Origin of the sequence: Pseudomonas sp. GM17, from assembly GCF_000282175.2 — a bacterium.
GTDB lineage: Bacteria > Pseudomonadota > Gammaproteobacteria > Pseudomonadales > Pseudomonadaceae > Aquipseudomonas > Aquipseudomonas chlororaphis.
This window is the reverse complement of the sequence record NZ_CP124732.1, coordinates 4,913,119-4,970,180: the sequence shown is the minus strand read 5'-3', so window position 1 is coordinate 4,970,180 and position 57,062 is coordinate 4,913,119. Positions and strand designations below refer to the sequence as shown.

The following is a 57,062-nucleotide window of genomic DNA, read 5'->3' as shown; positions in this document are numbered from 1 at the left end:
CTTTGCCCGGGCCGTCGCTGTGGGCAGTCAGGTGGCCATTCATCTCGATGGCCGCCAGGGCGCAACTGTGCAGGCCGAACCCATGGCCTTCCTTGCGGGTGGTGAAGCCGTGGGCAAAGATGCGGGTCATGTTTTCCGGAGCAATGCCTTCGCCTTCGTCGCGCACGCTGATCTGCAAGGTCTCGCCGTCGACCACCGCTGCCGCCAGGGTCATGTTGCGCGTCTGGTTGGACAGGTCGGACATGGCGTACTTGGCGTTGCTGATCAGGTTGATCAGGATCAGCAGCAGGCGGTGCTTGTCGCCCATGATCAGTGGTACGTCGGCGTATTCCTTGCGCACGGTCACATGATGGCGGGTGAGGGCGCCGGAGTTCATGCGCAGCGCGTCTTCGAGCAGTTCGCTGACCGACAGCGGTTCCAGCAGGCTGCTGGCGCCCGCATAGGATTGCTGGGTAGCGACGATGTCCTTGATGTGATCGACGCTTTTGCTCAGTTGGCTCAGCTCCTCGGTCATGCCTTGCTGTTCCAGGTCGATGGCCTCGACCAGCTGGTTCAGGTAGCCGGGCAGCAATTTGCCCTTTTCGTCCTCGGTGAGATAGCTGCCCAGGTCCTGCTTGTGTTGGTTGATCAACTGCATCGCCTTGCCCAGCCCCTGGGCCTTGCTGTTGCGCAGCTTGCGGCTGACCAGGTCGGCGGAGATGTTCACACTGTTGAGCACGTTACCGACGTTGTGCAGGACATTGGTGGCGATTTCCGCCATGCCGGCCTGGCGGGCGGTGTCGAGCAGTTCGCTCTGGGTGTCCTTGAGCTGGCGCGTGCGCTCTTCGACCCGTTGTTCGAGTTCGTCGTTGGCGGCCACCAGGGCGCGGTTCATCTGGTTGATCTCGGCAAAACTGCGGATCAGGCGAATGCCCAGCCAGATCAACAGCAGTACCAGCAGCGCGGAAAACAGCAGCAGGTAGAAATGGTATCGCTGGTCGACGGCCTCGGCCTGTTGCTGGTCGCGGTTGAGCAGGACGGTGATGTCGTCCAGGCGCTCGTCGACCGGCACCACTTCGATCTCCTCCAGCAGGCGGTTGACCTTGGGTTGCTCGCGCAGGATCAGCTCGACGTGGTTGCTGAGGGTATCGATCAGGCCATGGAAGTCCGTGGGCAAGCGCTCCTTGTTGACCGTCAGCTTGTTCAGGCCCACCAGGATGTCCGCGGCCCTGTCGTCGGAGGTGACCTGGGCGAACTCCAGGCTGCTGAGCAACAGGTCGTAGGTATCGGTGGCGATGTTCTGCAGTTGCAGTTTGTCCGCGTCGTGCAGTTGGGCGAGCTCCTGCTGGATATCGTCCTCGGCGGTCGGCAGAAAGGCCAGGGAGTTGCGCAGCACAGAGTTGTGCGACTTGAACTGTTCCACCAGCCGGGTCTTTTCCTTTATCGCGTTCAGGTAGCCGTCATGGGCATTGCGCCACAGCGGCGAATCGTTGCGCTGGTTCTGCGCCTCCATCGAGTCGAATTTCTGCCACAGGCGCATCATCTCGCCCAGGGGTGAAACCAGCGGATCGTAGTTATGGGTGATGGCCACCCTGGCCTTGAGTATTTCGTTTTCCCACAGCGAGTCCTGCTGCTTGATCTGGCGGATCAGGTCGCGCGATTCGGTGTAGGTCACGGTCTGGTCGGACCTGGACTTGAGGTAGAGAAAGAGCAGGATCGAAGCCATCAATACCGCCAGGGCGGCCAGCAACAGGATGCTTACGCGACGGGATACTTTCATAAGGGGTTGCCTTCCCATTCGCCGGTCAGGGTCTTGAGGAATTTGACGATCAGGCGTTTGTCTTCCTCGGACGGCGTACGTCCCAGCTGGTACTTGAACATCACCGCCACCGCGCCTTCGAGGGTGGCTTGCGAACCGTCGTGGAAGTACGGCGCCGTGACCGCGACGTTACGCAGGCTCGGCACCTTGAACACATTGCGGTCGTCTTCTTCGCCCGTGACGTTGAAGCGCCCCAGGTCGGCCTCGGTAGGGTTGCCCCGGGCCGCGAAGTAGTCGCCGAGCACGCCGAACTTCTGGAACATGTTGCCGCCGATATTCACCCCCTGGTGACAGGCGATGCAGCCGTATTCCTGGAAGCGCTGGTAGCCGTACTTTTCCTCGATGTCGAGGATCTCGGTGTTGCCCGCCAGGTATCGGTCGAAGCGCGAGTTGGCGCTGAGCAGGGTGCGTTCGTAATCGGCCAGGGCGCCCTGGATGTTGGCCTGGGACACACCACCGGGGTAGGCATCGGCGAAGGCGGTGCGATAGGCCGGGTCGTCGGCGATGCGCTGTACCACGACTTTCCAGTCGCTGCCCATTTCGCTGGGGCTCTGCACCACGATGTGCACCTGGTCTTCCAGGGTTTCGGCCCGACCATCCCAGAACTGGTGGAAGTTCAGGCTGGCGTTGAACACGCTCGGGGTGTTGACCCCCACGGGCTTGCCATCGAAACCCAGGGAGTGCGGAACGGTATCGGCACCGCCTCGATCAAGGCGATGACAACTGGCGCACGACAGGCTGTTGTTCACCGACAGGCGCGGGTCGTTGAACAAGCGTCGTCCCAGTTCGACCCGCTTGCTGTCCAGCGCCGGTGCTGCGGGGAGGGGTTTGAGCGGTCCTTCCAATGGCGCGGCCTCGGCGCCTGGAGCGAGCAGCAGGTTGGCCGAAAGGAGTAATGCAAGTGACGACATGGTCGGTATCCTTACCAGGCACAACTTCATGGATGGGGCAGGTGAGGTCGCTGGGATTCGGTCAGGAAGCGGGCGAACTCCTCGGGTTCCACGGCCTTGCTGAAGTAGAAACCCTGGCCTTCCTCGCAGTGGTGACGCTTGAGAAAGTCCAGTTGTTCGGCGGTCTCCACGCCTTCGGCGATGATGCTCAGGTTGAGGCTTTTACCCAGGTCGATGATGCTGCTGACCAGTTTCGCGTCGTTGCTGTCGGTGCCCAGGTCACGCACGAACGACTGGTCGATCTTCAACACGTCGACCGGGAATTTCTGCAGGTAGCTCAAGCTCGAGTAGCCGGTGCCAAAGTCGTCGATGGCCAGGCGAACCCCCAGCTGCTTGATGGCATGGAGCGTGGCGATGGTGGCGTCGACGTTCTGCATCAGCACGCTTTCGGTGATTTCCAGTTCCAGCAATGTCGGGTCGAGCCCGGTCTCGGCCAGCGTGCGGGTGAGGCGTTCGACATAGTCGTGCTGACGGAAGTCGATGGCCGACACATTCACCGACATGCAGATGGGCGGCAGGCCTTGCGCTTGCCAGGCCTGCGATTGCAGGCAGGCACGGCGCAATACCCATTGGCTGAGGGCGGCGATCAGCCCGCTGTCTTCGGCCACCGGGATGAAGTCCGAGGGGAACACCCAGCCATGGCCGGGCCGGTTCCAGCGCACCAGAGCCTCGGCACCGACCACCGTGCCCCGCGCCAGGTCCAGCTTGGGCTGGTAGTGCAGGACGAACTCCTCACGCTGCAACGCCAGGCGCAGGCCGGTTTCCAAGGTCTGCTGCTGGCGCGCGCGCAGGTTCATGTCTTCGATGAAAAAGCTGAAGTTGTTGGGGCCGCAGTCCTTGACGTTGCGCATGGCCGTCTCGGCGTTCTTGATCAGCGTTACGGCATCGGCGCCGTCGTAGGGATAGATGCTGATGCCCAGACTGGCGGTGACCGTCAGGTCGTGGCCCGCCACGGAATGAGGGGTATTGATGGCGGCCAGGATTTTTTCGGCCACCCCTCGGGTCTGCTGTGGGTGCAGGATGTCGCCGATAATCACCACGAACTCGTCCGAACCGTAGCGAAATACCGAGTCGGTTTCGCGCACCGTGGTCGCCAGGCTGCGGGCGACGAGCTTGAGCATCTCGTCTCCCGCCGGGTGCCCGAGTGCGTTGTTGATGCGCTTGAAACGGTCCAGGCCGATGAACATCACCGCCAACTGGCGGTCATGGCGGCGGGACTGGGACAGATGCTGGGTCAGGCGATCACCGAGCAAGGTACTGTTGGGCAGCCCGGTGAGCACATCGTAGTGCAGCAGGTGCGACACGCTCAGCAGTTCCTGGACCCGTTCCTCGATGGTCTGTTCCAGGTTGCGCATCTTGCTCGCCGCGTCCTGCGCCAGTTGCCATTTCCAGGTCAGGGCGCTGGCCATCTGGCGAATTTCGAGGCTGTCGAACGGCTTTTTCAGGATCAGCAGCTGGTCGCCGAACTCGATACGTTCGGCCATGGCTTCCCATGAATAATCGGAGAACGCGGTACATAGGGCGATCTGCAACTGCGGATCGGTTTTCCACAGATGCTCGATGGTCTGCAGGCCATCCCAGCCGGGTGGCATGCGCATGTCGATAAAGGCCAGGGCATACGGCCGGCCTTCGGCCTGGGCGCGCTTGACCAGTTCCACGGCTTCCTCGCCCTGGTAGGCCGAGTCAAGCTCGAAGTGCTGATGGGGTCTGCGGCTGGCGCCCAGCAGCAAGGCTTCGGTGTTGCCCAGAGGCCCTTCGTCTTCGGGGCTGAGAATCTTGCGAAAGTCCTGATGGATCGCCGGTGTGTCGTCGATGATCAGAATTCGCCGATTGGGCACCACGGATAACGGGCTCACCTGAAATTCTCCGACGTCGGATCCGCCGACCTGGTGCTGCCATCCACAGCAGCAGACCTGGCCTTGAGCAGTTCGCCAGCCTGGTCGCTGTCGACCGCCGCACCGAGCGAGTGCCCCAGTGACGTGCCGCTGGATATCAAGGTCGTGCGCTGCTCCTGGGTTTCCACCCCATCAGCGGTGACCCCGATGCCCACCTCGCGGGCGAAGTTGAGGATGGCTCGGAGCGTCATGGCGTTGTCCGGGTCGCTGCTGGCGCTGTCGAGAAAGCGCTGGGCCAGCTTGAGGTGGTTGACCCTGTAGGTCTTGAGGTAGTCGAACGAGGAATACTCGGTGCCGAAATCGTCGATGGCGATCTTCACGCCCAGCTCGCACAGCCTGGGCAGGATGTCGTTGTGGGTCCACTTGGTCTGGGCCAGGGTGCCCTCGGTCACGTCGAATCTCAGGTCCCACGGGCACAGGTCCCAGCGCGCGGTGGTGCGTAATACGTCGTAGATCAGTTCTGGCCCGGTCTTGAGCTGGACCAGGGACAAATGGATCGCAATCAATGGCGGTGCCACGTTCTGGTCGCGCCAGGCGCGCATCTGCCGGCAGGCCTGGTCCAGCAGCCAATGACCGAGGGCGATGACGATGCCGGTCTTCTCGGCCGCGGGCATGAAATCCTCGGCCTCGAGCCAGCCGCGCAGGGGGTGGAGCCAACGAACCTGGGTCGCCATGCCGAGGATCCTGCCGGTGCCCAGATCGACTTCCGGCAGGTAATGCAGGTGCAGTTCGTCGCGTTCCAGGGCCAGCTTCAGGTCGTTGGCCAGGGTCACCCGCTCCGTGACCTCCTGGTTGATTTCCTCGCTGTGGAAATGGAACTGGTTGCGGCCCTTGTCCTTGGAGCGATACAGCGCCATGTCCGACTGCGCCATCAGGCTGTCGGCACTCAGGGTCTGCGGGCTGTAGAGGCTGATGCCGATGCTCACCGAGATGCGCACCTCGTTGCCTTCCAGGGAGTAGGGGAGCAGCAGGGTGTCGCGGATTTTCGTCGCCAGCGCGGCGCAATGCGTGGCCTCGTCGACGTCCAGTTGCAGGATCGCGAACTCGTCGCCGCCCAGGCGCGCCACCACATCGTTTTCCCGGGTGCAGGCCTTGATGCGCCGGGCCACTTCCTGCAGCAGCAAGTCACCAATGGGGTGGCCGAGGGTGTCGTTGATGCGCTTGAAGTGGTCCAGGTCCAGGTAAAACATCGCGAAGGGCGCGGCTCCCCGTCGGGCCGCGGCGAATGCCTGATGCAGGCGCTCGATCAGGGTGGCGCGGTTGGCCAACCCGGTCAGGCTGTCGGTGCGGGCCATCAGGGCCATTTTTTCTTCGGCCAGCCTGCGTTCGGTAATGTCGAGGATGATCCCTTCCACCTCGACCAATTGGCCCTGGTCGTTGCGTACCGGAATATAGCGGTTTTCCACCCAGCGAAAGGCGCCATCACCGGTGCGCATGCGGAACTCGATGGAGGCTCCCGCCACATCCCGATCGAGGATCCGCAGCATGGCGTTCTTGACCTTGGCCTGGTCGTCGGGGTGGATCAGGGTCTGGGCCCAGTCGGCCGAGGCCACCAGTTGCGCCGCCACATGGCCGAACTTGGTGATGTTGTGGGAGATGTACATCAGCGTGAACGATGGCTCGCCCCGCAGACGATAGAGGATGGTGGGGCTGTTCTGCACGATGATGTTGGCGTCGGCCAACTCGCGGGTGCGTTCCTCGACCGCTTGCTCCAGCTGATCCATTTTCAGCTCGGCGTCTTCGGTCATCTGCCATTTTACGGTCAGGGCGCTGGCCATCTGGCGGATCTCGATGGCGTCGAAGGGCTTTTTCAGGATCAGCAGGCGGTCGCCCAGTTGCAGGCGCTCGGCGATGTCTTCCCAGGAATAGTCGGAGTAGGCGGTGCACAGGGCGATTTGCAGCTTGGGGTCGACCTGCCACAGCCGCTCGATGGTTTCCAGGCCGTCCCAGCCGGGCGGCATGCGCATGTCGATGAACGCCATGGCATAAGGCGCATCGTGATCCAGCGCTGCCTGCACCTTGTCCAGCGCCTCCCGGCCCTGAAACGCCGAGTCGAGGAAAAAATGCTCCAGCGAGGCACTGACGGGCGTACCGAACAGGGCGGCTTCGGCGTCGCTGAGGCTGTCCCCGGGGGCATCCGTGCAGGCGAGGATCTTGTGAAAGTCCTCATGGATCGACGCCGTGTCGTCGACGATCAGAATTCGCCGGTTGGTCCGGTCTGCCGACACCATCATCGGCGTGCTCCAACTCGGTGCGGGCACCTTGTATATAAGCTCATCGGGCTTCCCTTCCTGCTTCCTGAACATGCAATCCATTTTGGCCTTGAGCATAGTCAGGCTCCCCCGTATGCGCTAATCGGGCGGCGTCGAATTCATGCCGAAACACTACAAGTCATCTAGCCTGTCCCAGAAGGCGGGTCTGATCGAAGTCAAAGGGGAGGGGGAACCATGGAAGAACATACAGCGGGCGCAGCCCAGGACAGACCGACGGTACTGCTGGTCGACGATGAGGAATCGATTCTCAATAGCCTTCGTCGGCTGTTACGCAGCCAGCCTTACGACATCCTGTTGGCCGACAGCGGTGCCAAGGCCCTGGAGATCCTCGAACAGCGGCCGGTCGACGTGGTCATGAGTGACGCCCGCATGCCGAGCATGGACGGCGCGACCTTGCTGGCCCATATCCATCAGCGTTATCCATCGACGCTGCGCATCCTGCTCACTGGTTATGCCGACATGGCCTTGATCGCCAAGGCCATTAATGAAGGGCAGATCCATCGGTATATCAGCAAGCCCTGGAACGACGAGGACATGCTGGTGACGCTGCGCCAGGCCCTGGCCCATCACAATTCCGAAAGCGAGCGCCAGCGTCTGGAAGCCCTGACCCGGCAACAGAACGAGCAATTGAAAACCCTCAACTCGACCCTGGAAAAGCATGTGGCGGCGCGCACCGCCGAACTGCAACAGACCGCCGACATGCTCGATCTGGCGTATGAAGAGCTCAAGCGCAGCTACGTGACCGGTACCGAGGTGTTTTCGCTGCTGGCCAACCTGCGCTTGCCCAAGGCCAAGCAGACCAACCGGCAGATCATTGAGCTGATTCGTGTCTATTGCATCACCCATGGCCTGGACGAAGCCGACAGCCGCAACATGACCATGGCCGCCGCGCTGTACAACATCGGCAAGCTGAGCTGGACCGACAGCATGATGACCGCGCCCGCGGACCTGCTGCACCACAACGAGCGCGACCTGTACCGGGCTTACCCGAAGCAGAGCGAGTCGCTGCTGATGACCCTGGAGCCGATGAAGGACGCGGCGCGCATCATCCTGCATCACCAGGAACGCTGGGATGGCAGCGGTTTTCCCGATCATCTCAAGGGCGAGGCCATTCCGCTGGGCTCGCGCTGGCTCAAGCTGGCCGTGGACTTCATCGAGCTGCAACGCGGGCTGATACTCGAACGGCAGATGAACAGCGATGAGGCGCTGCTGTTCATTCGCAAATACGCCGGCAAACTCTACGACCCCGACCTGGTGGAGGATTTCGTCGGCGTCTGTGCGGCTTATCAGAGCGATGTCACCCTGGCCGATCCGACGGTCAGGGTCCTGACGACGCGCGACCTGGCCCCGGGCATGACCCTGGCGCGCAACCTGAATGCCGACAATGGCATGCTGTTGCTCAATGCCGGCAAAGTGCTGAGCGGCCCGCTGGTGGACAAGCTCATCGCCTTTGAAGCGATGGAGGGAGCGAAATACAGCATCTTCGTCAAAATACCCGAAGAGCCGGAAACGGCGGCCTCGGCCGCCGGTTAAGGAGCGAACGGGTTAACCACCGCTGGCGGCGACAATGCTGGCCACCTGGCGTGGCTGGCAGTTGAGGTAGGGCGAGGATTTCAGCCAACGCTGGTCGGGGTACCAGGAAAACATGAACTGACCGTCCTTGAGGCGGTCGATCACCTGGCGCGCCACCTGCGGACGCACGGCCGGGCAACCCAGGCTGCGGCCGATGCGCCCTTGGCGTCGGCTCCACAGGGGGCTCACATAGTCGGCCGCGTGAATCACGATATCCCGATCGCGGGCGAGGTCATTGAAACCTGGCTCCAGGCCGTCCATGCGCAGCGAATAACCGTGGCTGCCTTCATAACTTTCCTGGGTGCGGAACAGGCCGAGGCTGGACTGGAAACTGCCCATGCGATTGGAAAACTGGGTGGCGAAGTTCTCCCCGGATTTCTGCCCATGGGCGACCAGGTCGCGCAGCACCAGGGTTCTTTTATTCAAGTCGAAGATCCACAGGCGGCGGGCGGTGGAAGGTTGCGAATAGTCGATGACCGCCAGGTGCCGGGCCTGCCTGGCGCCACTGTTGACTGCGCATTGCATGGCGCTCAAGGCACTTTTCAGCACTTGGGGATTGAGTTCTGGAGCGGCGTGGGCGAGGCTGTTGTAAAGCAGCGGAATCGTGTTGTTGGCGGCGAGCGCGGGGCTGCAGATCGCGCCTAGGGTGGTCATTGCCAGACAGAGCCGGCGCAAGAAGGTCAGCATTCTAGAGTGTCCCCACAGTCACTTTGGCTCCTGACGTCCTGTCGCTCTCCTGGCAGTTCTGGTTACAGGTGGTTGGATGATTTTTCGCAGCCACTGCCGAGGTTGACCATCACAATGATGGCCATGATTGGAGTAAAGCAGTTGTTCAAAAAACACGCATGTTACTTGAGCCTTTTCCTGCTCGCTGCGCCGTTGGTCGCGACTGCTCAGGATGTACTGGTCGATCATGAGAATCCTGTGCAACAGGTATTCACTCGATTGTCCGATGCCTGTCCGGTGTTGGCGGTGCACCTGGACATTCCCGCCCAGAGCCTGTTACAGGCTTTTTACCAACAGCAGGGTGACCAGCCGGTCTGGTCGTCCAGCGCACGTTTGGAGGCGTTGCAGGCCCAGTTGCAGCAACTGGCCGACGATGGCCTGGACCCGGCCGACTACCGTTCGCCGGCCAGTGCGCTCGCGGGCGACGCGCTGTGCGCCGACCTGAGCTTCAGCCAGCATTACCTGCAGGCCTTGCATGACCTGCATTACGGCCGTCTGTCGCAGGCCCGTTTCGAGCCGATGTGGCACGCCCATCCCTCACAGCTGGATCGCCAGGCGCAGGTGCTTGCCATCGCCGGGCCCGGCCTGCAGGACATCCCGGCGGCCTTCGCGCTGGCGCGGCCGAGCCTCGAGCAATATCAGAACCTGCGCCAGCTGTATGCCCAGCAGCGCCAGCTGGCGTTGCCCCATTGGCAGCCGCTTCCCAGCGGGCCGCTGTTGCGTCCGCAGATGCAGGACGCGCGAGTGCCGGAACTGGCGCAACGGCTGTTCAAGGAGGGGTACCTGAGCACCCTCGCCAACGAAGGCGACACCCTTTACAGCAGCGACCTGGTGAGTGCGGTGAAAAGCTTCCAGCTCAGCCATTCGCTGCAAGCCGATGGGGTGATCGGCGCGGGGACCTTGAATGAACTGAACATCAGCCCGCAGATGCGCCGCGAACAGCTGCGCATCAACCTCGAACGCTTTCGCTGGCTGGCGCAGGACATGGAGCCCGACAGCCTGCTGGTCAACCTGGCCGCGGCGCAGTTGATCGTCTATCAGGGCGGCGTGCCGGTCTGGCAGACCCGGACCCAGGTGGGGCGTGCCGAGCGCCAGACGCCCCTGTTGAAATCCCAGGTCACGCGCCTGACCCTGAACCCGACCTGGACGGTGCCGCCGACCATTTTCCGCGAAGACAAACTGCCGGAAATTCGCCGCGACCAGTCCTTCCTCAATCGGCAGAACCTGCAGGTGCTCAACAGCGAAGGGCATCCCCTGGCGGTGGAGGATATCGACTGGGACAACCCTGGCAATATTCTCCTGCGCCAGGAAGCCGGACCGAGAAACCCGCTGGGGCAGATGGCGATCCGCTTCCCCAACCCGTTCTCGGTGTACCTGCACGACACGCCCAGCCAGGCGCTGTTCAACAAGGGGCCAAGGGCCTTCAGTTCGGGCTGCGTGCGGGTCGAGCATGCGTTGCAGCTGCGCGATCTGCTGGTGAGCCCGGCGGAACGGGTGCGCACCGACGAATTGCTGAGCACCGGGCTCACTCATGAGTTCAGGCTATCGACGCCGGTACCGATCCTGCTCACGTACTGGACGGCGCAAGCCGACAGTCATGGCCAGCTGTCCTATGCCCCGGACATCTACGGACGGGACGCGGCCTTGCTGGTGGCGCTGGACAGCAAGCTTTGAGGGCTTGGCCACTGGCATGGCACGCTGTGCCTTTGGTCAGGAACCGCTGAACATCTGTCGGCGCGCGACGATCTGAATAAGTAAGAGGGCCATGAAGGAGAATCGGAAATGGTTCAGCGTCGCCGTCATCACATCTCGCAGTTGTCCCTTCGTATCGAAGGCCTGCGGGCCAATGTCCTGCAATTCAGGCAGGATGAGTTCCAGATCCAGCAAGCCCTGTGCGGCGCTTCGGCGACAGCGAAGGTGCGCGATCTGGAGGATGCCTTCGATGAGATCCGGGAATCGATCAATCACACCGAGGCCTTGCTGGAAGCCCTGGTCCAGGTCGCAGTTGGAGCCGGGGAAGAGGGTGCAGGAGCTTGCCAGGCCGCTGGACGTTAAGGAAGGCCGGCGCTGGGGCCGCCTACGGGCACCGTTAAACGATTGATGAAAACCCGGCCGCTGCGCCGGGTTTTTTATGGCGACACGAATGGCTATCATCGTTCGGTGATTTTTCAGCGTAGGGCGCCATGGCCTTTTTCGAGTTATTCGACCAATTCATGAGAAGCATGCTGGCGGCCTGGCTCTTTGTCGGTATCTGCCAGCTGGCCCGGTTCGTCTTCTCGCAGTCTCCGTCCAGGTTGTCCGGATGGGTCACCCTCGCCGGGCTGGCCTTCTTGATGGTCTACCCCTGCGGCTGGGACTGGGCTTCCGGCTTCATGGAAAACGCCTGGGTGGCGATGTGCAGGGTCTACCAGCATTCGGCCTCTCAACTGGCGCTGTTTCTGGCCGATGCAGCGGGCGCGGCATTGGGCGGCCTGGTCGCCTACCTGATGTCCCGCTATGTCATGGCCGCCCCGGCGCCACTGAAACCTGCCGGCTGAAGTGCTGATAGATACAAAAACAGCCTCGCCACTGTGCGGGGCTTTTTATTGCCTTCGCAAAATCGGACCTGTCGTCTCTAACTCTTGATGGGGGCCTATCGACTGGCATGAATCAATGGGCTGTGCCTTACTCGAACTTCATCTACTGAGGGATGCGGCCATGACTGAGCGTCATTTGAACCACAGTGAAACCCTTTCCAATGGGTGCAAGATCAAGGTGCGATCAGAGATCCTCAGAGATGGCTCGCTCAAGATGTTCATCGGCATCTACAAGCCGGATGGCAGCGTTATTGTCGAAGACAACGACCTGGCCCCGGATGGCCTGGACATGGAAGATGCGTTTGAGTGGGGGATCGACAGGGCCAAGAAGATTGGCAGCGGGCAGAAGGTTCAATGACAGGTCATGCCGAGTGCCAAATAAGCCGGCAATGACTGAGAACCAGGGTAAATTGGCCGGCCAAGGAACTGAATGGATACAAGAACATGTTCAAGTTGAACGCCCTGGTGCCGGAATTGATCGTTTCGGATCTGAAACAGAGTCTGTATTTCTACTGTGATGTGTTGGGTTTCAGGGTCGAGTACGACCGGCCCGAGGACCAGTTTGCCTTTCTCTCCTTTGGCAACAGCCAGATCATGCTGGAGCAGGACTGGCATGACGATTCGCCCTGGCGTGTCGGCCCCCTGGAGCCTCCCTATGGCCGAGGCATGAACCTTTCCATCGAGTGTCCGGATGTGTCGGCCCTGGTTTCCGCGCTTGAGGCCGCCGGTTGCCCGATCAGGAGACCTGTCGAAGAACATTGGTACCGCAGCCATGATCGACAGTTCGGGCAGAGGAATTTCCTGGTCCTGGATCCCGATGGCTATCTGCTTCGTTTTGCGCAGAATATTGGCGTGAAATAGCTGCCAGGCGGCGCCGGAAACCTGTGTAGTCCAATTGGCTCCACACCGTTTGCCGGCTATCCGCTAGCGCGGGGGCTGTTGGCGATTGAGGCGTAAAATGACGGTGCTACCTCGTCAAAAGGAGCCCCCATATGATCGCCGACCAAGTAAGCAAACAGGCGTCTGAGCAAAGAGTCTGGGATCAATACTTCTGCGCTGCGTTGATTGCCGAAAGTAATCTGACGGCACCGGTCGTAGGAGAGGCCACTCATGAAGACAGGCAGAACCTGTTGATCGAAAGAGCCAAAACTCTCGCCGACAAGATGATGGCATGTAGAAAATAATCGAAGCCCAGCCAGAGTGCTGGGCTTTTTGTATCCTCCTCCTTCTTCTTGCACAGGGACGCGATCATGAATTGGCAAATCAGACAGGCCGTCTTGAGCGATATCGAATGGTTGGTGCGTGTGGATCCTATCGCGGCAAAAGATCACGGCCGTCGAGCACAAATAGAAAGGGTAGTAGGCACGGGCGAATGCTGGGTTGCTTGTGAGACGAACGATCCCAGTGTCCCGATCGGTTACGGCTGTTTGGACACAAGTTTTTCGGGGAGTGGTTCATCCCGCTTGTAGTCGTCTCAAACGCTCATAGACGTTCTGGTGTAGGTCGGCAAATCGTTGCTCACTTAGAGCATTGTTCCTCTGCCAGAAAGATCTTCACTTCGACCAACACGTCCAATACACCCATGCGGCAATTGTTGGTACAGCTTGGATATCAATACAGCGGGACTGTGGAGAATCTTGACCCTGGTGATCCAGAGCTGATTTTTGTGAAGTTTTTGAATTAACTCCGCACAACAACGGCGGCAAGGTCTTCACCATCCATGTTGCGCTGTCGACGCTGGTTACCTTTGTGGTGGGACTCCCAAAAGCAGCGTCGATCCTCAAGCCCCAGAAACGAAAAAGCCCCGAAAGATCGGGGCTTTAGCGTGACGAATATGGCGGAGGCGATGGGATTCGAACTCATGGACCTGTTACAGTCGACGGTTTTCAAGACCGTTGCCTTAAACCACTCGGCCACACCTCCGTTTTTGTTGCGGGCGCCATAATACCTGAATGAAACACACTGTCAAACTCTGTACATAGCTTGTTGCAGAGCGTCTGTTATGATCTTTGCCACTGAACGTTTCAAACCAACAGGAGTGTCGCCATGCGCGAACAGGATTACGCAGTTAATAACAGCGTGCAGGCCGAGCAGCTAGAAGTTAGCCGCGTCCTGCGCAACACCTACGGCTTACTCGCTCTCACTCTCGCCTTCAGTGGCGTGATGGCTTACGTGGCCCAGCAGATGCGGGTCGGTTATCCGAACATTTTCGTGGTGCTGATTGGTTTCTACGGTCTGTTCTTCCTCACCAACAAACTCCGTGATTCGGCCTGGGGCCTGGTGTCGGCGTTTGCCTTGACCGGTTTCATGGGCTTCCTGCTCGGCCCGATCCTCAACCGTTACCTGGGCATGCAGGGCGGCGCGGAAGTGGTCAGCTCGGCCTTTGCGATGACCGCGCTGGTGTTCGGTGGTCTGTCGGCCTACGTGCTGATCTCCCGCAAGGACATGAGCTTCCTCGGTGGTTTCATCACCGCCGGTTTCTTCGTCCTGCTGGGGGCGACGCTGGCCAGCCTGTTCTTCCAGATCAGCGGTCTGCAACTGGCGATCAGCGCGGGCTTCGTGCTGTTCTCCTCGGTGTGCATCCTGTACCAGACCAGCGCCATCATCCATGGCGGCGAGCGTAACTACATCATGGCGACCATTAGCCTGTATGTATCGATCTACAACCTGTTCGTCAGCCTGTTGCAGCTGTTCGGCATCATGGGGCGCGACGACTGATCGTCAAGCCTGAAACAAAAAGCCCGCTTCGGCGGGCTTTTTGTTGTCTGCGATCTGAACGTCCGGGACGCTATTCGGCAATGATCAGGCTGCCATCGGTTTGTTGCTGATAGATGGTGTAGGGCAACAGCAAGGTGTCGAGCACGCCTGAGACGGCCATGTCGAGCAGCATGGCTTGGTTCGAGGCCGGGCCGGTATGAGTTGTGCCGTTCTCTGGCTCAGGGGCGTGCAGGCTGCAGAAATCGTAAGTCACGCCACTGTAGATACGCGGGACGCCACCGCAGTACGATTTTCGCTCCTTGAGTTTCTCGCTGGCCACCGCATCCTCCCTGAAGACGGTATCGATGGTTCCACAACCTGAGAGCATCAATGCCGCCAGCAACAGAAAAGAGGTTTTCACGGTGCGAATCCTTCGTCGATGAGGCCCTGAGTCTAGCCAGTTTTTGGGTGCCAGGGGGCAAACGCCGTGTGTGAGCCCAGGCATTACGCCATCGGCGGCAACCGCCGTTTCACCGGGCTTTTCTTGACGATCGCGGTGTTGGTTTCCGCGCAGTTGTTGAGGTGGTCGAGCAGGCTGTCCAGTTGCTCCATGTCGCGTACATGCAGGCGGGCGATAAAGCAGTCCTCGCCCGTGACCTTGTCGCATTCGGTGAACTCGGGGATGGCCAGGATCTGTCGTTCGACTTCCTGGAGTTTCCCCGGCAGCGGCCGGATGCGCACGATGGCCTGCAATTGATAGCCGAAGAACTTCGGGTCGACTTCGATGGTATAGGCCTTGAGCACGCCGCGCTCTTCCAGACGTCGCAGGCGTTCGGCGACGCTGGGCGAGGACAGCCCGCTGATCTGCGCCAGGGCCTTGAGCGAACGGCGTGAATCTTCCATCAGGGCGCTGATCAGTGCCTGGTCAATTTCGTCGATCATGTCAGCCTCATTAGGTAAAACCTAAGAAATACCTTGATAAAAAAGGTGTAAGCCGATTTTAGCCTACCGTTGAGTCTTGAGCGGGGCAGGAGCCGATTGTCATACTTTTGGCTCTTGTTGAGGAGAGTGATCATGGACAAATTGTTACGCCGCGGCTCACTGGAAATGACCGCCGCCATGTTGATTTCCGGCACCATCGGCTGGTTCGTGCTGGTATCCGGGCAGCCGGTGCTGGACGTGGTGTTCTGGCGCTGCGTGTTCGGCGCGGCGACCCTGCTGCTGATCTGTGCCGGCTTCGGCTTTCTGCGCCCCGGCATCCTGACGCGCACCACCTTTCTCCTTGCCGTGCTCAGCGGTGTCGCCATCGTCGGCAACTGGGTGCTGCTGTTCGCCTCCTATTCCCGGGCCTCGATCGCCATCGGCACCGCGGTCTACAACGTCCAGCCGTTCATGCTGGTGGGGCTGGCGGCGCTGTTCCTCGGCGAGAAAATCACCGCGCAGAAACTGTTCTGGCTGAGCATTTCCTTCGCCGGGATGCTGGCGATCGTCAGCGCCCATGGCGAGCAGGGCGCGGCGGGCAATGACTATCTGCTGGGAATCGCCCTGGCGCTGGGGGCGGCCCTGCTGTATGCCTTCGCCGCGCTCTGGATCAAGCGCCTGACCGGCACGCCGCCGCACCTGATCGCGTTGATCCAGGTCTGCACCGGGGTGTTGTTGCTGGCGCCCTGGGCCAACTTCTCCGCGCTGCCCACGGCACCGGAGGCCTGGGCCAGCCTGCTGACCCTGGGCATCGTCCACACCGGAGTGATGTACGTGCTGCTGTACGGCGCGATCCAGAAACTACCGACCGCGCTGACCGGCGCGCTGTCGTTCATCTATCCGATCGCGGCGATCTTCGTCGACTGGTTCGCCTTCGGCCATCGCCTGGAGCTGCTGCAATGGATCGGCGTGATCGCCATCCTGCTGGCGGCGGCTGGCATGCAGCAGGGCTGGAGCCTGGGCTTGCGCCGTCGGGTGGCGGCGCAGTGAGCGCTGCGGTCCACTCAGGCGCTGTGACTGGGCGATTGTTTGCTACTCTGCGGTCCTTCCATCCCGTTCCGCCGAGTACAGAACATGCCAATATCCGACGCCAGTCCTGAACCGCAATCCGTCTGCAACCCGATTACCAGCAGCGCGATCTTTATCGTCGCCACCCTGGCCCCCGGCGGTGACGCCGCCGCCAAGGTGCGGGGCTGGTGCGAGGATGTGGCGGGCCTCACCCGTTCGGTCGGCAAGCGGGTGCCCGCGGGTAACCTGTCGTGCGTCTGCGGTTTTGCTTCGGCGGCCTGGGACCGGCTCTTCGGCGGGCCGCGCCCAGCCTCGCTGCACGCCTTTCGCGAGTTCGGCCCGCAAGAGCGCCGGGCCGTGGCGACCCCCGGCGACCTCCTGCTGCACATTCGCGCGGACCAGATGGACCTGTGCTTCGAACTGGCGACGCAACTGATCGGGGCATTGGGCGATGCGATCTCGGTGGTCGATGAGGTACAGGGTTTCCGCTATTTCGACATGCGTAGCATCATCGGTTTTGTCGATGGCACGGAAAACCCGGTGGGGCGCAAGGCCATCGAGTTCACCCTGGTCGGCGATGAAGACCCGGCGTTCAGCGGTGGCAGTTATGTGCTGGTGCAGAAGTACCTGCACAACATGAACGCCTGGAACGAGCTGTCGGTCGAGGCGCAGGAACGTATCATCGGGCGCAAGAAGCTGTCCGATATCGAACTCGACGATGCGGTCAAGCCGACCTCTTCCCACAGTGCCTTGACCACCATCACCAAGGACGGCGAGGAGGTGAAGATCCTGCGCGACAATATGCCGTTCGGCCGGCCCGGGGCGGGGGAGTTCGGCACCTACTTCATTGGCTACGCGCGTTCGCCGGAGCCCATCGAGCAAATGCTGGAAAACATGTTCGTCGGTCGGCCGGCGGGCAACTATGACCGTCTGCTGGATTTCAGCACGGCGGTGACCGGCGGCCTGTTTTTCGTGCCTTCGGCCGATCTGCTGGAAGCGTTGGCCGAACGCCAGCCCTGATCCGGATGCAACGAGCCCGCGAGGTGAGGGCCTCGCGGGCTCGTTGCATCTGGCGGATGCTATTCAATGGTTGCCGGGACCGCGCACCGGGAAAGGCACCGGGCCTTTACCGGTGCGATCAGCAATCAGTGAGTGGTCATGCCGGCCATGTGCATCATCAGCCGCAACAGACTGGCCACCGCACCCAGGGCCAGCACACTGCCCAGCCAGATGCCCACCAGCCATGCCAGCCGCCGATACCAGGGGGCGCTCGGGTGGCCGGTGGTCGATACCTCAGAGCGTTCCATAAGCCAACTCCATCATCAGTGCGGTGGCGGCGGCCAGCATCACCAGCCCGCCGAGGAACAGCAGGCTCAGCTGCGCCACCTGCTGGTAGAAAGGCCTCAGCCTGGCAGGGGGGCGAAGGGTTTCGCTGTCAATGGTAACCATCGCCGATCCTCACTTTGCCGCGGAACACGTAGTAGCTCCAGCAGGTGTACATCAGGATGATCGGCAGGATGAACAGGGTGCCGATCAGGATGAACAGCTGGCTGGACGGGGGCGATGCAGCCTGCCACAGGCTGATGGAAGGCGGCACGATGTTCGGCCAGATGCTGAAGGCCAGGCCGATGTAGCCCAGGAACACCAGCGCCAGGGTGAACACGAACGGCCAGTGCGAGTGATGCTGGCGCAAGGTGCGCAGCAGCCCGAACAGCGCCAGCAGCGCGAGAACCACAAGAGCGCCGAAGACCACGATATGCGCGTGGGTGAACCAGCGGCTGGCGATCTCCGGGTGCAGCATGGGCGTCCACACACAGAGCACCGCGACCACCGCCATCAGCACGAACGCCAGCGGCCGGGTGTAGTGGCGCATACGCGATTCGAGCATGCCTTCGGTCTTGACCAGCAGCCAGGTGCTGCCCAGCAGTGCGTAGGCGACGATCAGGCCCAGGCCGCAGAACAGCGGGAACGGCGCCAGCCAGTCCAGGTTGTCGCCGGCGAACTGGCGATCGACCACCGGGATCCCGGCGATATAGCTGCCAATCACGATGCCCTGGCAGAAGGTCGCCAGCAGCGAGCCGCCGATGAACGCCATGTCCCAGATATGGCGTTTTTCCGGGCTGGCCTTGAAGCGGAACTCAAAGGCCACGCCGCGGAAGATCAAGCCGGCCAGCATGAAAATCAGCGGCAGGTACAGGGCCTCCAGAATCACCGAATAGGCCAGCGGGAAGGCCCCGTACAGCGCCGCGCCACCGAGGATCAGCCAGGTTTCGTTACCGTCCCAGACCGGCGCCACAGTGTTCATCATCACATCGCGCTCCTGCGCGTCCGGGATGAGCGGGAAGAGGATCCCCAGTCCCAGGTCGAAGCCATCCATGATGACGTACATCATCACCCCGAAAGCGATGATCACGCCCCAGATCAACGACAGATCTATACCTTGAATGCCCATGGGCAAGCTCCTTGTTCAGTTGGCGGGGTTGCCGGACGCGAAGGTCTCGGTGACCGCGGACAGCGGCCGGCGCGGCGTGCGGTCCTGGCCGGGGCCGCCTTGTGGCGGATGATCGTGATGCGGCTGCGGGCCTTTGCGGACCAGCTTCATCATGTAGGCGATGCCCACGGTGAACACCGAGAAGTAGATCAGCACGAACAGCGCGAGCGAGATGCTCAACTGGCTGACCGAGTGGTTCGACGCCGCATCGGCGGTGCGCTGCAAGCCGTACACCACCCACGGCTGGCGGCCGACCTCGGTGGTGATCCAGCCGGCCAGCATGGCGATCAGGCCGGTCGGGCCCATGAACAGCACCAGGCGCAGGAACAGCCGGTTGCGGTACAGCGCGCCGTTGCGACGCAAGGCCAGGCCGAGCAGGCCGGTGAGGATCATCAACATGCCCAGCCCGGCCATGATCCGGAAGCTGAAGAAGATGATGGTCGCGTTCGGCCGGTCCTCTTTCGGGAAGCTCTTGAGCGCCGGGATCTGCTGGTCCAGGCTGTGGGTCAGGATCAGGCTGCCCAGGTAAGGCACTTCGAGCGCATAACCGGTCTTCTCGGCGTCCATGTCGGGGATGCCGAACAGCACCAGCGGCGTCGGTTCATTGCCGATGTTTTCCCAGTGGCCTTCGATGGCGGCGATTTTCGCCGGCTGATGTTCCAGGGTGTTCAGGCCGTGGGCATCGCCGACCACCGCCTGGATCGGCGCGACGATCAGGGCCATCCACATCGCCATCGACAGCATCTTGCGCACTTGTGGCGTGTCGTTCTTGCGCAGCAGGTGCCAGGCCGCGGACGAGCCGACAAAAAACGCCGTGGCGACGAACGCGGCGATCGCCATGTGCGCCAGGCGGAACGGGAACGACGGGTTGAACACGATGGCCAGCCAGTCCATCGGCACGATCCGCCCATCGACGATGGAGAAGCCCTGTGGCGTTTGCATCCAGCTGTTGGAGGCGAGGATCCAGAAGGTCGAGATCAGCGTGCCGATCGCCACCATGACCGTGGAGAAGAAGTGCAGCCCACGGCCGACCCGGTTCCAGCCGAACAGCATCACCCCGAGGAAACCGGCCTCGAGGAAAAACGCGGTCAGCACTTCATAGGTCAGCAGGGGCCCGGTAATGCTCCCGGCGAAGTCCGAGAAGCGACTCCAGTTGGTGCCGAACTCGTAGGCCATGACCAGCCCGGAGACCACCCCCATGCCGAAGTTGACGGCAAAGATTTTCGACCAGAAGTGATACAGGTCCTTGTAGACCGAGTTATTGCTTTTCAGCCAGAGGCCTTCGAGCACTGCCAGGAAGCTGGCCAGCCCGATGGTGATGGCGGGAAAGATGATGTGGAACGAGACCGTGAACGCGAATTGAATTCGCGCCAGGTCGAGCGCTTCCAGGTTTGACATGACGATACCCTCAGAGTGGTTCGATACCTGTGCACAGCCCGGCCGACCGCGTGAGCCTCGCGGCTCGCGGTCAACGGCAGTGCAGGTTTCGAAAGGGCCGGGGCGACGCGCGCCGCCCCGGGCAGGTTCAATCGACGGAGGACTGGATCAGGTTGCTGACCGGCGCCGGTTCAAGGCGAATCGCAATGAACTTCGAGGTCGGGGTGAAGGTGCGGTCGCCGTAGCTTTCCAGTGGCACCAGAGGGTTGGTTTCCGGGTAATAGGCAGCGGCCTGGCCGGCTGGAATGTCGTAGGCGATCAGGGTGAAGCCGCTCACCCGGCGCTCGCGACCGTCGCCCCACAGCGAGATCATGTCGACCTTCTGCCCCGGCTCGTAGCCCAGCTTGCGAATGTCCTGCTCGTTGACGAAGACCACGTCGCGCATGCCGTAGACCCCGCGATAACGATCGTCCAGGCCATACAGGGTGGTGTTGTACTGATCGTGGGAACGCATGGTCTGCAGGATCAGCTCCGGCTTCACGCCCAGGTCGCGCACGCCCTGGCTCACCAGGTGTTCCGGCAATACGCCGGGAGTGAATTGGGCTTTGCCGGTGGCGGTTTTCCAGATGCGCTGGGCGGCGTCGTTACCCAGGTGGAAACCACCGGGGTGCAGCAGCTTCTGGTTGAAGTCCTTGAAGCCGGGAATGGTGTCGGCGATCAGGTTGCGGATGCGGCTGTAGTCCTCGATCACCCAGAGCCAGTCGATGGGGTGGCTGCCGAGGGTGGCGTTGGCGATCCCGGCGATGATCGCCGGTTCCGAACGCATCAGCGGCGACTTGGGTTTCAGCTGGCCGTGGGAGATGTGCACCATGCTGAAGGTGTCTTCCACGGTGACGCCTTGCGGGCCCTGGGCTTGCAGGTCGATATCGGTGCGCCCCAGGCATGGCAGGATCAGCGCCTCGCGGCCGGTGACCAGGTGGCTGCGGTTGAGCTTGGTGGCGATGTGCACGGTCAGCTCGCAGTTGCGCAGCGCGGCATGGGTGCGCGGGCTGTCGGGGGTGGCCTGGGCGAAGTTGCCCCCCAGGCCGATGAACACCTTGGCCCGACCTTCTTCCATGGCGGCGATCGCCATCACCGTGTTGTGCCCGTGCTTGCGCGGCGCCTTGAAGGCAAAACGCGCTTCCAGGGCATCGAGCAACTCGGTGGGGGCCAGTTCGTTGATGCCCATGGTGCGGTCGCCCTGCACGTTACTGTGGCCGCGCACCGGCGACAGCCCGGCGCCCGGACGGCCGATATTGCCGCGCAGCAGTTGCACGTTGACCACTTCCTGCACGGTCAGCACCGAGTGGGTGTGCTGGGTCACGCCCATGGCCCAGCACATGATCACCCGCTTGGCCTTGCGGTACATGCGCGCGGCCAGCTCGATGTCCTCCAGGGACAGCCCGGACTGTTCGAGGATGTGCTCCCAACTGGTGGCGTCGACTTCGGCCAGGTAGGCGTCCAGGCCCGAGGTGTGCTCGGCGATGAAGGCGCGGTCGAATACCGCCTCGCCGTTGTTGGCCAGGGCTTCGCGTTCCCACTGCCAGAGGAACTTGGCGATGCCGCGCATGGCTGCCATGTCGCCGCCCAGGGCCGGGCGGAAGTAGGCGGAGGAGGTGGGCTCGGAGCCGTTGGTGAGCATCTCCAGCGGATGCTGCGGGTGCTGGAAGCGTTCCAGGCCACGCTCTTTCAGCGGGTTGAAACAGATCACCTGGGCACCGCGCTTCACCGCTTCACGCAGCGGTTCGAGCATCCGTGGGTGGTTGGTGCCGGGGTTCTGGCCGATGACAAAAATCGCGTCGGCTTCCCCCAGGTCCTCGAAGGTCACCGTACCCTTGCCCACGCCGACGCTGTCGTCCATGCCCAGGCCGCTGGCCTCGTGGCACATGTTCGAGCAGTCGGGGAAGTTGTTGGTGCCGTAGGCGCGCACGAACAGTTGATAGAGGTAGGCGGCTTCGTTGCTGGCCCGGCCCGAGGTGTAGAACTCGGCCTGGTCGGGCGACTCCAGCCCGTTCAGGTGCCTGGCGATCAGGGCGAAGGCGTCGTCCCAGCTGGTTTCGACGTAACGATCCAGGCTGGCGTCGTAACGCATCGGGTGGGTCAGGCGACCCTGGTATTCGAGCCAGTAGTCGCTTTGCGCCGCCAGTGCCGACACCGTGTATTTGTTGAAGAAGGCCGGGTTGACCAGGCGCCCGGTGGCTTCCCAGTTGACCGCCTTGGCGCCGTTCTCGCAGAACTTGACCATGCCGTTTTCCGGCGACTCGCCCCAGGCACAGCCCGGGCAGTCGAAGCCGCCGTTCTGGTTGGTCTTGAGCATGGTGCGAATATTCTTGAAAGCGTTTTCGCTGCCCAGCCAGTTCCTGGTCACGGCAATCAATGCGCCCCAACCGGCCGCCGCCCCCTTGTACGGTTTATAGCGTTCAACTTCGCTCATGATACTTCTCCAGGACATTGCACGTAGGCTGCGCCTAATGCCGAGTCATTGTTAATGACTGTTTTCTTGTGTGCATGAATAACCAACTTTAAGTGGCCGTTAATTACAGGCTGCACAGGTTTATGCACTTCGCGGATATTGCTTCAGGACTGCGGGGTCAAGCCTAAGCCGCTTATAAAGTGCCTGTCTAATCGCAAATAATGACCGGATGATCGAAATGCTCTATCAAGGAAAAAATCGATACTAATCAATAAAATAACTACTTAATCCGGTCCGGAATTGGATGATTTTTCTTCTGATAAATCCCATCGATCAACCGGTTGTTAATAGCAATTAGACGGTGATTTGAAATGTCCTTAGTCTTGCCTCAAACAAGGCCCTCTATAACGGTGGCCTTCCAATAACGGCACTCGGGTCGATACATCTGAAGTGCTGACGGAGGCGGTAATGTCAGATCGAATCCTGCAGGATGGTTTTTCCAGGCGAGTCGACTATCTGCGAATGTCGGTGACCGATCGCTGCGATTTTCGCTGTGTGTATTGCATGGCCGAAGACATGCAGTTCCTGCCGCGGCAACGGATCCTGACCCTGGAGGAGCTCTATCAGCTGGCGCAAAGTTTCGTCGCCCTGGGCACCCGGAAAATCCGCCTGACCGGGGGCGAACCCTTGATCCGCCCGGGCGTCGTCGAGCTGTGCCGGCGCATCGCCGCGCTGCCGGGGCTGCGCGAGCTGTGCATGACCACCAATGGCTCGCAGTTGGGCAAGCTGGCGGCGCCCTTGTTCGAGGCCGGGCTCAAGCGCCTGAACATCAGCATCGACAGCCTCGATGCCAGGCGCTTTCGCGAGCTGACCCGCACCGGCGACCTGGCCCAGGTGATCGCTGGCATCGATGCGGCGAACGCCGCCGGTTTCCAGCACACCAAGCTCAACTGCGTGGTGATGAAAGGGCGCAACGATCACGAGATCAACGACCTGGTGGGCTTTGCCATCGACCGTGGGCTGGACATCTCCTTTATCGAAGAGATGCCCCTGGGGGTGATCAGCGAACACAGCCGCGCCGATGCGTTCTTTTCCAGCGCCCAGGTGCGCGAGCGCATCGCCGAGCGCTACACCCTGATCGACTCCACCGAATCGACCCAGGGGCCGTCGCGTTACTGGCGCCTGGCCGAGGCACCGGAGATTCGCCTGGGGTTCATCTCGCCCCACAGCCACAACTTCTGCGCCACCTGCAACCGGGTGCGGCTGACCGTCGAGGGCCGGCTCCTGCTGTGCCTGGGCAACGAGCATTCGGTCGATTTGAAGCAGGTGCTGCGCAGCCATCCGGGCGAGCCGCAGCGCCTGGAGCGGGCAATCATCGAGGCGATGAAAATCAAGCCGTACCGCCACAACTTCGCACTCAATGACGAGGTGCAAGTGGTGCGGTTCATGAACATGACCGGCGGCTAGCCCGCGCGGTTTTCCCCTCTGCAAAAAGGCTGTCTTGCGATGATCGTCAGATCCAAACCCAACCTGATCAATGTGCTGATCTCCCTCAAGGGCTCGATTGCCAAGCGCATCGCCCTGCGCAGCCTGCTGGTGACCCTGCTGGCCTCGGCGATCGTGTTTATCGAGACCCTGTACCCGACCTATTTCTCCAGGGTTAATGCCACGCCGTTCACCCTGTTGGGCCTGTCGCTGTCGATCTTCATGAGCTTTCGCAACAACGCCTGCTACGACCGCTGGTATGAAGCGCGCAAGGCCCTGGGCACGCTGGTGACGGAGGTGCGTTCGATGATCCGCGAAACCCAGGCGATCAAGGATTCGCGGCAGCGCGGCAGGATCCTGCGCGACCTCTGCGGCTTCGCCCATGCGCTCAACGCCAGGCTGCGCCAGGAAGACCAACTGAGCGCGGCGGGCACCTGGCTGAGCCAGCTGCCGTCGGCCCAGGCGCCCAACGTGCCGGACAGCATCCTGCGCCATGTCGGCCAACAGTGTTCGACCCTGGCCGAATCCGGGGCGATCAGCGAATGGCGCTACACGCTGCTGGCCAATCACCTGAGCAGCCTGACCAACGCCCAGACCGTCTGCGAGCGGATCAAGGGCACGCCATTGCCTTTTCCCTACACGCTGTTGCTGCACCGCACCAGCTACATGTTCTGCATCCTGCTGCCCTTTGCCATGGCCGAGCCCCTGGGCTGGCTGACGCCGATCTTCACGGCCATCGTCAGTTACACGTTTTTCGGCCTGGACGCCATTGGCGACGAGCTGGAAGACCCTTTCGGCCGGGACGAGAACGACCTGCCGACCAATGCCCTGGTGCGCACCATCGAGCGGGAGGTGCTCGATGCCCTGGGGGCCACCCAGCTGCCGCCGGTGCTGCAACCGGTGGACTTCGTGCTGAGCTGACCGACGCCCATGCATTCGCCCCGGTTCCCCCGGGCCACATCACTCAACCCAGCCAACAGGCTGCGAGGATAACCATGAACCACGATTCCACGATCCTGACTCACCTGGACGCCGAAGGGCGGGCCAACATGGTCGATGTCAGCGACAAGCCGCCCACCGACCGAGAAGCCCAGGCCCAGGCCTGGGTGCGCATGCAGCCCGCCACCTTGCAACTGATCCAGCGCAACGGCCACCCCAAGGGTGACGTGTTCGCGGTCGCGCGCATCGCGGGCATCATGGCGGCGAAGAAAACCCATGAGCTCATCCCGCTGTGCCACCCGTTGCTGCTCAGCTCGATTCACCTCGAACTGAAGGCGGTCGAGCCCGACAGCGTCAGGATTGTCGCCACCTGCCGGCTCAACGGCCGCACCGGTGTCGAGCTCGAAGCCCTCACCGCGGCCAGCGTCGCCGCGCTGACCCTCTACGACATGTGCAAGGCGGTCGACCGCGGGATGGTCATCGACAGCATCCAGCTGCTGAAGAAACAGGGCGGGCGATCGGGCAGCTTTGACGCGGGAGTCACAGCATGATCCTGGTCAACTACTTTGCCCGTTATCGCGAGCAGCTCGGTATCGGCGGCGAGAAGATCGCGCTGGATGATTCGTTGCGCAGCGTCGGCGACGTGAGGACGTTGCTGATGGCCAGGGGCGAGACCTGGCAGGCGGTGCTCGGCGAAACCAGCCTGATGTGCGCGCTGAACCAGGACCTGTGCAACCTCGACGCGCCCATCGAGGACTTCGACGAGATCGCGTTTTTTCCGCAAGTCACCGGGGGCTGAGCCATGACCGTGTACGTCCAGGCCGAGGCCTTCGACCTCGATCGACTGCACCGCGAGGTGCACGGCGGGGACCCCGGCGTTGGCGCGCTGGTGACCTTCGTCGGCTATGTGCGTGACCTGAACCTGGGGGAGCAGGTCGGCAGCCTGTTCCTCGAACATTACCCGGGCATGACCGAGCGTTCGTTGCAGCGCATCGTCGATGAGGCCCATGAGCGCTGGCCATTGCAACGGGTAAGGGTGGTGCATCGGGTGGGGGCGTTGCAGGTGGCTGAGCCGATCGTGTTTGTCGGCGTCGCCAGCGCCCATCGGCAGGCGGCCTTCGAGGCCTGCGCCTTCCTGATGGATTACCTGAAAACCCGCGCGCCGTTCTGGAAGCGCGAACAGACCTCGTCCGGCGAGCGTTGGGTGCAGGGCCGGGAGAGCGACCAACTGGCCGCCAGTCGCTGGTAGGGCGGGGATGCGCCCTGCGGCGCAGCACTTTCAGTCGGCCGTTGGCGCTTGCCCGGCAAACAGTTTCCTGGCTTCGGCAAAGCACTTTTCGGCAATGGCTGAGCGCGGTTCGGTCTTGCGCATCACCAGGCCCAGGGGCGCCAGCACACTGGCATCCGGCAGGTTGATGAAGGCCAGGTTCTCGATCGGGTTTTCCAGGGTGCTGGACAGCGGCATGATCGAGCAGCAGAAGCCTTCGTGAATCGCCTGGAACAGCTGATAGGTCGAATCGCTTTCGAGGATCGGCTGCGGGTCGAGGCCGCGGCTGCGGAAACTCAGGTCGATGGATTTGCGGTAGTGCATGCCATTGCTGATCATCCCCAGGGGCAGCTCGGCGGCCTCTTCCCAGCTCATTTCGCTGCCTTCGAAATGGAAGTGGCGGGTGTCGTACAGCAGGCCGACGCGGGTTTCACCGATCTCGAAAAATTCGAAATAGTTCGGGTTCACGTGGTCCAGGTAACACACACCCAGGTCCAGCTGGTTGTTGCCCAGGCCTTCGATGATCTGGTCCGAACTCATGGACGACAGGGCGAACTTGAGCTCCGGGAAACTCCTGGAAAGACCCTGGACGTAGCCGATCGGGTTGAAGCTGCTCAGCGGCACCAGGCCCAGGCGCAGGCTACCGACCAATTGGCCACGGCACGCGGCGGCCTCGGCGAACAGCCCGTCATGGGCGGCGAGCAGGGTCCGCGCCCAGGCCAGCACCCGTTCGCCGGCCTCGGTGAAACCTTCGAAGCGCTGGCCGCGCTTGACCAGCACCAGGTCCAGCTCGTCCTCCAGGTTGCGCAAGCGCATGGACAGGGTCGGCTGGGTGATGTGGCAGCGCGCCGCGGCCTGGCCGAAGTGTCGGGTCTGGTCCAGGGCGATAAGGAACTTGAGTTGTTTGATGTCCACGATGGCACCTGTTGAAGAAGGGGGTTGATGTCAGGGGTAAGTCCAGGATGCACGAAGCGCCGGGAAATCCCGATCCGACCTTTGGAGGAAAAGACTGTGCATCCGTTCGGTGACACGCGGAGCTGCTAAAAAAGCCGTTAAAAAAATGCCGTTAAAAAAGTAGCTCAGGGGTATTGAAGTTGCTCAGGCGCGGGTCGTCCTCGGCGCAGACCAGGGCCTGCGGCCGGTGCTTCGACAAGGCACGTTGCAGGCTGCGTTCGCCGGCGTCCCAGTCGTGTTGCAGGCTCGCCAGCAAGGCCTTGGGGATCAGGCTGAACATGGGTTGCCAGTGGCCGGCCTGTTGCACCATCAGCACCGAGTCCGCGGCGGGGCGCGCCGCCAGCATGGCGCCGATCAGCGCGCCGTCGATTTTCGGCGCGTCGCAGGCGAACACCAGCAGCCACGGATGACGCGCCACGGCCAGGCCGGCGAGCACGCCCGCCAGGGGCCCCGGGAAATCCTTCTGCGAGTCTTCGACCAGTTGGTCGGCATAGGCCCGATACTGCTCGGCGTTGCGGTTGCAAGAGATGATCAGGTCGTCGGTGAAAGGTCGGACCGCCGCCTGCACATGGGCGATCAGCGGCTTGCCCTGCCAGGGCAGCAGGCCCTTGTCCCGGCCGCCCATGCGCGCGCCACGGCCGCCGGCCAGCAGCAGCACCGAGCAGGGGTTGGACGAAGGGGCGGCGGGGCAGGTCGGGGTCATTGTTCGAGGCACGCTGGTTGGGGGCTCAGACGATCTCATTGTCGCCCCTTCGAGTCCAATCGGAAGTATCGAATGAGCGATCAAAAGGCTCTATCGGCCGCGGATTTCACCGGCGCGGGCCGGCACGTCAGGGGGAAAAATTCCTTGATAGATGGGCTCGATAAAGTGGTCGGCCAGAGTGATTAGACACCGACGGTTTCAGCGCTTTAGCCTCTGGCCATGGTTTTTATGACTGCCCGCCGGAGAAAGACATGAGTGTGAAATCGGATGCATTGTTTGTCCCCCTGAATATTGCCGTGCTGACCGTCAGCGATACCCGCGAATACGCCACCGACACCTCCGGGCAATTGCTCGTCAGCCGCCTGCTGGAAGCTGGCCATACCCTGAGCGAGCGCAACCTGCTCAAGGATGACCTGTACAAGATCCGCGCCCAGGTCGCCCTGTGGATCGCCGATGAAGCTATCCAGGTGGTGCTGATTACCGGCGGCACCGGTTTCACCGGGCGCGACAGCACGCCCGAGGCGGTGAGCTGCCTGCTGGACAAGCGGATCGACGGTTTCGGCGAGCTGTTCCGGGCGATTTCCATTCTCGATATCGGCACCTCCACCGTGCAGAGCCGGGCCCTGGCCGGGCTGTCCAACGGCACCCTGGTGTGCTGCCTGCCAGGCTCCACGGGCGCTTGCCGGACGGCCTGGGAAGGCATCCTCGCCGAGCAACTGGACGCCCGCCACCGGCCGTGCAATTTCGTGCCGCACCTCAAGCAGGTGCAAGCCTGCGGGACTCGCGGATGAGCGCCTCAGCGCTGATGCCGGTGGAGGAGGCCATCGCCCGCTTGCTGGCCATGGCCGAGGCGCAACGTTTGCAGGACAGCGAGCCGGTGGCGCTGGGCGAGGCGCGGCAACGGGTGCTGGCCAGCGACCTGGTGGCGACCCTGGATCTGCCGCCCTGGCCGAACAGCGCCATGGACGGTTATGCCTTGAACCTCGATGCCTGGGACGGCCAGCCGCTGGCGGTGTCGCAACGCATTTTCGCCGGCCAGGCCCCCGAGCCGTTGCGGCCGGGCACCTGCGCGCGAATCTTCACCGGCGCGCCGCTGCCCGAGGGCGCCAACAGCATCGAGATGCAAGAGAACGTCGAGCTGCTTGACGACGGTCGCGTGCGCTTCAAGCAGCCGCTCAAGGCCGGTCAGAATATTCGCCCGCAAGGCCAGGAGAACCGCGCCGGGCAAGTGCTGCTGCGCGCCGGCAAACGCCTGGGGCCTTTCGAACTGGCCATCGCCGCGGCCCAGGGCTGTACCCATCTGCCGCTGGTGCGGCGGCCGCGGGTGGCGTTGCTGTCGACGGGCGATGAACTGGCCGAGCCGGGCACCGCCTTGCGCCCCGGCTGCATCTACAACAGCAATCGCACCCTGCTCAGCCACTGGTTGAATGCCCTGGGCTGCGAGGTGATCGATGCCGGAATTCTCCCCGACCAGCCGCAGCAGACCCGGCTGCGCCTGGAACAGCTGCAATGCGCCGCGGACCTGATCCTGACCACCGGCGGCGTGTCCGCCGGCGACGCCGATTGCCTCGGCCAGGTACTGCGCGAGTGCGCCACCCCGGTGTTCTGGAAGCTCGCGATAAAACCCGGCAAGCCGCTGACCGTGGGGCGCTTCGGCACCGTGCCGGTGATCGGCCTGCCCGGTAACCCGACCTCGGCCCTGGTGACCTTTGGCCTGCTGGCCCGGCCGTATCTGTTGCGCATCCAGGGCGTCGAAGAGGTCATGCCCTTGAGCTTCCCGGTCAGCGTCGGTTTCGACTGGCCGAAAGCGGGAGGCCGCCGCGAATACCTGCGGGCCAGGCTGGAGGAGGGCCGCGCCGTGCTTTATCCGAACCAGAGTTCCGGTGTGTTGCTGGGCGCTTCATGGGCCGATGGGCTGGTGGAAATCCTTGAGGGCAGCACCTTGCGGGCCGGCGAGCCGGCGCGCTTCATTCCGTTCAGCGAGTTGTTCTAGCCGGCGCGGTCTGGCGGCAGGCGTGGCGCACTCAGATCTTCCAGTGCTCCGCGCTTTTCGCCAGGCGCTGGCGCATCTCGTCGAGGGTGGCCACCAGTTGCCGGGTCAGCAGGCGGTAGCCGTCCAGCGCGCTGTAGACCGAGGTGTCGAGGGGCGAGGAGGCCGGGCCATCCAGGGGCCGCCCCAGGCGTCTGGTGGCGCCGGATTGCAGGGCGCGGGCCATGCCCACCAGCTGTATGCGCACCTGCCGGTGCTCATGCTTCATGAGCTGTTGCAACTGTTCGCGGGCCTGTGGGGCACTGAGGTCCGGCCGGGTATTGCCGAGGATTTCCAGGGTGCTGAAGCACATGCGCAGGTTGCGCTGGATGGCGTCCAGTTCGGTCATGGAGATCCGCACTTCCTTGGACACCGAGGGCATCAGCGAGCGCAGTTGCAGCAAGGTGCTGTTGAGGCGCCCGAGCAACTTCAGGTGTTCGTCGTCGGTCACCGACTGGCCGCCGATGATGCGTCCGTAAAGGGTGGCGCAGTCGCGCAAGGCGCTGGCCAGGTTGTAGCGCCAGGAGTAGACCGCATACAGCGGAATGGCGAAGGAGAACGCCAGGGCCAGGGCGATACCGATGAGGATATCCACGGTGCGCCACAGGCCATCGCTGACGTGGTTGTCGCCGTGGCCGGCGACGATGAACACGGTGATCGCCGCCAGCAGCGCGGTGTAGCCGCCCTTGCCGATAGCGTGATAGGAGAAATACCCGCACACCACCGACATCCCCAGGTAGGTCAGCCAGGACAGGCCCAGGTAAGCCTGCTGCACCACCAGCACCAGGCCGACGCCCGCGCCGATCAAGGTGCCGATGGCCCGTTCCGCAGCCTTCTTGCCAATGTTGCCGTGGTGCTGCAAGCCGCCGATCACCACCAGCATGGTCACCGACGCCCATTCGCCGTGGGGCAGATTGAGGCCGGTGGTCAGCGCGATGGTGGCCAGCAACCCCAGGGCCACGCGTACCGCATGGATCAGCTTGGCGTAGCGGTAGCGCCGATACGGGTCCAGTACCGGGAGCAGGAAGCGGCGCAACAGCGGTGGCAGGCGGAAGGTCTGGCCCAGGGGAAGTTCTCCGTTTCTAGAAAATGTAATCGGTGGTCAGGAAGCTCGACTCGCGGTTACGGATGATGTCGCTGATCAGCTCCTTGTTGCTCTCCTGGAACTTGGTGGCCACCAGGGTGCGGATCGAGAAGGTGCGCAACGCGTCATGCACCGACAACGTACCTTCGGCGGAGTTCTTGCGCCCGTTGAACGGGTAGGTGTCCGGGCCGCGCTGGCACTGGGCGTTGAGGTTGATCCGCCCGACCTGGTTGGCGAAGGTGTCCACCAGATGCCCGACTTGTGCCGGCTCGGTGCCGAAGATACTCAGCTGCTGGCCGAAGTCCGATTCCAGGACATAGTCGATCACCGTTTCCAGGTCGCGATACGGCACGATCGGCACCACCGGCCCGAACTGCTCTTCCTGGTACACGCGCATCTGGCTGTTCACCGGGTACAGCACCGCCGGGTAGAAGAACGACGCCCGCGTTTCGCCGCCGCCGGGGTTGACCACTTTGGCGCCCTTGTCGATGGCGTCGGCCACTAGGGCATGCAGGTAATCGACCTTGCCCGACTCCGGCAGCGGCGTCAGCGCCACCCCCGGTTCCCACGGCATGCCGGGTTTGAGGCTGAGCAGCTTGGCGTTGAATTTCTCGATAAAGGCATCGACCACGGTTTCGTGGACGAAGAGGATCTTCAGCGCGGTGCAGCGCTGGCCGTTGAACGACAGCGAGCCGGTGACCGCCTCGTTGACCGCGTTATCCAGGTCCACTTGCGGCAGCACGATGCCGGGGTTTTTCGCGTCCAGGCCCAGGGCGGCGCGCAGGCGGTGCGGCTTGGGGTGCAGTTTCTTCAGGTCGCTGGCGGCCTTGTTGGTGCCGATGAAGGCGAAGATATCGATCTTGCCGCTGGCCATCAGCGCGCTGACGGTTTCCCGGCCGCTGCCGTAGATCACGTTGATCACCCCGGCCGGGAAGCTGTCGCGGAAGGCTTCCAGCAGCGGGCGGATCAGCAGCACGCCGAACTTGGCCGGCTTGAACACCACGGTGTTGCCCATGATCAGCGCCGGGATCAGGGTGGTGAAGGTTTCGTTCAGCGGGTAGTTGTACGGGCCCATGCACAGGGCCACGCCCAGGGGCACGCGGCGGATCTGGCCGAGGGTGTCCTGTTCCAGCTCGAAGCGGCTGGAACGGCGGTCGAGTTCCTTGAGGGCGTTGATGGTGTCGACGATGTAGTCGCAGGTGCGGTCGAACTCTTTTTCCGAGTCCTTGAGGTTCTTGCCGATTTCCCACATCAGCAGCTTGACCACCGCCGAGCGCTGTTCGCGCATGCGCCCGAGGAAGGTTTCGACGTGCTGGATGCGCTCGGCCACGCGCATCGTCGGCCACGCGCCCTGGCCACGGTCGTAGGCGCGCACGGCGGCGTCGAGGGCGGTCAGCGCGGTATCGGCGTCGAGCAGCGGGGTGCTGCCGAGAATCACTTGTTCGTCGCCATGGGCGGTGGCCAGGTACACCGGGCTGCGCACCAGGGCCAGGGGTCCGTTCCAGGTCTGCAACTGACCGTCGACCAGGTACTCGCGTTGCTCGACCTGGCCGTCCAGGCGGTACTGCGCGGGGATGTCGGCGGCGACGGGAAACAGCGTGTTCAACAGATGGGCTGTGGTCATGACTCTATTCCGTAATGGCAATGGGCAATGCACCGGCGGGCTGGAGCGCGCCGGCGCTGACGGGCGAGACAGGTCTCCAGGAGTTTGGTTCTACGGGTATACGCCCTGGTGTCTCGGGTCTTTAGCAAAAAGCTGAGCCAAAATGGCGGAAAGTCGTGCAGCAGAGGTGTGAAGGTGTGGTTCTTTGGGCCAAGAGTAGCCGTTTTTTCCCTTGGAAAAACAGCCTTTGTTTCAACCGGCGCTGAACAATTGGCGGATCAGGTTGGGTAGAGCGCATCTGCTTCTGTAGGAGCGCAGCTTGCGCGCGATAGCCGCATAGCGGCGATTCAGTCAACGCATCGCGCTCACAGGCCTGGCCGCAGATGCCCCCCTCGCTGGCCCGCAATGCCCTCAGGCCGTGGCCGCGCCTGCCTTAGTGTTGGCTCTGGGTCGATCCCGACCGTCACCCGAGAGGAACACCATGCCGGCACCGACTGCCTCGCTGCGGTTTTCATCCGTCGTCACGCTGTATCGCCTGGGGCGCGTCGCCCTGTGGCTGGCACTGGGCGGGCTACTGGTGGCCTGCGGCGACAAGCCCGCGCCGCCATCGGCGGCCACCCTGCAACAGCTGCCTGACGATCCGGCGCTGGCGCGGATCTATGACAGCAGCTGCAAGCTCTGCCACGCCAACCCGGCGTCCGGCGCGCCGCTGACCGGCGATATCCAGGCCTGGCGCCCGCGCATCGTCCAGGGCGCCGACACTCTGCTGGACCACAGCATCAACGGCTATAACGGCATGCCGCCGATGGGCCTGTGCATGCAGTGTTCCGAGGAGCAGTTCCTCGGCCTGATCCGCTTCATGTCCGCACAAGACCTCCAATAATCCGGCACAAGGACACTGGCATGAGCATGCCCCTCACACGACGTCAGCTGTTGCAACGCGCTGCAGTGGCCGGGACCTTCAGCGCGCTGGCCAGCAACCCGCTGCTGGCCGAGCTGGCGCGGGCGCCCCGGCTGATTCCCTGGCGCAACTGGTCCGGCGCGCAAAGCTGCCTGCCCCTGGCGCGGCTGGCGCCCAAGGACCTGGACGAGCTGGTGCAGGTGATTCGCCAGACCCCGGGCAAGATCCGCCCGGTGGGTTCGGGGCATTCCTTCAGCGCCCTGGTGCCCACCGACGGCACGCTGCTGTCGCTGAGTTTTTTCAGCGGCCTGCTCAGCCACGATGCCGCCACCTTGCAGGCCGAGTTCGCCGCCGGCACGCCGATGTCGCGCATGGGCGCGCCGCTCAAGGCGATCGGCCAGGCCCTGCCGAACATGGCCGACATCGACTACCAGACCCTGGCCGGGGCCATCGCCACCTCGACCCACGGCACCGGCGTCGGCTTCAAGTCCTATTCGGCCCAGGTGTGCGGCCTGCAACTGGTGACCGCCAGCGGCGAGGTGCTGGACTGCGACAGCCGCCGTAACGCCGAAATCTTCAACACCGCGCGGGTCTCCCTCGGTGCGTTGGGCGTGGCCACCCGGGTGCGTCTGCAGAATCGCCCGGCCTATCGCCTGCAGGAAAAACAGTGGATCGCCAAGACCGAGGAACTGCTCGAAGACCTGGCGAAAAACACCCGCGAGAACCAGCACTGGGAAATGCTGGTGGTCACCCATTCCGACTACGCACTGTCGATCGCCCTGAATGAAACCGAAGACCCGGCGACCCCGCCCGTGGACCCGGCACAAGAGGGCGGCAACGAGTTCGTCAGCCTGATCGAGAACCTCGATAAATACCTCAGCGACTTTCCCGAAACCCGCCGCACCCTGCTCAACAGCCTGCGGCATTTCGCCCGTTTCGACGACCGGGTCGGCGACTCCTACGAGGTCTACGCCAACGTGCGCAACGTGCGCTTCAACGAAATGGAATACTCGGTGCCGGCCGAGCACGGCCCGGCCTGCCTGCGGGAAATCCTCAAGCTGATCCGCGACAAGGACCTGCGCACCTGGTTTCCCATCGAGTACCGCTATGTCCAGGCCGACGACATTGCCCTGAGCATGTTCGAGGGCCGCGACAGCTGTTCGATCTCGGTGCACCAGCACTACGCCATGGACCACCACAACTTCTTCGCCGCCATCGAACCGATCTTCTGGAAGTACGCCGGCCGCCCGCACTGGGGCAAGTTGCACAGCCTCAACGCCCGGCAGTTGCAGGCGTTGTACCCGCGCTGGCGGGAATTCACCCGGGTTCGCGAAGCGCTGGACCCCGGCGGCAAGTTCCTCAATGCACACCTGTCGTCCATCCTGGGCGTGGTCTGAAGGGAGATAAAAAGCATGAATCGACGCAACTTCCTGCTCGGTACCGCGGGTGTCGGCGCCTTGTTGGCGGGGGTGGGCGCCTGGCTGCGGCCCGCCGACCGGGGCGGGCCCTACAGCGACTATTTCCGCGCGCTGAACCAGGAACTCAAGGCCCACGGCCCGATGCGCCCGGTGCTGCTGATCGACCTCGATCGCCTGGACCACAACATCGATGTGGTGCTGCAGTCGGTCAAGCGCGGCGGCAAGCAGCTGCGGCTGGTGGAGAAATCCCTGCCGTCGCCGGGGCTGCTGGCGTACATCGGCCAGCGTGCCGGTACCCAGCGCCTGATGTCGTTCCACCAGCCATTCCTCAATCACGATGCCCTGCGTTTTCCCGAGGCCGATATCCTGCTGGGCAAGCCGCTGCCGGTGCGTTCGGCCGAGCTGTTCTACCAGGGCCACAAAGGCCGGTTCGACCCGAGCCGGCAGTTGCAATGGCTGATCGATACCCCGGAACGTTTGCAGCAATACCTGGCCCTGGCCCGCGGCCTGGGCACCCGGCTGCGGATCAATATCGAGCTGGACGTCGGCCTGCACCGCGGTGGGGTGAAGGACAGCAGCGGCCTGGGGCCACTGCTGACCCTGATCGCGGCCAACCCCCAGCACCTGGAGTTCGCCGGTTTCATGGGCTACGACCCCTTTGTCGGCATGGGCGTGCCGGGCATTCTCGGCTCGCCCGAAGCGCTGTTCGCCAAGGTCATGCAGCGCTACCAGAGCGCCGTGGACTTCACCCGGCAACGCCATCCGGCGCTCTGGCAGCCGGGGCTGACCCTCAATACCGCCGGCAGCCCCAGCTACCGCATGCATGAGCGGGAACAGTTGAGCAGCGAGGTGTCGGTGGGCACGGCGATGCTCAAGCCGACCCATTACGACCTGCCATCCCTCAGCGAACATCGGCCCGCGGCCTACATCGCCACCCCGGTGCTGAAAAACACTGGCCCGGTGCGCATCCCGGCGCTGGACGACAAGTCGAAGCTGTTGGCCTGGTGGGACCCGAACCAGCGCGAGACATTCTTCATCTACGGCGGCAACTGGCAGGCCGAGTTCGAGTCGCCGGCGGGGCTGCAAAGCAACGGTCTGTTCGGCCGCAGTTCCAACCAGGAGATGGTCAACGGCTCGCCCGCCGTGGGCCTGGGACCGGACGACCAGGTGTTCCTGCGGCCAATGCAGAGCGAAGCGCTGCTGCTGCAATTCGGCGACCTGCTGGCGGTGCGCGGTGGGCGGATCGTCGAGCGCTGGCCGGTCTACAGCTAGGTTTTTGCGCTGTCCTCGAGGCCTTTCGCGGGCAAGCCTCGCTCCTACGGCGTGCGCGTTCTGCTTCTGTAGGAGCGAGCGGGCGGCGATCCGACTTGCCCGCGATGACCGTGACGCGGAATGTCTGAACCACCGCGTTATCGTTCATCGCGCGCAAGCTGCGCTCCTACATTACAAAGAGAACGGAATCGTCAGCTTGGCCCACAGCATCTCGCCCTCGGGCCGGTTCTCCACGTCGAACTCCTTGGCCCAGCGGATCTCCGCGCTGGCGTACTTGAGGAAGGTCAGGTACAGCGCCGGGCCGATGGCGAACACCTGGCCGCGCACGCCGTCGTCCACGTCCTCGCCGAGAAACTGCACGGTGCGGCCGTACTGTTTGTCGTCGCTGGTCTGCTTCAGGTAGTAGCCGTTGAGCCCCAGGCTCAGGTTATCGGTCACCTTGTAGCTGGTGGAATAGTCGAAGTGGAAAATCTGCCCGGACTTGTAGTCGGTGGCGTGGTTTTCCTCGTTGAAGCTGTAGGTGGTCTTCAGCGACAGCTCGGTGCGCGGGGTCGGCAGCCAGGTCACCGAAACCAGCGGCTTGTAGGTGTAGAAGTTGTTGCTGGTGTTGGCCAGGCGCGTCGCGTCGTACTTGCCGGTGGGAATGGTGATTTCCACGGCGGCGCCCAGGGTCAGGTTCTTGCCCAGGTCCCACAGGATGATCGGCGCGATGGTGGTGTCGCCCATGCTTTCGCGCTGGTCCTTGAGGCCGAAGACCCCCACCTGCTGGCGCAGATAGGGCTGCGCCACGTAGCCGCCGAGGCGCCCGCCGAATACCCGCAGCGGGCTCAGGTAGTCGAGGCGGGGAATGATCGCGTCGGAGACGATCCGCACGTCCGGCACCTTGCCGCCCAGGGAACTGATATTCAGCTTCCGCGCTTCGTAGTGGTTGTAATACAGGTTGAAGGCGAACATGTGGTCCGGCAGGCCGTTGACATCCAGCGGCAGGATGAAAAAACCGTCGGTGCCGGGGCCGATATTGTCGACCCCGGATTCGCTGGCCGGGGCCAGGGCGGGCAGGGCGGCGAGGCAGGCCAGGCTGGCGGCGAGGCGCCGGGGGAGAGGGGGGCGGGTCGAATTCATGTTCGGGCTCTTATTATTGTCAGTGGGCGCGCAGTGGGCCGGTTTCCGGCCGCCCCATAGGAATAAGCCTTCGACGCCCGGGCAGGCAGGGTATTGGCGGCCACTGAGGGGGACTTTCGCGGCCAGCCTGCAATGACTTGTTACATCCTTCCGTGAACGCGAGCGGAAAACGCTATGCTGAGCGGGCGCTCGCCTCGCCCTGGCGGTGATGGGAGCGGGGCGCATAACCAGAATAAGCATTGCAGCCGAACCGGCTCGGGACCCGATGCCCATGCAGACGAAAGCCGTCGATCCACAGTACCAACTGGCCCTGGTTTCACCCTTCTTGTTGCAGACCCTGGCCGAAGTCGCCGGCAGCCACGGCGTCGATCCGCACGCCCTGTGCCGCGGCCTGGGCTTCACCCTCGACGACCTGCAGGACCCTGCGCAACGCATCTCCTACCGCCAGGCCGTGGCGATGATCCAGCGCGCGCTCAAGGCCTTGCCCCGGCAGGGCCTGGGCCTGTGGGTCGGGCACCAGAACGTGCTCGGCACCCTGGGCCTGCTGGGGCATGTGCTGTCGCTGTGCAAGACCCTGCGCGATGCCTTCGACATCGGCATCCGCCACCAGCACACCTCGGGCGGCATCGTCAGCTGCACGGTGCGGCAGCAGGGCGACGAGTTTTTCGTCGAGGCCGAATGCCGGCTGCCCTACAGCGAGGTGCAGATCTTTGCCGTCGAAGAGTTCTTCGCCAGCCTGCCGGTCTATGGCCGCGCCCTGGTCGGCGCCGATTTCAAGGCGCTGCGGGTCGAGTTCATGCACGCCGCCCCGGCCTACCAGGATGAGTACCAGCGCCTGCTGGGGCCGGACGTGCACTTCGGCTGCCTGCACAACCGCATGGTCATCGCTGGCGAATGGCTTGATACGCGTCTGCCCAACCACCACGCCGTGGCCCTGCGCCAGGCGCTCAAGCTGCTGGAACTGGAAAGCGCCCAGGTGCACCGCAAGCTGGACCTGATCCAGGCGGTGGAGCGGGCCATTTCCCGCGACCTGACCCAGGGCAGCCATATCGACCAGGTCGCCAGCGACCTGAACATGAGCGGGCGCACCCTGCGCCGGCGCCTGAGCGAGCACGACCTGACCTTCGACGCGTTGCTGGAGCAGGTGCGCCGGGCGCGCACCCTGAGCCTGTTGGCCAACCCGCAGCTGTCCATCGAGCGCATCACCGAGGCGGTGGGCTACAGCGACGTGCGCAGTTTTCGCCGGGCGTTCAAGCGCTGGACCGGCCTCAGCCCCAGTGCCTATCGGGAGGAGGGCGGTCAGACGTAGGGCAGGGGCGTGGCCATTCACCGCATCACTTCATGGGTGTCTAAACCCCCACAAATTGTGGTGCTCCGGGTAAACTCCGGGCTTTCTTCAAGGAGTCGCTATGAGTTACTACCAGCCGGGCATTCTTGCCACCCCCGTTCCGAGCCAGGCTCGTCACCTGTTTTTCGCCCTCGAATCCATCGAGGCGCTGCCGGCGGCGATCGATCGTCTGCTGACGCTGGTGGATGGGAAAACGGCGGTAGCAGGGTTTGGCGCGTCGCTGGTCAAGGCGCTGGGCGCCCGCGTGCAGGGGCTCAAGGCCTTCCCGGCGCTGACCGGCGTCGGCGTCGACAACCCTTCGACCCAGCATGCGCTGTGGGTCTGGCTGCATGGCGAAGACCGCGGCGAGCTGCTGCACCGCGGCAACGCCCTGGCGGCCGCCCTGGCCCCGGCGCTGCGCCTGGTGCAGATGAACGAAACCTTCCGCCACAAGACCGGCCACGACCTGACCGGTTACGAGGACGGCACCGAAAACCCCCACGATGAAGAGGCAGTTTCCGCGGCCCTGGCCGATGGCAGCGACGGCCTGCGCGGTGGCAGCTTCGCCGCGATCCAGCAATGGCAGCACGACTTCAAGGGCTTTGCCGCGATGCATCAGGAGGAGCGCGACAACATCATCGGCCGCCGCCTGAGCGACAACGAAGAGCTGGACGACGCGCCGGCCTCGGCCCACGTCAAGCGCACCGCCCAGGAGAGCTTCACCCCCGAGGCCTTTATGGTGCGCCGTTCGATGCCATGGATCGAAGGCGACAAGGGCGGCCTGATGTTCCTCGCCTTCGGCCACAGCCTCCAGGCCTTCGAAGTCCAGCTGCGACGCATGAGCGGCCTGGAAGACGGCATCGTCGACGGCCTGTACCGCATGAGCCGGCCGATCACCGGCGGCTACTACTGGTGCCCGCCGCTGCTGGACGGCCGCCTCGACCTGCGCGCCCTGCAAGCGGTCTGACCGGCCCATGGGCACCGCAGGAGAGGGCATGCCGCCTGTGCGCTGGGGCATGATCGGTTGTGGCAGCGTCACCGAGCGCAAGAGCGGCCCGGCCTTCTACAAGGCACCGGGTTCGGCCCTGGTGGCGGTGATGGGCCGGCGCCTGGAAGCGGTGCGGGACTATGCGGCGCGCCACGGCATCGCGCGTTTCTACACCGATGCCCAGGCGCTGATCGACGACCCCGAGGTGGACGCGGTGTACATCGCCACGCCGCCCGACAGTCACCACGCCTACAGCTTGCGGGTGGCCGCCGCCGGCAAGCACTGCTGCGTGGAAAAGCCGATGGCGTTGAACGCCGCGCAAAGCCTGGAGATGCAGCAGGTTTTCCAGCGGGCCGGCTTGCACCTGTTCGTGTCCTATTACCGCCGTTCCCTGCCGCGCTTCCAGCAGGTGCGGCAATGGCTGCGGGACGGGCGCATCGGTGAGGTCCGCCACCTGAACTGGACCCTGACCAAGGCGCCGTCCGAGGCCGATCGCAATGGCGGCCGCAATTGGCGTACCGACCCCCAGATTGCCGGCGGCGGTTACTTCGCCGACCTGGCGAGCCACGGCCTGGACCTGTTCCAGTACCTGCTGGGGGACATCACCGAGGTCGCCGGTTTCACCGCCCGGCAGGCCGGGCTGTACAGCGCCGAGGACGCGGTGAGCGCCAGCTGGCGCTTCGCCTGCGGCGCCTTGGGCACGGGGGCCTGGAACTTCGTCGCGGACCGTCGGGTGGACCGGGTGGAGATCATCGGCAGCCAGGGGCGTATCGCTTTCTCGGTCTTCGACGAGCATCCGCTGCACTTGGACGCCGATGAACAGCTGAGCCTGTTCATCGACAACCCCGAACATATCCAGTGGCATCACGTGCTGGGCATGAACGCCCATATCCGTGGCGAAGCGCAGCACCCGGCGCTGGCCGCCGAGGCGATGAAAACCGACCGGGTCATGGACCTGATCCTCAAGCGCGGTTAGACCCTACGGAACGTGCACGATCTTCTTCTGTAGGAGCGCAGCTTGCTCGCGATGAACGATAACGCGGTGTATCAGATACCCCGCGTCGCAGCCTTCGCGAGCAAGTCGGATCGCCGCCCGTTCGCTCCTACAGAAGCCAAGCGCTATCCAGCGGCGCTAGTGCGCCGCGGTCATGTTCGGCCGGCACGAATGGAAGATGTCCAGCTGCGGTTGGTACAGGCTGGTCTTGACCTCGAACAGCCCGAGCACCGAGTGGAACAGGTTGTCGTGGCTCAGGTCCGGCTCGCCGCTCTTGCCTTGCAGGCAGTCGCGCTGGATGCCCAGGTCATTCAGGGCCTGCTGGCCGAACCACATCAGCATCGGCACATGGGTCTGCGCCTGCGGCGCCAGGGCGTAGGGCGCGGCGTGCAGGTACAGGCCGTTTTCGCCGAGGGACTCGCCATGGTCGGAGACGTACAGCATCGAGGTGTCGAAGCGTTGCTGGTTGTGCTCGAGCAACTCGATGACCCGGGCCAGGAAGTGGTCGGTGTAGAGGAGGGTGTTGTCGTAGACGTTCACCAGTTCCTCGCTGCTGCAACTGCCCAGCTGGTTGGTGTGGCAGATCGGGGTGAAGCGCTCCAGGCTCTTCGGGTAGCGCTCGTAGTACTCCGGGCCGTGGCTGCCGTCGGCGTGCAGGACGATGATCGCGTTGTCGCCGAGGCGGTCGATGTACTGCTGCAGGTCCACCAGCAGGGCTTCGTCCAGGCAGTTCTTGCCGTCGCAGAAGGGGCTCGGCTGGGTCTTGGGAATGTCGCGGTTCGGCACCCGCAGGCAGGTGTCCTTGCAGTCGCTGTTGTTGTCCAGCCACAGCACCTGCACGCCGGCCCGTTGCAGCACATCCAGCAGGCCTTCGTAGGTCTTGCCCTTCTTGTCGCTGTAGTCCTCGCGGGGAAACATCGAGAACATGCACGGCACCGAGACCGCAGTCGAGGTGCCGCAGGAGTGCACCTGGGTGAAGTTGAGGATGTCCAGCTTGGCCAGCTCCGGGTTGGTGTCGCGGGCATAGCCGTTGAGGGAGAAATGGTCGGCGCGGGCGGTCTCGCCGACCACCAGGATCATCAGCGACTTCTTCTCCCGGGTGCTGGCCTGGGCGCTCATCGTCGCGTCCTGGCCGATCGGCTGGATCACCAGGTGTTGCTTGATCCCCAGGCTCTGCTTGGCGTATTTGCCGAGGGCGTAAATGTAGTTGGTCGGGTTGATGAAGTGGGTCAGCTTGTCTTCTTCGCGAAAGATCGGCGCGTAGGTGGAATAGAAGGCGCCGACCGAGACCGCGATCACCAGCACACAGCCGGCGATCACCAGCAGCTTGTTCAGCAGGCCGCGAAAGAACGGCCGGTAGCGCACCGGGGTGCGCCAGATCAGCACCACCGGCAGCAGGCCCAGCACCAGCAGGTAGCCCAGCAGCTTGAAGTTGAACAGCGCGGCGGCTTCGTCCGGGTTGGTCTCGAACACGTTCTGCACCATCACCGTGTCGATGGTGATGCCGTACTGGTTCATGAAATACGCGGCGGCGGCCGAGGTCAGGGCCACCAGGGTCAGCGCTGGCTTGAGGGTCCAGCGGAAGGACACCAGGGTCAGCAGCAGGGTGATGGCGGCCCACAGGAACAGCCCGAAGGAAGCGAAGAACGCCAGCTTGTGCAGGCCTTGCAGGCTGATCAGGTTGCCCAGGGCGTGCCAGGTGGCGAAGTTGTAGAGCAGCACCAGCGCCAGGGAAAACAGCAGCACCAGGCGGGTCGATGTGAGTGACGCGAATCGCAGTCCTTTGCCCAAGACCATTTCAGTTCGTTCCTCTACCTGTGATGAAGACGCCAGCAGTTGCACTGCCGACTATAGAGAGGGATTGGTAAAAAAAATGTCGAAAGGGCGCTGCTTTTCGTATCGGTTCACGCCAACCAGCGCCCGCGGGATTCAGAAGGTCTTCCTGGCACTGGCGACCCAGGTCGCGCCACACAGGTCGCTGAACCCGTAATTGCCGGTGCACTGGCTTTTCGACAGGTCGGTATCGATATAGCTCAGGCCCAGTACCACGCCCGCCACTTCACGGGTCAATCTGGCTTCCCATTCGTGGTAGGCATCCTCGCCCTGGCCCGAGGCCGAGATCAGCCGCGGGTCCTTGAAGTCCATCTCGCCGTAACGCAGCTTCAAGCCCAGGCCAGGGGCAGCTCGGTTTCGTAGCCGAGGTAGCGGTACAGGGTGCTCTGCTGGCTGTCGATGCCCGGCGCATCGTTGGAGTAATAGGCCGCCAGGCTGAACCCGTAGGCGCTGAAAATCCCGTAGACCTCGCTCTGGTTGAATTGCCCTTCCCTGGGGTAGCTGTACTTGAGGTAGCCCAGGTCGAGGCTGACCGCGTCGCTGGCCTGCCACAGCCAGCCGGCGTAGTAGTCGACTTCCTGGCGGGTCTTCAGGCCGCCGCCGAAATCGACGTTGGAGGTCCAGGCGCCCAGGTACAGGCCGCTGCTGTGCAGCAGGGTCGCGGCGGCCTGCGCGGCGGGGTCGTTCTGGGTCTGGGAAATGCCGCGGGTGCGGTAGTCGCTGGCCAGGGTCAGTTCCAGTTCCACGGCAACATCATCGGTCAGGGGCAGGGCCTGGCTGCCCGGGGGCAACAGGCTCAAGGCACCGATGGCGAACAGGCTGAGGGTCTTCATGTGGGCGTCCCGTATTGTTGTGATTGTTATGGGCAGGTTTCGGGCAAGGCTGCGCCGGCCCACACGCGCAAGGACGTGGGGCGGGGCAGTGGATCAGCTGGTTTTCAGACGGATCGGGTTAGAGAGGCCGGGCGTAGACTTCGCGGCCGGCGAACCAGGTCTGCAGCACCTGGGTTTCGTGCAGGGCCTTTTCGTCGACCTTGAACACGTCGCGGTCCAGCACGATGAAATCGGCCTGTTTGCCGGCGCTCAGCGAGCCGATCCGCTGTTCCAGGCCGATGGCGCGGGCGGCGTTGAGGGTGTAGGCGTAGAACATGGTTTCACGGTCCAGGCGCTCGTCGGCGTTGAGCACCCCCAGCGGCCCCTTGCGGGTGATGGCCTGGGCGATGGCGTTCCACGGGTTGGGCGAGGACACCGGCCAGTCGCTGGCCCCGGCGAGGGTCGCGCCTGCTTGAGCAGGGAATGCGCCGGGTACTGGTAACGGAAGGCCAGGGCGCTGACGTAGGGCTTGATCATGTCCAGGGTGTAGTCGTCCGCCGAGGCCCACAGCAGTTGCATCGAGGCGATGACCCCCAGCGGCTTGAAGCGGGCGAACTCTTTCGGGTTGACCATCTGCAGGTGGGTGATGGAGTGGGCGATGCCGCTCTGGCGGTCCTTGCGCGCCTGGGCGATGCCATTGAGGGATTCGCGCACCGCGCGGTCGCCGATCGCGTGGATATGCACCCGCCAGCCGCGCTGGTCGATGGCGCTGACCAGTTCGCCGAAATGCTCGGGATCGATCAGCAGTTCGCCCTGTTTGTGCGAGTTGCTGTAGGGATCGATCATCGCCGCGCTCTGGGCCGGGTACTCAATCACCCCGTCGGCGAAGATCTTGACCCCGGGCAGGGTCAGGTTGGGGATGCCCTGGAATTGCTGGCGCACCTGCTCCAGGACGTCGAGGTCGGCAGGAAGGCTTTTCGGGTTGGCCACCAGCAGCGCGGCGACATGCGCGCTCATGCCGCCGCTCTCGGCCAGCGCCTTGTAGGCCGGCAGCACACCGACGGTCTGGGCGGTGGGCTTGAGGGCGAACACCGCCTCGCCGGGAGCAGCGTTGGCCGCCGGGTCCATCCAGGCGGTGATGCCCAGGCTGTTGTTGTAGCGCACCGCCGACTGCGCCGCATTGAGCAGGGCGGCAGCGCTGGGCACCGGCATTTTCGCCGCGACCCGGTCCCAGCCGGCGTCCACCAGGAAGCCGTTGGGGCGGCCGTCGGCGAGCTTGCCGATGGTGTCGCGCTCGGCCTGCGGCAGGTTCTTGAGCAGGGCGGCGTCGATGCCGGCGCGCTCGAGCATCGCATTGTTGGCCCAGGCGGTATGGTGATCGCTGCCGGTGAACACCACCGGCACCCTGGCCCATTCGCCGGCGTTGAAGCGCTGGCCCAGGGCTTCGGCCTGGGCCCAGTAGGCCGAGCTCATGCCGGCGATGCCGAGGACATCGCCATGCCTGGCCTTGCCGTCGTCGCGCCAGGCACGCAGCTTTTTCTCCAGCTCGTCGAGGCCGACCACCTCGTCCTGCATGTTGGCCGAGGTCATTTCCAGGCCGCCGAAGATCGCGTGGGAATGGCTGTCGATCAGGCCGGGCATCAGGGTCTTGCCGCCGAGGTCGATGACCCGGGTGCCGGTTTCGATCAGGGCCTTGATCTGCGCGTCGCTGCCCACCTGCAGCACCTTGCCGTCGGCCACCGCCAGGGCCTGGGCCTTGGGTTGGGCGCGGTCGGCGGTGAACACCTGGCCGTTGAACAGCACCAGATCGGTGGCGGCCATGGCTTCCATTGAGGCAAAACTCACTGCAATCGTCAGCAGATTCGGGATGAATCTTTTCATTGAGTATTTCCTTGTTATTGCGTCTGATGGCCAGCTTATTGGCTTGCCAGAGCCGACAGAACGCCTCGCTGATGAAAAACGTTTTTGCCTGAATGGAAAAAGCATGGACAAGTTGAGTGCACTGAAAATGTTCGTGGTCACCGCGCAGCTGGGCAGTTTCAGCCGCGCCGCCGAGCAGTTGGGCAAGACCCCTCGGCCCTGACCAAGGCGGTCAATCACCTGGAGGTCGAGCTGGGCGCGCGCTTGTTCGAGCGCAGCACCCGACGGATCCTGCTGACGGAAGTGGGGCGGCTCTACCTGGACACCGCGCGCCAGGTCCTGCAGCGGCTGGAGGAGGCCGGCGAGGAAATCGAGCAGTTGCAGCATGGCCTGCGCGGCAACCTGAAGATCACCGCGCCGCTGGCCTATGGACAGGCCTTTCTCGACCAGGTGTGTGGCGGTTTCCTCGAGCAGTACCCGCAGATCGACCTGCAGGTGGACCTGTGCGACGAGTTCGTCAACCTGCTGGAAAGCGGCTACGACCTGGCCCTGCGCGAAGGCCATGACGACCTGCCGGGGCTGATCGCCCGGGTGGTCGGCAGCAATTGCCTGGCCCTGTGCGCCAGCCCGGCCTACCTGGCGCGCAAGGGTGTGGCGGTGACGCCGCAGACCCTGGATGAACACGAATGGCTGCTCTATCGCCATCCCTTGCTCAGCCGCGAGTTCTGGTGGGTCGAACGGGACGGGCAGCGCCTGAGCCTGCTGCAACCTCGGGCGCCACGCTTGCGCAGCGACAATTACGACCTGTTGCTGGCCAATGCCCTGGCCGGGCGCGGGCTGCTGCACACCCCGTTGTGGAGCGCGGCGCCTTACCTGGCCGACGGCCGCCTGGTGCGGGTGATGGCCGACTACGCCATCGACCCGGACTGCTTCGGGCCGCACATCCTCGCGGTCTACCCCAGCCATCGACGGGCCACGGCCAAGGTGCTGGCGTTCATCGATTACATCAGCGCGTTCCTGGCGAGCCGTGGCCTGGGCTGACTGGCGGTTCTTGTCAGGAAAACCCGGGTGGAGTACAAATGTACTCCATGACCACTTTATCTCCCCGCCGCAGTGCCATCCTGACCTTTATCCGCGAGCGCATCGCCGAACATGGCCAGCCCCCGAGCCTCGCTGAAATCAGCGAGGCCTTCGGCTTCGCCTCGCGCAGCGTGGCGCGCAAGCATGTCGTGGCCCTGACCGAAGCCGGCTTCATCGAGGTCAACCCCAACCAGGCCCGGGGCATCCGCCTGCTCAACCAGCCGCCGCGCCCCGAACTGCTCGACATCCCGGTGCTCGGCCGGGTCGCCGCCGGCCTGCCGATCGGTGCCGATGCCGAGGTGCACAGCCGTTTGCTGCTCGACCCGGCGCTGTTTTCCCGCACCCCCGACTACCTGCTGCGGGTCCAGGGCGACTCGATGATCGAGGACGGCATCCTCGACGGCGACCTGGTGGCGGTGCGCCGCGACAGTGAGGTGCGCAACGGCCAGATCGTGGTGGCGCGGCTGGACGGCGAGGTCACCATCAAGCGTTTCGAACGCCTGGCCGATGGCGTGCGCCTGCTGCCGCGCAACCCGGCCTATGCGCCGATCCTGATCGGCGAGGACCGCGACCTGGCCATCGAAGGGGTGTTCTGTGGCCTGGTGAGGCAAGGCTGATGGGCGCCGTCGTGGCACTGGAGACGCTGTTCAATGCCGGCCGGGTGTGGAAGGGCCGCCCGACGGCGCCCGCGGCCAGCCCGCAACCCACCGGCCACGCCATGCTGGACGCGGCCTTGCCCGGCGGCGGCTGGCCGGAAGCGGCGCTGACGGAAATCCTCATCGCCGCCCAGGGTGTCGGCGAGCTGCAACTGCTGTGGCCGACCCTGGCCCGGCTCTCGGCCGCCGGCGAACGCATCGTGCTGGTGGCGCCGCCCCATGTGCCGTATCCCCAGGCCTGGCAGAGCGCCGGGGTCGACCTGCGCCAGTTGGCGGTGATCCAGGCCGGCGAGCGGGATGCCCTGTGGGCCGCCGAGCAATGCCTGCGTTCGGGCAGTTGCGGGGCCGTGCTGTGCTGGCCGCAACAGGCCGACGACCGCGCCTTGCGGCGTTTGCAGGTGGCGGCCGAGACCGGCCAGACCTTGGCCTTTGCCTACCGCTCCCTCAAGGACGCCATCAACCCTTCGCCGGCGGCCCTGCGCCTTGCCGTGGAGGCGCGGCCGGCGCAGCTGCGGGTGCTCAAGTGCCGTGGCGGCCTGGCCCATTCGGCACCGATCGCCTTCGCCCCGGGGCCCTGAGGTTGCCATGCGCTGGGTCTGTATTCTGTTCCCGCAATTGGCGCTGGACGCGGCGCTGCGCCAGCGCCCCGAACCGGAGGCCGCGCTGGCGCTGCTCAGCAGGACGCCGCAGCGCCGGGTGATCCAGGCGGTGAATGCCGCGGGCCGCGAGCTGGGGTTGCGCCCCGGGCAGTCGTTGACCGCCGCCCAGGCCCTGAGCAAGGACTTCGCCAGCGCCGAATACGACGCCGAGGAAATCGCCCGTTGGCAGCAGTTTCTCGCGGCCTGGGCCTACCGCTTCAGCTCCCAGGTCAGCGTGCATTACCCGCGCACCCTGGTGTTCGAGATCGAGTCGAGCCTGGGCCTGTTCGGCCCCTGGCCACAGCTGGAGGCGCGCCTGCGCCAGGAGCTGGGCGAGCTGGGTTTTCGCCACCGCATCGTCAGCGCGCCGAATCCGGCGGCGGCCCGGGTGCTGGCCAATGCCTACGACGGGCTGGCGGTGACCGACCTGGAACCGTTGCGCCAGGCCCTGGGGCGCATGCCCGTGGAGCGTCTCGGCCTGCCGCCGGGCACGGCCACAGCCTTGTCGCGCATGGGCCTGCGCACCTTCGCCCAGGTGCGTGGGCTGCCGCGGGACACCCTGGCCCGGCGTTTCGACGCGGGCCTGCTCAAGCACCTGGACACTCTGTTGGGCGAGCGCTCCCTGGCGCTGGCCTTCTATCAGCCGCCGGATCGTTTCGATCTGCGCATCGAATTGAATTTCGACGTGCTGTCCCATCAGGCCCTGCTGTTTCCCCTACGCCGCCTGGCCAGCGACCTGGCGGCGTTTCTCTGTGGCCGTGACAGCGGGGTGCAGCGCTTCGAGCTGCACCTGGAGCATGTCGAGCTGCCCGACACCCTGGTCAAGGTCGGCCTGCTCAGCGCCGAGCGCGAGCCAAGGATGCTGTTCGAACTGGCGCGCGGGCGCCTGGAGCAGGTCCAGGTGCCCGCGCCGGTGCGTGGCGTGCGCCTGGTGGCCGAGGATTTGCCGCGCTTCGTGCCGCAGCACCGCGAGCTGTTCGACGAGCGCCCGCAGCAATCCCTGCCCTGGGAGCAGTTGCGCGAGCGCCTGCGCGCCCGCCTGGGGGACGAGGCGGTGCATGGCTTGCGCTTCCACTCGGACCACCGCCCCGAATGCAGCTGGCAGCCGGTCGGCGACAGCCAGGCCTGCCCGCTGCTGCCTGGGCCCCGGCGTCCGGGCTGGCTGTTGCGCGAGCCGCTGGTGCTGGCGGAGGGGGCGGCGCGCATCCTCATGGGGCCGGAGCGCATCGAGTCCGGCTGGTGGGACGGCGGCGACGTGCGCCGCGACTATTACCTGATCGAAACCCGCGGCGGCCAGCAGGGCTGAGCATATCGCCCGGTGGGCGAGGCGGGGCCCTTGCTGTTGCAGGGCTGGTTCGCATGAAGGGCTACGCCGAACTGCACTGCCTGTCGAACTTCAGTTTCCAGCGCGGTGCCTCCAGTGCCCGCGAGCTGTTCGAGCGGGCGGCGGCCCAGGGCTACCAGGCCCTGGCGATTACCGACGAGTGCAGCCTGGCCGGCATCGTCCGGGCCTGGCAGGCCTCGAAGGACTGCAATCTACCGCTGATCGTCGGCAGCGAAATGCGCCTCGACGACGGCCCGAGGCTGGTGTTGCTGGTGGAGAGCCTGGAGGGTTACCAGGGCCTGTGTCGGCTGATCACCCGTGGCCGGCGCCGGGCGCAGAAGGGCCAGTACCAGCTGCTGCGCGAAGACTTCGAACAACCCTTGCCGGGGCTGCTGGCCCTGTGGCTGGCGGACGGTCAACCAGAGGGTGAGCAGCAAGAAGCGGGGCGCTGGTTGCAGCAGGTGTTCGCCGACCGGCTATGGCTGGCCGTGGAGCTGCACTGCGGGCAGGACGATCAGCGGCGCCTGGGCGAGTCGCTGGCGCTGGCCCGCGGGCTGGGCATTGCCGCCGTGGCCTGCGGCGATGTGCATATGCATGTACGCGGGCGGCGGGCCTTGCAGGACACCATGACCGCGATCCGCCATCACGTGCGGGTGGCCGAGGCCGGCCAGCGCCTGCACCCCAATGGCGAACGGCATTTGCGCAGCCTCGAGGCCTTGCGCGGGCTATATCCGCCGGCCTTGCTGGAGGAGTCGCTGAGGATTGCCGAGCGCTGCCATTTCGACCTCGGGCAGTTGCACTACCAATACCCCCGGGAACTGGTGCCCCAAGGGCAGACGCCGGCCAGCTGGCTGCGCGAGCTGACCGAGCGCGGCATCGTCAAGCGCTGGCCCGGGGGCGCCAAGCCCAAGGTGCTCAAGCAGATCGACGATGAGCTGGAGCTGATCACCGAGCTGGGGTACGAGAGCTATTTCCTCACGGTGCACGACATCGTCAACTTTGCCCGCGGCCAGTCGATCCTCTGCCAGGGCCGGGGCTCGGCGGCCAACTCGGTGGTGTGTTTCGCCCTGGGCATCACCGAGATCGACCCGGACCGCTCGACCCTGCTGTTCGAGCGTTTTCTCTCCCGCGAGCGCAACGAGCCGCCGGATATCGACGTGGACTTCGAGCACGATCGTCGCGAGGAAGTCCTGCAGTACGTGTTCCAGCGTTACGGCCGCCACCGCGCTGCGCTGACCGCGGTGGTCAGCACCTACCACGGCGCCGGCGCGGTGCGCGATGTGGCCAAGGCCCTGGGCCTGCCGCCGGACCAGGTCAACGCCCTGGCCGATTGCTGCGGCCACTGGAGCGATACGCCGCCGGCCGTCGAGCGCCTGCGGGAGGCCGGTTTCGATCCGGACAGCCCGGTGCTGCGCCGGGTCCTGAGCCTGACCGGGCAACTGATCGGCTTTCCCCGGCACCTGTCCCAGCACCCCGGCGGCTTCGTGATTTCCGAGCAGCCGCTGGACACCCTGGTGCCGGTGGAAAACGCGGCCATGGCCGAGCGCACCATCATCCAGTGGGACAAGGACGACCTGGACGCGGTCGGGCTGCTCAAGGTGGACGTGCTGGCGCTGGGCATGCTCAGCGCGATTCGCCGCTGTTTCGATCTGATCCATGGCTATCGGGACCAGCGGCTAAGCCTGGCCAGCATCCCCGCCGAGGACCCGGCCACCTACGAGATGATTGGCCGCGCCGACACCATCGGCGTGTTCCAGATCGAGTCGCGGGCGCAGATGTCGATGCTGCCCCGGCTCAAGCCGAAGGATTTCTACGACCTGGTGATCGAGGTGGCCATCGTCCGGCCGGGACCGATCCAGGGCGGCATGGTCCATCCGTACCTGCGCCGGCGTGACAAAAAGGAGGAGGTGACCTATCCCTCCAGGGCACTGGAGGTGGTACTGGAGCGGACCCTGGGCGTGCCGCTGTTCCAGGAGCAGGTGATGCAGATCGCCATCGTCGCCGCCGACTACACCCCCGGCGAGGCCGACCAGTTGCGCCGTTCCATGGCCGCCTGGAAACGCCACGGCGGCCTGGAACCCCATCGCCTGCGCCTGCGTGACGGCATGCGCGCCAATGGCTACAGCGACGAGTTCGCCGCGCAGATCTTCGAGCAGATCAAGGGCTTTGGCAGCTACGGTTTCCCCGAGTCCCACGCCGCCAGTTTCGCCTTGCTGACCTATGCCAGCTGCTGGCTCAAATGCCACGAGCCGGCGGCCTTCGCCTGCGCCCTGATCAACAGCTGGCCCATGGGTTTCTACAGCCCCGACCAGATTCTCCAGGACGCGCGCCGGCATCAGTTGGCGATTCGTCCGGTGGACGTGCGCGCCAGCACCTGGGATTGCAGCCTGGAGCCGCTGGCCGGCTCGCAGCCGGCGTTGCGCCTGGGGCTGCGGATGATCAAGGGCTTTCGTGAAGACGACGCGCGGCGGATCGAGGCGGCGCGTGGGCATGGCCCGTTTGTCGACATCGCCGACCTCGGGCAACGGGCGTGCCTGGACAGCCGCGCCCAGGAGCTGCTGGCCGATGCCGGCGCCCTGCACGGACTGGCCGGGCACCGGTATCGGGCGCGCTGGGAAGTGGCGGGGGTGCAGCAACAGCTCGGCCTGTTCGCCGGCCTGCCGCGCCAGGAGGAAGCGCCGGTGGTCTTGCCGCGGCCGACGGTCGGCGAAGACCTGCAGGCCGATTACCTGAGCGTCGGCACCACCCTGGGGCCGCATCCGCTGGCCTTGTTGCGGGGCGAGCTCAAGGCCCGGCGCTGCCGCAGTTCCCGCGAGCTGCTGGAGGTCGAGCACGGGCGCCCGGTGAGCATCGCCGGGCTGGTCACCGGGCGCCAGCGACCGGGCACCGCCAGCGGCGTGACCTTCGTCACCCTGGAAGACGAGTTCGGTAACGTCAACGTGGTGGTCTGGCGTGACCTGGCCGAGCGCCAGCGCAAGGTCCTGGTGGGCGCGCAATTGCTCAAGGTCGATGGCACCCTGGAAACCGAAGGCGAGGTCCGCCACCTGATCGCCGGGCGCCTGAGCGACCTCAGCGACCTGCTGAGCGGTATCACCGTGCGCAGCCGCGATTTCCGCTGATGTAGCCACTGCCGCAGGCTGCGACAAGGCTGAAGGCCTTCAGCGATCTTGAGACTTTTACGGCCGTTGCGGCCGATCGCCGCCTGCGGCAGCGGCTACAGGCCGGGGTTGTTTGCCCGGCGTCATGGCGATTTGTCCGACAATCGCGAAAATGCGGTGAAACCATCCGCGTGGCCTGTGCTCCAAATCTTGAGTACCTGTCCGTGGCGTTCGGGGCGCGGCCGGGAATGCCGTCATTCAATCGTGTTCACTGGGTCAAGCGATGCCGTTCTTATCCGATCCTCATGGTTGCCAGGGCTGGAGAGGCGAGATGGCCGGGCGCATCCAGGCGTTCGACTGGTCCGTCACCGAGCTGGGCGCGCTGGAGCAGTGGTCGTCGAGCCTGTGCAGCGCCGTGCAGCTGCTGCTGGCCTCGCCGGTGCCGCTGGTCATGCTCTGGGGCCGCTCGGGCTACATGATCTACAACGATGCCTACGCCGAATTCGCCGGCGGCCGGCATCCGTACCTGCTCGGCCGCCAGGTGGAGCTGGGCTGGCCGGAAGTGGCGGATTTCAACCGCCATGTGCTGGACACCTGCCTGGCGGGCGGGACCCTGTCGTACCGCAACAAGGAGCTGGTCCTGCTGCGCAACGGCCAGCCGGAACATGTCTGGATGGACCTCTACTACAGCCCGGTGGCCGGCGACGACCAGGCCCCGGCCGGGGTCATGGCGATCGTGGTCGAGACCACCGCCCACGTGCTGTCCGAGCAGCGCCGCCAGGAAGTCGAAAACGCCTACCGCGCGGAAAATGAACGGGTGCAGCTGGCGCTCAATGCCGGAGCGCTGCTGGGTTCCTTTGTGTGGGACATCAAGGCCGATCGGCTGTCGGGCGACGAGCGTTTTGCCCGGACCTTTTCCTACCCGCTGGAGCAGCCGCTGGACGACCTGTCGATGGCGGTCGCCGACGGCCGGGTGCACCCCGAGGATCTGCCGCGGATCAAGGAACAGGCAGCCTACAGCGTGAAAAAGGGCGTGCCCTACAACACCGAATACCGGATCCGCCGGGAGGACGGCAGTTACCTGTGGGTCATGGGCTGTGGCCGTTGCGAGTTCGACGACGCAGGACAGGCCTTGCGCTTTCCCGGCGTGCTGATCGATATCCACGAACGCAAGATGGCCGAAGAGTCGCTGCTGCAACTGACGCGCAACCTCGAGCAGCGGGTGGCCGAGGAGGTCAACGCGCGGGTCTCGGCCGAGGAGCAGTTGCGCCAGGTGCAGAAGCTCGAAGCCATTGGCGGCATGACCGGTGGCGTGGCCCACGACTTCAACAACCTGCTGCAAGTGATCGCCGGCAACCTGCACCTGCTGGCGCGCCATGAGCCGGACAATGCCAATGTGCAGCGCCGGGTCGGCGCGGCCATTACCGCGGTCGAGCGCGGCGCCAAGCTGTCCGCGCAACTGCTCGCGTTCGCCCGGCGCCAGCCGCTGTCGCCCGAGGTCTACAACCCTCGCCGGATCCCCGACAGCCTGAGTGAGCTGCTGCAACGGGCCCTCGGCGAAACCATCGACATCGATGTGCAACTGCCGGCGAAGCCCTGGTACATCAAGGTCGATCGCAGCCAGCTGGAAAATGCCTTGCTCAACCTGGCGATCAACGCCCGCGACGCCATGAAGGGCGAGGGCACCATCGGCATCCGCGGCGAAAATGTGGTGCTCGACCGCGGTTTCTGCGCCGGCAAGGGCATCAGCCCCGGTGACTACCTGTGCCTGTCGGTGGCCGATACTGGCGATGGCATGCCCCCCGAGGTGCTCAAGCAGGCGTTCGAGCCGTTCTTCACCACCAAGCGCGACGGCCAGGGCACCGGGCTGGGACTGAGCATGGTGTTCGGTTTCGTCAAGCAGAGCGGCGGCCATATCGAGATGCTCAGCACGCCGGGGCAGGGCACCACGGTGCGCATGTATTTCGTGCGCAGCACCGAACCGGAACCGGGCGCGGTGCCCCGGCGCGGGCAGCGGCCTGGCCACGGCCAGGAAACCATCCTGGTGGTGGAGGATAACGAGGATGTCCGCGCGGCGGCGGTCGAACTGCTGGAGAGCGCCGGCTACAAGGTGCTGGTGGCGGCCAATGGCGATGCGGCCATGCAACTGCTGTTGAGCGGCGCCCGGGTCGAGCTGATCTTCACCGATGTGGTGATGCCCGGCCTGATCAAAAGCACTGACCTTGCGCTCTGGGCCAAGACCCAGTCGCCGGCCGTGGCGGTGCTGTTCACCTCGGGGCATACCCGCGACATCATTTCCTGCAATCACCAGCTCAGCCCGGACACCCACCTGTTGAGCAAGCCCTACAGCCCGGATGCCCTGACCGCCATGGTCAGGTCGGTGCTGGAGGCGTGAGGCCATAAGCGGGGAAAAGTCCGCCATACGTTCGACATCCGCGGTTGCTCAAAACCCCGGGCCCATGCACCCTGCACCTCGGTCGGGTGGCTGCCGGTCGCCGGTGCTGGCGCCGTGGGGCTTTCTGACTTGACCTCTGTTCCGATACCTCCGATACAAGGCTGTCCCATGACTTCAGCGCGCAACACGCCTTCGCCACAGGTTTTGTCTTCCTTGCCCGCGAACAGCTCGGGTTTTGTCAGGGTGCGCGGTGCCCGCGAACACAACCTGCGCAACGTCGACGTGGATATTCCCCGCGATGCGCTGGTGGTGTTCACCGGGGTTTCCGGCTCCGGCAAATCGTCCCTGGCGTTCTCGACCCTGTATGCCGAGGCCCAGCGCCGCTATTTCGAATCGGTGGCGCCCTACGCCCGGCGCCTGATCGATCAGGTCGGGGTGCCGGATGTCGACGCCATCGAAGGCCTGCCGCCGGCGGTGGCCCTGCAACAGCAGCGCGGCACGCCGAGCACCCGCTCTTCGGTGGGCAGCGTCACCACCTTGTCCAGCCTGATCCGCATGCTCTATTCCCGGGCCGGCAGCTACCCGCCGGGGCAGCCGATGCTCTACGCCGAAGACTTCTCGCCCAACACCCCGCAAGGGGCCTGCCCCAACTGTCACGGCCTGGGCCGGGTCTACGAGGTCAGCGAGGCGTCCATGGTCCCGGACCCTTCGCTGACCATCCGCCAGCGCGCGGTGGCGTCCTGGCCGCTGGCCTGGCAGGGGCAGAACCAGCGCGACATCCTCGTGACCCTGGGCTACGACGTCGATATTCCCTGGCGCGACCTGCCGCAAGAACAGCGCGACTGGATCCTGTTTACCGAAGAAACCCCGACCGTGCCGGTGTACGCCGGGCTGACCCCGGAGCAGACCCGCGAGGCCCTCAAGCGCAAGCAGGAGCCGAGCTACATGGGCACCTTCAGCGGGGCCCGGCGCTACGTGCTGCACACCTTCACCCATTCGCAAAGCGCGCTGATGAAAAAGCGCGTGTCGCAGTTCATGCTCGGCAGCCCGTGCCCGCTGTGCGAGGGCAAGCGCCTGAAGCGCGAGGCGCTGTCGGTGACCTTCGCCGGCCTCGACATCGGCGAGCTGTCGCAGATGCCCTTGCTGCAACTGGCCGAGGTGCTCAAGCCGGTGGCCGCCCAGGCTTACCTGGAACAGGCCGAGGAGGCCGGCGAGGTCTGGAGCCACGAACAGACCCAGGCCGCGCGCCAACAACGGATCGCCCAGGGTGCGCCGGGGCATGTCGGAGGGCCGGATGTGCGGCACACGCCGAACCTGTCCCTGGAAAAACGCCTGGCCGCGCAACGCATCGCCCAGGACCTGCTGGATCGGGTCAGTACCCTGACCGGCCTGGGCCTGGGTTACCTGGCCCTGGAACGCAGCACGCCGACCCTGTCGTCCGGCGAGTTGCAGCGTCTGCGCCTGGCGACTCAATTGGGTTCGCAGCTGTTCGGGGTGATCTATGTGCTCGACGAGCCTTCGGCCGGCCTGCACCCGGCGGACGCCGAGGCGTTGTTCGAGGCCCTGCAGCAGCTCAAGGCTTCGGGTAACTCGCTGTTCGTGGTCGAGCACGATCTGCAGACCATGCGCCGCGCCGACTGGCTGATCGACGTCGGCCCGGCGGCGGGCGAGCAGGGCGGCCAGGTGCTGTACAGCGGTCCGCCGGCGGGGCTGGCCCAGGTCGCGCAGTCGCAGACCCGCGCCTACCTGTTCGCCGAACAGGCGCCGGCCCGCCGCACCGCGCGCCAGGCCCAGGGCTGGTTGCGCCTGGAGGGCATCAGCCGCAACAACCTGAAGGACCTGAGCGCGCAATTCCCCCTCGGCTGTTTTACCGCGGTGACCGGGGTCTCCGGTTCCGGCAAGTCGAGCCTGGTCAGCCAGGCCTTGCTGGAACTGGTGGGCGCGCACCTCGGGCGGCCGCAGAGCAACGAAGAGCCGGAGGAGCTGAACCTGGAAGACGACGCCCCGCAGGCCAGCAGCGGCGAAGTCACCGCCGGGCTGGAGCGGATCAAGCGCCTGGTGCAAGTGGACCAGAAACCCATCGGCCGCACCCCGCGCTCGAACCTGGCGACCTACACCGGGCTGTTCGACCACGTGCGCAAGCTGTTCGCCGCCACCCCCGAGGCGCGAGCGCTGGGCTACGACGCCGGGCAGTTCTCCTTCAACGTCGCCAAGGGCCGCTGCCCGGCCTGCGAAGGCGAAGGTTTTGTCAGCGTCGAGCTGCTGTTCATGCCCAGCGTCTATGCGCCGTGCCCGACCTGCCACGGCGCGCGTTACAACCCGCAGACCCTGGCCATCCAGTGGCAAGGCCTGGACATCGCCCAGGTCCTGCAACTGACGGTGCAGGAGGCGGTCGAGGTGTTCGCCGGACAGGCGAGCATCCGCCGTTCCCTGGAAGTCTTGCGCGATATCGGCCTGGGCTACCTGCGCCTCGGCCAGCCGGCC

General features: G+C 64.3%; 48 protein-coding genes, 1 tRNA gene and 3 pseudogenes (2 of these 52 only partly in view). 30 read left to right on the top strand and 22 right to left on the bottom strand.

Translation table 11 applies throughout. The annotated features are described in order from the left end of the window. The 4 genes in view from PMI20_RS22085 to PMI20_RS22070 are tightly spaced (at most 26 nt apart) and all read right to left on the bottom strand, a layout consistent with a single transcriptional unit that may run on beyond the window. Positions 1-1,759, bottom strand: the 5' portion of a protein-coding gene (locus PMI20_RS22085; RefSeq protein ID WP_007929284.1) for a DAHL domain-containing sensor histidine kinase. It extends 53 nt beyond the left edge of the window; 1,759 of the gene's 1,812 nt are visible here — the first part of the coding sequence; its start codon is at positions 1,757-1,759; the stop codon falls past the left edge of the window. Beyond that, a complete protein-coding gene (locus PMI20_RS22080; RefSeq protein ID WP_007929285.1) occupies positions 1,756-2,709 on the bottom strand; it encodes a cytochrome-c peroxidase in 954 nt (317 codons plus the stop codon). The genes PMI20_RS22085 and PMI20_RS22080 overlap by 4 nt, the downstream gene beginning before the upstream one ends. Before the next feature lie 26 nt (positions 2,710-2,735). Beyond that, the gene (locus tag PMI20_RS22075) at positions 2,736-4,604 is read right to left on the bottom strand and encodes a putative bifunctional diguanylate cyclase/phosphodiesterase (RefSeq protein WP_007929286.1); all 1,869 of its coding nucleotides are present in this window, start codon (positions 4,602-4,604) and stop codon (positions 2,736-2,738) included. After that, positions 4,601-6,877: a GGDEF/EAL domain-containing response regulator gene (locus PMI20_RS22070; RefSeq protein ID WP_037035443.1), complete on the bottom strand. Its 2,277-nt coding sequence runs from the start codon at positions 6,875-6,877 to the stop codon at positions 4,601-4,603. The genes PMI20_RS22075 and PMI20_RS22070 overlap by 4 nt, the downstream gene beginning before the upstream one ends. Before the next feature lie 213 nt (positions 6,878-7,090). Between PMI20_RS22070 and nosR the strand changes: the two genes are divergently transcribed. Continuing rightward, positions 7,091-8,449: a response regulator c-di-GMP phosphodiesterase, NosR family gene (gene nosR, locus PMI20_RS22065; protein WP_007929289.1), complete on the top strand. Its 1,359-nt coding sequence runs from the start codon at positions 7,091-7,093 to the stop codon at positions 8,447-8,449. A 12-nt stretch (positions 8,450-8,461) separates the two neighbouring features. Here the strand turns inward: nosR and PMI20_RS22060 are convergent, their stop codons facing one another. Then, positions 8,462-9,175, bottom strand: coding sequence for a murein L,D-transpeptidase catalytic domain family protein (locus PMI20_RS22060; RefSeq protein WP_007929291.1), 714 nt, complete (start codon positions 9,173-9,175; stop codon positions 8,462-8,464). Positions 9,176-9,316: 141 nt separating this feature from the next. Here PMI20_RS22060 and PMI20_RS22055 point away from each other — a divergent pair, with 141 nt between their 5' ends. Continuing rightward, positions 9,317-10,888 (top strand): L,D-transpeptidase family protein, encoded by a 1,572-nt coding sequence (locus PMI20_RS22055; protein WP_037035455.1) that lies wholly within the window; start codon positions 9,317-9,319, stop codon positions 10,886-10,888. 36 nt (positions 10,889-10,924) lie between these two features. Here PMI20_RS22055 and PMI20_RS22050 read toward each other — a convergent pair whose 3' ends face one another. Further along, the gene (locus PMI20_RS22050) at positions 10,925-11,368 is read right to left on the bottom strand and encodes a hypothetical protein (protein ID WP_177323807.1); all 444 of its coding nucleotides are present in this window, start codon (positions 11,366-11,368) and stop codon (positions 10,925-10,927) included. Between the two features lie 59 nt (positions 11,369-11,427). Here PMI20_RS22050 and PMI20_RS22045 point away from each other — a divergent pair, with 59 nt between their 5' ends. From PMI20_RS22045 to PMI20_RS22025, 5 genes are all read left to right on the top strand, one after another. Next, positions 11,428-11,751 (top strand): hypothetical protein, encoded by a 324-nt coding sequence (locus PMI20_RS22045; protein ID WP_177323808.1) that lies wholly within the window; start codon positions 11,428-11,430, stop codon positions 11,749-11,751. A 160-nt stretch (positions 11,752-11,911) separates the two neighbouring features. Further along, positions 11,912-12,148: a hypothetical protein gene (locus PMI20_RS22040; RefSeq protein WP_007929299.1), complete on the top strand. Its 237-nt coding sequence runs from the start codon at positions 11,912-11,914 to the stop codon at positions 12,146-12,148. 86 nt (positions 12,149-12,234) lie between these two features. Next, on the top strand, positions 12,235-12,651 hold the full coding sequence (locus tag PMI20_RS22035) for a bleomycin resistance protein (RefSeq protein ID WP_007929307.1): 417 nt from the start codon (positions 12,235-12,237) through the stop codon (positions 12,649-12,651). Positions 12,652-12,782: 131 nt separating this feature from the next. Next, the gene (locus PMI20_RS22030; protein ID WP_007929308.1) at positions 12,783-12,974 is read left to right on the top strand and encodes a hypothetical protein; all 192 of its coding nucleotides are present in this window, start codon (positions 12,783-12,785) and stop codon (positions 12,972-12,974) included. Between the two features lie 239 nt (positions 12,975-13,213). Continuing rightward, positions 13,214-13,474, top strand: coding sequence for a GNAT family N-acetyltransferase (locus PMI20_RS22025; protein ID WP_349775294.1), 261 nt, complete (start codon positions 13,214-13,216; stop codon positions 13,472-13,474). Positions 13,475-13,625: 151 nt separating this feature from the next. Here PMI20_RS22025 and PMI20_RS22020 read toward each other — a convergent pair. Beyond that, positions 13,626-13,713 (bottom strand) — tRNA-Ser (locus tag PMI20_RS22020). 123 nt (positions 13,714-13,836) lie between these two features. On the opposite strand from PMI20_RS22020, the gene PMI20_RS22015 reads away from it, so the two are divergent. Beyond that, a complete protein-coding gene (locus tag PMI20_RS22015) occupies positions 13,837-14,508 on the top strand; it encodes a Bax inhibitor-1/YccA family protein (RefSeq protein ID WP_007929309.1) in 672 nt (223 codons plus the stop codon). Between the two features lie 70 nt (positions 14,509-14,578). Here the strand turns inward: PMI20_RS22015 and PMI20_RS22010 are convergent, their stop codons facing one another. Both PMI20_RS22010 and PMI20_RS22005 read right to left on the bottom strand, forming a co-directional pair. Beyond that, the gene (locus PMI20_RS22010) at positions 14,579-14,908 is read right to left on the bottom strand and encodes a YceK/YidQ family lipoprotein (protein ID WP_007929310.1); all 330 of its coding nucleotides are present in this window, start codon (positions 14,906-14,908) and stop codon (positions 14,579-14,581) included. 83 nt (positions 14,909-14,991) lie between these two features. Next, the gene (locus PMI20_RS22005; protein WP_007929311.1) at positions 14,992-15,429 is read right to left on the bottom strand and encodes an Lrp/AsnC family transcriptional regulator; all 438 of its coding nucleotides are present in this window, start codon (positions 15,427-15,429) and stop codon (positions 14,992-14,994) included. A gap of 132 nt (positions 15,430-15,561) precedes the next feature. Here PMI20_RS22005 and PMI20_RS22000 point away from each other — a divergent pair, with 132 nt between their 5' ends. Both PMI20_RS22000 and PMI20_RS21995 read left to right on the top strand, forming a co-directional pair. Beyond that, positions 15,562-16,458, top strand: a complete 897-nt coding sequence (locus tag PMI20_RS22000; RefSeq protein WP_007929312.1) for a DMT family transporter — start codon at positions 15,562-15,564, stop codon at positions 16,456-16,458. Between the two features lie 84 nt (positions 16,459-16,542). Further along, a complete protein-coding gene (locus PMI20_RS21995; RefSeq protein WP_007929313.1) occupies positions 16,543-17,496 on the top strand; it encodes a Dyp-type peroxidase in 954 nt (317 codons plus the stop codon). 125 nt (positions 17,497-17,621) lie between these two features. Here PMI20_RS21995 and PMI20_RS21990 read toward each other — a convergent pair whose 3' ends face one another. From PMI20_RS21990 to PMI20_RS21970, 5 genes are all read right to left on the bottom strand, one after another. Further along, complete coding sequence (locus tag PMI20_RS21990; RefSeq protein ID WP_007929314.1) at positions 17,622-17,783, bottom strand: DUF2474 domain-containing protein; 162 nt, start codon at positions 17,781-17,783, stop codon at positions 17,622-17,624. Then, positions 17,770-17,925 carry a hypothetical protein gene (locus PMI20_RS21985; protein ID WP_007929315.1) on the bottom strand — a complete coding sequence of 52 codons (156 nt, stop codon included), beginning with the start codon at positions 17,923-17,925 and terminating at the stop codon, positions 17,770-17,772. Before PMI20_RS21985 ends, PMI20_RS21990 begins: the two co-directional genes overlap by 14 nt. Beyond that, entirely contained in the window at positions 17,912-18,928 is a 1,017-nt protein-coding gene (cydB, locus tag PMI20_RS21980; RefSeq protein WP_007929316.1) for a cytochrome d ubiquinol oxidase subunit II, read from the bottom strand. The genes PMI20_RS21985 and cydB overlap by 14 nt, the downstream gene beginning before the upstream one ends. A 15-nt stretch (positions 18,929-18,943) precedes the next feature. Beyond that, the gene (locus PMI20_RS21975; protein ID WP_007929317.1) at positions 18,944-20,365 is read right to left on the bottom strand and encodes a cytochrome ubiquinol oxidase subunit I; all 1,422 of its coding nucleotides are present in this window, start codon (positions 20,363-20,365) and stop codon (positions 18,944-18,946) included. Positions 20,366-20,492: 127 nt separating this feature from the next. After that, positions 20,493-22,817, bottom strand: coding sequence for an FdhF/YdeP family oxidoreductase (locus PMI20_RS21970; RefSeq protein WP_007929318.1), 2,325 nt, complete (start codon positions 22,815-22,817; stop codon positions 20,493-20,495). Positions 22,818-23,264: 447 nt separating this feature from the next. On the opposite strand from PMI20_RS21970, the gene moaA reads away from it, so the two are divergent. The 5 genes from moaA (at position 23,265) to moaE (ending at position 26,469) form a co-directional block, all read left to right on the top strand. After that, positions 23,265-24,263, top strand: coding sequence for a GTP 3',8-cyclase MoaA (moaA, locus tag PMI20_RS21965; RefSeq protein ID WP_007929319.1), 999 nt, complete (start codon positions 23,265-23,267; stop codon positions 24,261-24,263). A gap of 39 nt (positions 24,264-24,302) precedes the next feature. Next, entirely contained in the window at positions 24,303-25,202 is a 900-nt protein-coding gene (locus PMI20_RS21960) for a bestrophin family protein (protein ID WP_007929320.1), read from the top strand. A gap of 92 nt (positions 25,203-25,294) precedes the next feature. Next, positions 25,295-25,771 (top strand): cyclic pyranopterin monophosphate synthase MoaC, encoded by a 477-nt coding sequence (gene moaC, locus PMI20_RS21955; RefSeq protein WP_162136180.1) that lies wholly within the window; start codon positions 25,295-25,297, stop codon positions 25,769-25,771. Then, a complete protein-coding gene (locus PMI20_RS21950) occupies positions 25,768-26,019 on the top strand; it encodes a MoaD/ThiS family protein (RefSeq protein ID WP_007929322.1) in 252 nt (83 codons plus the stop codon). Before moaC ends, PMI20_RS21950 begins: the two co-directional genes overlap by 4 nt. Before the next feature lie 3 nt (positions 26,020-26,022). Next, on the top strand, positions 26,023-26,469 hold the full coding sequence (gene moaE, locus PMI20_RS21945) for a molybdopterin synthase catalytic subunit MoaE (protein ID WP_007929323.1): 447 nt from the start codon (positions 26,023-26,025) through the stop codon (positions 26,467-26,469). A gap of 30 nt (positions 26,470-26,499) precedes the next feature. Here moaE and PMI20_RS21940 read toward each other — a convergent pair whose 3' ends face one another. Together PMI20_RS21940 and mobA are read right to left on the bottom strand one after the other, a co-directional pair. Then, positions 26,500-27,402 carry a LysR family transcriptional regulator gene (locus PMI20_RS21940; protein WP_007929324.1) on the bottom strand — a complete coding sequence of 301 codons (903 nt, stop codon included), beginning with the start codon at positions 27,400-27,402 and terminating at the stop codon, positions 26,500-26,502. A 151-nt stretch (positions 27,403-27,553) separates the two neighbouring features. Beyond that, positions 27,554-28,144 (bottom strand): molybdenum cofactor guanylyltransferase MobA, encoded by a 591-nt coding sequence (mobA, locus tag PMI20_RS21935; RefSeq protein WP_007929326.1) that lies wholly within the window; start codon positions 28,142-28,144, stop codon positions 27,554-27,556. Between the two features lie 251 nt (positions 28,145-28,395). Between mobA and moaB the strand changes: the two genes are divergently transcribed. Beyond that, on the top strand, positions 28,396-28,935 hold the full coding sequence (gene moaB / locus PMI20_RS21930; protein WP_007929328.1) for a molybdenum cofactor biosynthesis protein B: 540 nt from the start codon (positions 28,396-28,398) through the stop codon (positions 28,933-28,935). Beyond that, positions 28,932-30,137 carry a molybdopterin molybdotransferase MoeA gene (locus PMI20_RS21925; RefSeq protein ID WP_007929330.1) on the top strand — a complete coding sequence of 402 codons (1,206 nt, stop codon included), beginning with the start codon at positions 28,932-28,934 and terminating at the stop codon, positions 30,135-30,137. Before moaB ends, PMI20_RS21925 begins: the two co-directional genes overlap by 4 nt. Before the next feature lie 31 nt (positions 30,138-30,168). Here PMI20_RS21925 and PMI20_RS21920 read toward each other — a convergent pair whose 3' ends face one another. Continuing rightward, positions 30,169-31,209 (bottom strand): FUSC family protein, encoded by a 1,041-nt coding sequence (locus PMI20_RS21920; protein WP_007929332.1) that lies wholly within the window; start codon positions 31,207-31,209, stop codon positions 30,169-30,171. A gap of 46 nt (positions 31,210-31,255) precedes the next feature. Continuing rightward, positions 31,256-32,881, bottom strand: a complete 1,626-nt coding sequence (locus PMI20_RS21915; protein ID WP_007929333.1) for an NADP-dependent glyceraldehyde-3-phosphate dehydrogenase — start codon at positions 32,879-32,881, stop codon at positions 31,256-31,258. Positions 32,882-33,341: 460 nt separating this feature from the next. Between PMI20_RS21915 and PMI20_RS21910 the strand changes: the two genes are divergently transcribed. The 3 genes from PMI20_RS21910 (at position 33,342) to PMI20_RS21900 (ending at position 36,451) form a co-directional block, all read left to right on the top strand. Beyond that, positions 33,342-33,743 (top strand): c-type cytochrome, encoded by a 402-nt coding sequence (locus tag PMI20_RS21910; RefSeq protein WP_007929334.1) that lies wholly within the window; start codon positions 33,342-33,344, stop codon positions 33,741-33,743. Positions 33,744-33,829: 86 nt separating this feature from the next. Beyond that, the gene (locus PMI20_RS21905) at positions 33,830-35,158 is read left to right on the top strand and encodes a D-arabinono-1,4-lactone oxidase (protein WP_162136181.1); all 1,329 of its coding nucleotides are present in this window, start codon (positions 33,830-33,832) and stop codon (positions 35,156-35,158) included. Positions 35,159-35,242: 84 nt separating this feature from the next. After that, positions 35,243-36,451, top strand: a complete 1,209-nt coding sequence (locus PMI20_RS21900; RefSeq protein ID WP_162136182.1) for a DSD1 family PLP-dependent enzyme — start codon at positions 35,243-35,245, stop codon at positions 36,449-36,451. Between the two features lie 171 nt (positions 36,452-36,622). Here the strand turns inward: PMI20_RS21900 and PMI20_RS21895 are convergent, their stop codons facing one another. After that, positions 36,623-37,573 carry a SphA family protein gene (locus tag PMI20_RS21895; RefSeq protein ID WP_007929337.1) on the bottom strand — a complete coding sequence of 317 codons (951 nt, stop codon included), beginning with the start codon at positions 37,571-37,573 and terminating at the stop codon, positions 36,623-36,625. Positions 37,574-37,844: 271 nt separating this feature from the next. Here PMI20_RS21895 and PMI20_RS21890 point away from each other — a divergent pair, with 271 nt between their 5' ends. The 3 genes from PMI20_RS21890 to PMI20_RS21880 all read left to right on the top strand — a co-directional run bounded on the left by PMI20_RS21890 (position 37,845) and on the right by PMI20_RS21880 (position 40,864). Then, the gene (locus PMI20_RS21890; protein WP_007929339.1) at positions 37,845-38,882 is read left to right on the top strand and encodes an AraC family transcriptional regulator; all 1,038 of its coding nucleotides are present in this window, start codon (positions 37,845-37,847) and stop codon (positions 38,880-38,882) included. A gap of 100 nt (positions 38,883-38,982) precedes the next feature. Further along, positions 38,983-39,867 (top strand): Dyp-type peroxidase, encoded by an 885-nt coding sequence (locus tag PMI20_RS21885; protein WP_007929341.1) that lies wholly within the window; start codon positions 38,983-38,985, stop codon positions 39,865-39,867. 28 nt (positions 39,868-39,895) lie between these two features. Further along, a complete protein-coding gene (locus PMI20_RS21880; protein ID WP_007929343.1) occupies positions 39,896-40,864 on the top strand; it encodes a Gfo/Idh/MocA family protein in 969 nt (322 codons plus the stop codon). Positions 40,865-41,020: 156 nt separating this feature from the next. On the opposite strand, the gene PMI20_RS21875 is transcribed toward PMI20_RS21880, so the two are convergent. The 3 genes and pseudogenes from PMI20_RS21875 to PMI20_RS21865 form a co-directional block, all read right to left on the bottom strand. After that, positions 41,021-42,679 carry a phosphoethanolamine--lipid A transferase gene (locus tag PMI20_RS21875; RefSeq protein WP_007929345.1) on the bottom strand — a complete coding sequence of 553 codons (1,659 nt, stop codon included), beginning with the start codon at positions 42,677-42,679 and terminating at the stop codon, positions 41,021-41,023. Between the two features lie 132 nt (positions 42,680-42,811). Then, positions 42,812-43,548 (bottom strand): annotated as a pseudogene (locus PMI20_RS21870) (TorF family putative porin). Positions 43,549-43,666: 118 nt separating this feature from the next. Next, positions 43,667-45,408 (bottom strand): annotated as a pseudogene (locus tag PMI20_RS21865) (amidohydrolase). A gap of 103 nt (positions 45,409-45,511) precedes the next feature. Between PMI20_RS21865 and PMI20_RS21860 the strand changes: the two are divergent. The 7 genes and pseudogenes from PMI20_RS21860 to PMI20_RS21830 all read left to right on the top strand — a co-directional run. Beyond that, a pseudogene (locus PMI20_RS21860) lies at positions 45,512-46,428 on the top strand (LysR family transcriptional regulator). A 38-nt stretch (positions 46,429-46,466) separates the two neighbouring features. Beyond that, positions 46,467-47,084 carry a transcriptional repressor LexA gene (lexA, locus tag PMI20_RS21855; RefSeq protein WP_007929352.1) on the top strand — a complete coding sequence of 206 codons (618 nt, stop codon included), beginning with the start codon at positions 46,467-46,469 and terminating at the stop codon, positions 47,082-47,084. Beyond that, positions 47,084-47,701, top strand: a complete 618-nt coding sequence (gene imuA / locus PMI20_RS21850; protein ID WP_007929354.1) for a translesion DNA synthesis-associated protein ImuA — start codon at positions 47,084-47,086, stop codon at positions 47,699-47,701. Before lexA ends, imuA begins: the two co-directional genes overlap by 1 nt. A 7-nt stretch (positions 47,702-47,708) precedes the next feature. Next, the gene (locus tag PMI20_RS21845; protein WP_007929356.1) at positions 47,709-49,067 is read left to right on the top strand and encodes a Y-family DNA polymerase; all 1,359 of its coding nucleotides are present in this window, start codon (positions 47,709-47,711) and stop codon (positions 49,065-49,067) included. A 53-nt stretch (positions 49,068-49,120) separates the two neighbouring features. Then, a complete protein-coding gene (locus PMI20_RS21840; protein WP_007929358.1) occupies positions 49,121-52,204 on the top strand; it encodes an error-prone DNA polymerase in 3,084 nt (1,027 codons plus the stop codon). A 262-nt stretch (positions 52,205-52,466) separates the two neighbouring features. Beyond that, positions 52,467-54,578 carry a hybrid sensor histidine kinase/response regulator gene (locus PMI20_RS21835; RefSeq protein WP_037036188.1) on the top strand — a complete coding sequence of 704 codons (2,112 nt, stop codon included), beginning with the start codon at positions 52,467-52,469 and terminating at the stop codon, positions 54,576-54,578. Positions 54,579-54,746: 168 nt separating this feature from the next. Continuing rightward, positions 54,747-57,062: the 5' portion of an excinuclease ABC subunit UvrA gene (locus tag PMI20_RS21830; protein WP_007932363.1), read on the top strand. Its footprint extends 345 nt past the window's final position; the window shows 2,316 of its 2,661 coding nt (coding positions 1-2,316); it begins with the start codon at positions 54,747-54,749; its stop codon lies beyond the right edge, outside the window.

Bases quoted from the DNA above. Each gene is read 5' to 3' on its own strand.
- PMI20_RS22080 (WP_007929285.1), bottom strand. From the start codon at position 2,709: ATGTCGTCACTTGCATTACTCCTTTCGGCCAACCTGCTGCTCGCTCCA.
- PMI20_RS22070 (WP_037035443.1), bottom strand. From the start codon at position 6,877: ATGATGGTGTCGGCAGACCGGACCAACCGGCGAATTCTGATCGTCGAC.
- nosR (WP_007929289.1), top strand. From the start codon at position 7,091: ATGGAAGAACATACAGCGGGCGCAGCCCAGGACAGACCGACGGTACTG.
- PMI20_RS22060 (WP_007929291.1), bottom strand. From the start codon at position 9,175: ATGCTGACCTTCTTGCGCCGGCTCTGTCTGGCAATGACCACCCTAGGC.
- PMI20_RS22050 (WP_177323807.1), bottom strand. From the start codon at position 11,368: ATGATAGCCATTCGTGTCGCCATAAAAAACCCGGCGCAGCGGCCGGGT.
- PMI20_RS22045 (WP_177323808.1), top strand. From the start codon at position 11,428: ATGAGAAGCATGCTGGCGGCCTGGCTCTTTGTCGGTATCTGCCAGCTG.
- PMI20_RS22040 (WP_007929299.1), top strand. From the start codon at position 11,912: ATGACTGAGCGTCATTTGAACCACAGTGAAACCCTTTCCAATGGGTGC.
- PMI20_RS22035 (WP_007929307.1), top strand. From the start codon at position 12,235: ATGTTCAAGTTGAACGCCCTGGTGCCGGAATTGATCGTTTCGGATCTG.
- PMI20_RS22030 (WP_007929308.1), top strand. From the start codon at position 12,783: ATGATCGCCGACCAAGTAAGCAAACAGGCGTCTGAGCAAAGAGTCTGG.
- PMI20_RS22015 (WP_007929309.1), top strand. From the start codon at position 13,837: ATGCGCGAACAGGATTACGCAGTTAATAACAGCGTGCAGGCCGAGCAG.
- PMI20_RS22005 (WP_007929311.1), bottom strand. From the start codon at position 15,429: ATGATCGACGAAATTGACCAGGCACTGATCAGCGCCCTGATGGAAGAT.
- PMI20_RS22000 (WP_007929312.1), top strand. From the start codon at position 15,562: ATGGACAAATTGTTACGCCGCGGCTCACTGGAAATGACCGCCGCCATG.
- PMI20_RS21995 (WP_007929313.1), top strand. From the start codon at position 16,543: ATGCCAATATCCGACGCCAGTCCTGAACCGCAATCCGTCTGCAACCCG.
- PMI20_RS21990 (WP_007929314.1), bottom strand. From the start codon at position 17,783: ATGGAACGCTCTGAGGTATCGACCACCGGCCACCCGAGCGCCCCCTGG.
- PMI20_RS21985 (WP_007929315.1), bottom strand. From the start codon at position 17,925: ATGGTTACCATTGACAGCGAAACCCTTCGCCCCCCTGCCAGGCTGAGG.
- cydB (WP_007929316.1), bottom strand. From the start codon at position 18,928: ATGGGCATTCAAGGTATAGATCTGTCGTTGATCTGGGGCGTGATCATC.
- PMI20_RS21975 (WP_007929317.1), bottom strand. From the start codon at position 20,365: ATGTCAAACCTGGAAGCGCTCGACCTGGCGCGAATTCAATTCGCGTTC.
- PMI20_RS21970 (WP_007929318.1), bottom strand. From the start codon at position 22,817: ATGAGCGAAGTTGAACGCTATAAACCGTACAAGGGGGCGGCGGCCGGT.
- moaA (WP_007929319.1), top strand. From the start codon at position 23,265: ATGTCAGATCGAATCCTGCAGGATGGTTTTTCCAGGCGAGTCGACTAT.
- PMI20_RS21960 (WP_007929320.1), top strand. From the start codon at position 24,303: ATGATCGTCAGATCCAAACCCAACCTGATCAATGTGCTGATCTCCCTC.
- PMI20_RS21950 (WP_007929322.1), top strand. From the start codon at position 25,768: ATGATCCTGGTCAACTACTTTGCCCGTTATCGCGAGCAGCTCGGTATC.
- moaE (WP_007929323.1), top strand. From the start codon at position 26,023: ATGACCGTGTACGTCCAGGCCGAGGCCTTCGACCTCGATCGACTGCAC.
- mobA (WP_007929326.1), bottom strand. From the start codon at position 28,144: ATGACCCCGACCTGCCCCGCCGCCCCTTCGTCCAACCCCTGCTCGGTG.
- moaB (WP_007929328.1), top strand. From the start codon at position 28,396: ATGAGTGTGAAATCGGATGCATTGTTTGTCCCCCTGAATATTGCCGTG.
- PMI20_RS21925 (WP_007929330.1), top strand. From the start codon at position 28,932: ATGAGCGCCTCAGCGCTGATGCCGGTGGAGGAGGCCATCGCCCGCTTG.
- PMI20_RS21915 (WP_007929333.1), bottom strand. From the start codon at position 32,881: ATGACCACAGCCCATCTGTTGAACACGCTGTTTCCCGTCGCCGCCGAC.
- PMI20_RS21910 (WP_007929334.1), top strand. From the start codon at position 33,342: ATGCCGGCACCGACTGCCTCGCTGCGGTTTTCATCCGTCGTCACGCTG.
- PMI20_RS21895 (WP_007929337.1), bottom strand. From the start codon at position 37,573: ATGAATTCGACCCGCCCCCCTCTCCCCCGGCGCCTCGCCGCCAGCCTG.
- PMI20_RS21890 (WP_007929339.1), top strand. From the start codon at position 37,845: ATGCAGACGAAAGCCGTCGATCCACAGTACCAACTGGCCCTGGTTTCA.
- PMI20_RS21885 (WP_007929341.1), top strand. From the start codon at position 38,983: ATGAGTTACTACCAGCCGGGCATTCTTGCCACCCCCGTTCCGAGCCAG.
- PMI20_RS21880 (WP_007929343.1), top strand. From the start codon at position 39,896: ATGCCGCCTGTGCGCTGGGGCATGATCGGTTGTGGCAGCGTCACCGAG.
- PMI20_RS21875 (WP_007929345.1), bottom strand. From the start codon at position 42,679: ATGGTCTTGGGCAAAGGACTGCGATTCGCGTCACTCACATCGACCCGC.
- lexA (WP_007929352.1), top strand. From the start codon at position 46,467: ATGTACTCCATGACCACTTTATCTCCCCGCCGCAGTGCCATCCTGACC.
- imuA (WP_007929354.1), top strand. From the start codon at position 47,084: ATGGGCGCCGTCGTGGCACTGGAGACGCTGTTCAATGCCGGCCGGGTG.
- PMI20_RS21845 (WP_007929356.1), top strand. From the start codon at position 47,709: ATGCGCTGGGTCTGTATTCTGTTCCCGCAATTGGCGCTGGACGCGGCG.
- PMI20_RS21840 (WP_007929358.1), top strand. From the start codon at position 49,121: ATGAAGGGCTACGCCGAACTGCACTGCCTGTCGAACTTCAGTTTCCAG.
- PMI20_RS21835 (WP_037036188.1), top strand. From the start codon at position 52,467: ATGCCGTTCTTATCCGATCCTCATGGTTGCCAGGGCTGGAGAGGCGAG.